This is a genomic window from Aquincola tertiaricarbonis (assembly GCF_000969605.1).
Taxonomy (GTDB): domain Bacteria; phylum Pseudomonadota; class Gammaproteobacteria; order Burkholderiales; family Burkholderiaceae_C; genus Aquincola; species Aquincola tertiaricarbonis.
The window spans coordinates 56,726-112,933 of the sequence record NZ_JZUE01000016.1 but is presented as its reverse complement, the minus strand read 5'-3'; the positions used below and the strand labels follow the sequence as shown (position 1 = coordinate 112,933).

Sequence of the window (56,208 nt, the reverse complement as noted above, 5' to 3'; positions counted from 1 at the left end):
CGGCGGCCAGCGGCTGGTTGAGCTCGTGCGCCAGGCCGGCGGCCATCTCGCCGAGCGTGTTCAGCCGCGCCACTTGGCCCAGCCGCAGCAGGTCTTCCGCGCGCCGGCGGGCCGTGCGCTGGCGCTGCACCGCCGCGGCCGCGCCGACCAGCGCGGCGCTGACCAGCACCCAGGCGAACAGCGCAGCCCACGGCCACTGCGCCGGGCCCGTCGCGCGCTGCAGGTGCACCTCAAACGGCTGGCTCGGCGCGTCGAGCGTCTTGCCGGCGACGAAGCCAGGCGTCAGCCCGAGCGGCCGCACGGCGCGGTCGGCGCCCGGTTGCAGCACGAGCACCGCCCCGGCGTGTCGCAGTTCGACCCGCACCGGGCCGTCCCGCGCCAGAGGCCAGGTGTCGGCGTCGACCAGCCGCGCGGCATCGACGACCAGCGCGTGCGACAGGCTGGCCGCACCGGCGAGCACGAGCACGTAGTGGCCGCGGACCGCGTCGATGGCAGCGAGCACGGCACGGCGGTCGCGGCGCGACATCAGCTCGGCGTCGCGCAGCACAGCGTCCAGGCTGGCCTCGGACCAGGCGGCGCCGCCGGCGCGCCGCAGCACCCGCAGCACCGTCGGGTGCAGCGCGGGCAGGCGCTGGGCCGCGTCGGCGGCGCCGGCCGTCGTGTCGAGCAGCGACAGCGTCGCCAGCGTTGCGTCAATCTCGACGGCGCGCTGGCTGAGCAGGCGGTGCACGATGCGTGCATCGGTGGCGAAGGCGTCGCGCCGCTGCGCGATGTCCCAGCGCACGAGCACGGCGCTGCCGGCCAGCGCCAGCACGGCCCAGCCCAGGATCCACGGGGCAGCGTGTCGCCAGCGGAACTGCATGTGCCAATTCTGTCAGTCGCCGGAGGCCGATCGGCAAACGGGCATCGCGAAGGGCCGGATTCCCCCCAAATGCCCTGTGATCGGCGGGCGGACGGCCGACGGCCACCCTGGCGTCCCTGTGAACAGCCGTTCGTGCCGTCACCCATTGGGCCGGCCCGGCGCGGCTGCGGCCAAGCGCGCTCCCGTCGGGCACGCTCCAATTCACTGGCGCACTGGCCGTTCGTGCTTGCGCAGGCCGCACAGACGCCGGCCTCTGCCCAGAACAGCGCCTGAGGCCCGCTGAACCGGTTGGCGCTGCTGGACACATTGCGAGTTGTCGGACGGGCGGGCCGGTGTTCGCGGCCCAACATCACCGCGGCAAGAGCAGCACGGTTGAGCCGTAGTGGTGAGCGAAGGCGCGCTGTGACGGCCCGCTGTTGAAAAGGAAGGGGCCGGCGGTGCGCTCATTGCGCGCCCGCGAACGTGGCTGCGGGGACATCCGAGGCGCTCGTTCGGGTAGGGAGTGATGGTCGACTTCAGGCCGGCCTTCCTTGTCCACGCCTCCCTTGATCACGCTGGCAGATGTGCTGCTCATTGCTTCGACCGGCCACACAAGGGTGCTCAACGCAGGAGCCCTTCCGACCCCGGTCGTGGCAGTGCAGCCTGGTGCGTCATCCGCTCGACGCATGCCGACATCTCCGGAGTTGTAGACCACTGCAGGCACGTCGTAGCCAGGCCCAGGGAAAGCCGCGGACCGAGTAGGAGGTGCCTTGCAAATCCCGCCGTGGAGATCACATGGCACCCAGACAACGTCAGAGGTCGACGCTCGAGGACCGTTTGGCGTCGCCGGTCACTCACTGGGCATACCGGCTTGCTGGAAGCGTGTTGTGTGCGTTCGGCGTGTTGATTGCAGTCGGCTTGATCAACGTCCTGTGGGACGCATTTACCGACACTGCGGTCAAACCCCTTGATCCCGTGTTGCCGCTGGTCCTCGCGCCCATCGGTGCGTTCTGCCTCGAGATCGGTTCGCGCCTCGTGCTTGGACGTCGAAATCGCCATGGGTCGCTGATGAGCCCGCGGTCCTGGCGCGTGCTCGGGGTGGTGTTTGCGGTTGTCACCGTCTGGCTGGCTTGGTCAGTGACACTGGCCGGTCGATTTGCAGACCTGGATGTGGGCCTGATGGGTGCGCTTCTCACCTCCTTCTGCTTTGGCTTCGCGTCCTACTTGGATCGTCGATCGCGGCCGCCAGCGCCCTAGAGCACTGAAACCGGCTGGCTAGATCAAAACGGTGCGCTGAAGGTCCGCCCCGCGGACACAGCAGTCGCTCGCCGCGAGGAGGGCATGACTCAAGTCTCGTGGAATGGGTGCTTTCGATATAGGCGATTGCCAACTGTTGTGCAGCGAACGCCGACTGTCACGATCGCCCCGGACCGGCAACACCGCGTGCTCTCTGGGCGGGCGTCCGCGAAGCGGACCTTGACAGCGCCTTCCGGCCCAAAGCCGTCATTCCCTTCTTTTGCCACGGGCCCAGGGAACGCGCTTAAATCGAACGCGTGGTCCCGTGAATCCAGGAGACAAGCATGGAAAGAACCGCGTTGGTGGTCGGTGTCAGCGGCATCGGCGGCGGCAACACCGCCCGTGAGCTCATCAGCCAAGGCTGGACCGTCTATGGGCTGGCGCGGCGGCCACATCCCGCTGTCGAGGGCGTCCGTCCGATCGCAGCGGACCTGCTGGATCCGGTCGGCCTGGCCACGGCACTTGCCGACGTGTCGCCTACCCACGTGTTCATCACCACCTGGCTGCGGCAAGCCACGGAAGCCGAGAACATCCGGATCAACGCGGCGATGGTGCGCAACCTTCTTGGCGCGCTGTCGGCGCGCAGGTCCGTGCGCCACGTCGCCCTTGTGACCGGGCTCAAGCACTACCTGGGCCCGTTCGAGGCCTATGCCAGCTCCGGCACGCTGCCCGACACGCCGCTGCGCGAGAGCCAGCCACGCCTGCCGCTCGAGAACTTCTACTACGCGCAGGAGGACGAAGTGTATGCAGCTGCTGAGCGCGACCGATTCACATGGACGGTGCACCGCCCGCACACGGTCATCGGAATGGCGGTCGGCAACGCCATGAACATGGGCACCACGCTCGCGGTGTACGCAAGCATCTGCAAGGAGGCGGGCCGTGCCTTTCGCTTCCCTGGGTCCGAAGCCCAGTGGAATGGCCTCTCGGATGTGACCGACGCTCGCATGCTCGCCAAGCAACTGGTGTGGGCCGCCGACACGGATGCCGCGCGCAACGAGGCGTTCAACATCGTCAACGGTGACGTCTTCCGCTGGAGCTGGCTGTGGGGCCGGATCGCTGACTGGTTCGGCGTCGAGGCAGCGGGCTTCGACGGCACCGTGCAGCCACTCGAACCTGTGCTGGCCCAAGACGCGACGCTCTGGCGCGAGATCGCCCAGCGCCATGGTCTGTCCGAGACCGCACTCGATCGGCTGGCCTCGGCCTGGCATACCGACCTCGATCTCGGGCGCCCGCTCGAAGTGATGACCGACATGGCAAAGAGCCGCAAACTGGGCTTTTGCGCATGGCAAGCCACGGACGAGTCGTTCTTCGACCTGTTCGCACAGCTGCGTGCCGCTCGCCTGATCCCCTGAGCCAGCAGGTGATGCGCTTGACGATCCGCTGGGCGGGACCGTCCGCGCGATGGGGCTGGCCCCTCGCCGTTGGCCGGCGTGGGCGAGGCGCAACTCGATCCTGGGAGCGATGTCTGCGATCGGTCGAAACGGTGCGTTGACCGTCCGCTTCGCAGACGCCTCCATGCTGGGCGCAAGGATCGGTAGAGCGATAGGCATGATGATCCGATCCAAACCGGTCCTGCCTCAGCAGCTCCGCGCGTATCGACGGGCGAGGGCCCGCGCCGTCCAACGGAGCGCCCGCCAAGCCCCGCGTCCAGGACGCCGTTACGGAACCCGGAACGTGGCGAGGAACTCGGTCAGCAGCGCGCCGTTCCTCGGGTCGAAGTGGTCGTCGAGGCGATCACATCGCCGGATGCGCTCGGACCGGAACGCCCTGAAATCGCCTCGCAGCTCGCACCAGCAGCAGACCAGGGTGACGTGGCTGAAGAGGTACAGGCCCAGGGGCCAGACGACGCGCGTCGAACGGCGGTCCTGCAGGTCCTGGTAGTCGATGCGGATCTTGTGGGCGTGGCGGATGGCCTCCCGAAGCCGAGGCACGTGGGGGCCGAACGCCACGGCTTCCTCGAGCCGGTGGGGAACCAGCAGCGAAGATTGCCAAAGCCGGTCCTGTTCCGCCTTGGGGATGACCGTCCTGATCTTCGCCAGCGCGTTCTCGGCGGCCGACGACAAGAGCGTGTCGCTGCGTTCCATCACCATGCGGGCGCCAAGCACCACCGCTTCGAGTTCCTCCGTCGAGAACATCAGGGGCGGCAGGTCGTACCCCGGCCGTAGCACGTAGCCGATCCCGGCTTCCCCATCCACCGGCACGCCGCTGGACTGAAGCGCCGCGATGTCCCGGTAGATGGTTCGCGTGGCAACTTCGAGTTCCTCGGCCAGCCGCCGGGCGGTGGTCGCACGCCCTCGCCGCCGCAGCACCTGGACAATCTGTAGCAGCCTGTCCGCCTTTCGCATCGCTTCCCTTCGCCTGCACAGGCAACTGCTGACACCATGCTGTCAGCGGCGCCCCGGTACCGTGGTCTCCGTTCCAACCTGAAGGAGACCCCTCATGAACCCGTTTGACGAATCCATCATCGACCACCTCAACATCGGCGTCTCCGACGCCGAGCGATCCAGACGCTTCTACGAAGCAGCCCTCGCCCCGCTCGGGTTGAAGCTGCTCCATTCAATCCCGCCATCCCGCGCTGAAGCGGGCGGCGAGCAGCAGAAGACCGGCGGCAGCATCCATGGTTTCGGGCGCGAGCACAAGCCGCTGTTCTGGATCGTGGGCAACGCGAGGGTGGGCGAGGCGACCCACTTCGCTTTTCGGGCGCAGACGCGGGATCAAGTGGATGCGTTCCACAAGGCCGCTATGGCGGCCGGCGCGCAGGACAATGGCCCGCCAGGAGTTCGCCACTACCACCCCGGCTACTACGGTGCCTTCGTGCGCGATCCCGACGGCATCAACATCGAGGCGGTGTGTCACTCCCCGTCGTGACCGGAATGTGCGGGGGGCCGTGAACGCCGGGTGGGGCGAGTGCCGCGTCGCGCATCCTCGCTGAAAATACATGCCGATCGCGGCCCGGTCCCCGTGTTGTCCCGGGTGCCCTCCGACCCGTAACCCGGCCCTCCCGGCATCACCTGGCAGACCGCCACGACGGGACGCATGAATCCCTCTGACCGTTCCTCTTGCCGTGCGCTCACCAGGACGCGTCGTGAGCAAGCCGTGCATCTGGAGTAGTAGGTTGGGTGCGATTTGCACCCACCTCACGTCGATCGGCGCCGGTCATCCAGTCCCTATTGCATGGCCCAGAGGAGCTGCGGTTCTAGACGTGGGCCAAGATGGCTGCGGACTCTGACATCCGCGCCGGCTCGCCGCGGCAATTCCTCACCCGGCACGCGACCCCGTCGCCAGCGGCGCAGACGGGAGTTCCATGGCAGGGCGTCGTTCGACATTGACCACAGCCACGCCGACCGCCGGACTTGCCATGCCGCCGGCAGAAGGCGACGCAAACTACTACCAGCCACTCGCCAGTCACCTGACTTCATCCAACTGGCTCCGATCCGGTTCACCCTTCAAGGTGGCGCCAGCAGCCCGACGCGCCCGCTCACTGCACAGACCTCACCCGCGCGGAGATCGGCGCTGCCCTGGCCGCGGCGGAGAGAGCGCGGTTGCCGAAGCGCCTGGACCTAGGCGTTGCAGAGATGCAAGAACGGGTGGAGTCGTGGTTCCGCTTTGGGTCGAAAGAGAGCCATGCGTGTCGGCTGTGAGGACACAAATTGCAGGGCGTCCATGAGAGTCAACCTGGAGCGCTTCTCAACAGCCGACGCCGAGCCCCGCCGCGAGAGCCCAGCGGCCGCTTGTTGCGCGGTCAGATCTCCGTCTGATCGGAGATCTCCAGCGCGTTGTGCATGTCCACACCGAGACAGCGGACCGTGCTCTCCAGCTTGCTGTGGCCTAGCAGCAGTTGCACCGCGCGCAGGTTCTAGGTCTTCTGGTAGATCAGTGCCGCCTTTCGTGCGCCGCAACGAATGCGTGCCATAGGCCGTCCCATCAAGCTCGACATCGCGGCCCATCCGCGCAGCATGCGCGCGTACTGCCGCGCGCAGAGGTGCGGCGAGCCGTGGATGCGACTGGGAAACAGGGAGCCATCGGACTTGATCTCGGCTTCGATCACCCACGCCTGAACCGCTGCCCGCGTCGGCGGCGTGATCTGACACTGCACCGGGCGACCGGTCTTGTGCTGCGTGATGATCGCCCTCGGCCCGATCTGAGCACCGTGCTGGATGTCGCGCAGCCTCACACGACCAGGTCGCAGCCTCGCAACTTGCTGTGGATGCCCAGATTGAGCAACGCCAGCTCGCGCGTGCGGTGCCAGCGCTCCATGAGGGCGCGCAGTGCCCAAACGTCCTTCGGCTTGAACGGCGCCTTCTGGCCCACGAGCTTGCCCTTGTTCCAAGGCACTCGATTCCCAGGTATGGCTTGGTTCGTTTCCATGAGGGACCTCCATCTATTGGCGGCGCCACGCCGCCGCCCAGGCGCCAGCGCCAGCGTCGATGCTGGATGTCCATCTTTGACATACCTTGATATCATTGCGTTGACCCTGCACAAGGAGAGCAACCCGTGGGCATGAACGTCAACCTCACACCGCAGCTTGAAGAACTGGTCCGTGCGAAAGTGGCCTCCGGCCTTTACACGTCGGCGAGCGAAGTGGTGCGCGAAGCACTGCGCCTCATGGACGAGCAAGACCGACTGCGCGCCGCCAAGCTGGAGCAGCTGCGGGACGACGTTCGCCAGGGCCTGAACAGCGGGCCGAGCACGGCGTGGAATGCGGAAGAGGTCAAACGCGAAGGCAGGGCTCGGCGCGCGCGCAAGGTGGCATAGCTGCCATGGCGCGCATTACGCGTCGGCCGCTGGCAGCAACCGACATCCTCGACATCTGGGACTACATCGCCGAGGACAGCGTCGATCAGGCTGATCGGTGGGTCGATCGGCTCGATGAGAAGCTCGCGCTGATCGCGACCCAGCCGTTGATGGGAAGGGCGAGAGACGAACTGGAGGTTGAAGTACGCAGTCTCCCGTTCGGGCGCTACGTCATTTTTTATGTGCCCACCAAAGATGGCATCGACGTGGTGCGGGTGCTGCACAGTGCCCGCGACATTGACGCGGTCTTCAGCGATGAGTAGGGCGCGCCTGGCTTCTTGAAGGTCCGGTCATCGGAGCTGCCGTCCTAACGGTCTCCCAGCGCGGTGCGGACAACCTGTCCGAAATGCAGGCGTTGAGAGCGGTTCTCGGCCAAGGGCGTGCGTTGCCGTCCCCACGTACTGAGTCAGGCGGTGTGCGCCAGCTGCTCGGCGATGGCCGCTTTGTCGATCAGCGACCAGACGGTGCGAATGCGCCCATCCTCGAACTGGTAGAACACATTCTCGCTGAACGACACGCGCCGGCCAGCCACTTCCAGGTCCAGAAAGCGGCCCACCGGCCTGCAGTCAAAATGGAGCCGGCAGGCCACGGTCGCGGCGTCGGCCACCGGCAGCCGGATCTGGAAGCGCAGGTCCGGCATGTCGTGGTAGTTGCCTTGAAGCATGGCGCGGTAGCTGGGCAGACCGATGCGATTTCCGTTGTATTCGACGTCCGCGTGCACGAACTCGCCGAGGCGGTCGAGATCCCGGGCGTTCAGGCAGTCGATGTAGCGGCGGTAGAAAGAGGGCAGGTCGAGGTGCGGCATGGCCTCATTCAAACGCAAATCCGCGGTGTGCGCCACGCTTCAGGCCGGGAACCGCAGCTCGAATCGAATGGTGCCTTCTTCAGAGCAGCTGACACTGGCCCGGCCGCGGTGCAGGTCCATGATTGCCTTGACGATGGACAGGCCCAGGCCGCTGCCGTCGGCCGGCCGGTCGCCGCTGGCGTCCGCGCGATAGAACCGGTCGAACAGCCGCTCCAGCTGCTCGCCGGGGATCACGTCACCGTCGTTTTCTACCGCGACGAGCGCCCCGGTGGCCTGCCGCTCAGCGATCAGGCGCACGGTGGTGCCTGCACGGCTGTAGCGAAGCGCATTGACCACCAGGTTGTGGATGGCGCGCCGGGCCAGCGGTGCATTGGCCACCACCGTGCCCGCGGCCCGTACCGCGATCTGCAGGTCCGCCTCTTCCGCCGGGCCTTCGAAGTAGTCCGCAATCGCGTGCAGCTCGGCGCCCAAGTCCAGCGGCCCGCGCTCGATGTCGAGCATCGCGTGATCGGCACGCGCGAGGAACAGGATGTCATCGACGATCAGGCTCAGCCGCGTCAGCTCTTCCAGGTTCGATTCCAGCAGCTGCTGGTACTCGAGCGGCGTGCGCACGCGGTTGAGTGCCACCTGGGTCTGCCCGATCAGGGCGCCCACGGGGGTGCGAATCTCGTGCGCCAGGTCGGCCGAAAACTGCGACAGGCGCTCATAACCCTGAGCAATGCGGTCCAGCATGGCGTTGAACACCGCCACCATGTCGCGCAACTCGCGCGGCGCGTCCTGCTCGGGAAGGCGGATCGACAGGTCGATGGGATGGATGCGCGCCGCGTGGGCGGTGATGCGGCGCAAGGGGCGCAGGCCATGGCGCAACGCGAGGTACACCAGCAGCACCGACACGGCGATGGACATCAGCGTGCTGCGCAGCACATGGAAACGGCTGCGGTCGATCATCTCGAGCTCGCTTTCCAGCGGGTGTCCGGTCAGCACCTCCACCACCCCACCATCCAGACCCGATCGGGCCAGGCCGGCCACCCAGTGCATCTGCGGGTGGTCCGTGGTGCGCAGCACGTCGCCGGGGCTCATCCGCCGGTCCAGCGGCACGCGCGTCAAGGCGCCCGGCAGCGGCACGCGACCACGATTGACCTCGATGAAGGCCGGCTCACCGACGCGGCGCAGGATCAGCACGTCGGTGGTCGCGCCCAGCAGCGCCGCGAACATCAACGACTGGTCGCGCAGGTCCTGCACGCTGCGCGCCTCAGCCACCAGGCCACGGAAGTGCTCGGCGCGGCCGATGAGCTGGTCGTCGGCATGGGCGTTGATCGCCGTGCGCGCGAAGAGGAAGAAGTAGGCGCCCAGCATGCCGGTCATCGCCATGGCGATGAGCCCGCAAAGCAGCGTGACGCGCAGTGCCAGCGACCCCGGCCACCAGCGTCCGCTCACGTCACGGCCTCGGGCTCGTCGGGCGCGTCGCCGAACGAATAGCCGACGTTGCGCACCGTGTGGATCAGCGGCGTGGCGAAGGGCCGGTCAACCTTGGCCCGCAGCCGCTTGACGGCCACATCGACCACATTGGTGTCACTGTCAAAGTTCATGTTCCAGACCTCGGAGGCGATGAGCGTTCGCGACAGCGCCTCCCCTTGGTGCTTGACCAGCAGGTGCAGCAGCAGGTACTCCTTGTTGGTCAAGCCGATCTCCACGCCTTCGCGCGTCACCTTGCGCCGCAGCACATCCAGCTTGAGGTCGGCCACCTGGTAGACATCGGCGTCGCGCGACACGCCGCGCCGCAGCAGCGTGCGGATGCGCAGCACGAGTTCCGTGAAGGAGAAGGGCTTGACCAGGTAGTCGTCGGCGCCCAGTTCCAGGCCGCGGATGCGGTCGCTCAACTGATCGCGAGCCGTCAGGAACATGACACGCACGTCCCCCTTCTCGCGCAGCGCCGGCATGATCTGCCAACCGTCGATGCCGGGCAACGTCACGTCGAGGACCACCAGATCGTAGGGGTTCATCAGCGCCATGTGCAGGCCGTCGCGCCCGGTGCGCGAGAGGTCGACCGCATAGCCGCTCTCGCGCAGGCCCTTCTTCAGGTAGTCCCCGGTCTTGGGATCGTCCTCGATGACCAGGATCTTCATGCGAAGGATTCTCCATGGGCCCGGGCGCCGCCACGTGACGTTTTTGTCATCGACCTGTCACCCCCTTCGGCCGCCAAATTCCTACAGTTTCGACGGGCCGCAACGCCTGGTGCGTTCAACGCGGATCCCGCTCCCATCCCTGCAACAACCGAAGGAAATTTCATGCGTCAACGTCTTCACGCCCTGGTGGCCACCAGCCTGCTCTCGCTGGCGGTCGCCGTGCCCGTTGCCGCCAGCGCCGCCGATGCGGCCGTTCGGGTCCGCGGCACCGTGGTCGCCCGCACCGGCAACGTGCTGGAGGTCAAAGCGCGCGAGGGCGACCTCGTCAAGATCAAGCTCAAGGACGGCCTGCACATCAATGCGGTCGCCCGGGCGGCCATCACCGACATCAAGCCGGGCGACTATGTCGGCATCGCATCGCTGCCCAAGGCCGAGGGCGGCGACGGCGCACTGGAGGTGCTGATCTTTCCGGCCGCGCTGAAAGGCATGGGCGAAGGCAGCTTTGGCTGGGACCTGAAGCCGAAGAGCTCCATGACCAATGCCACCGTGTCCAACGCCGTGAAGTCGGTGAACGGCAGCACCGTCACGTTGAGCTACCACGGCCAGGAGAAGAAGATCTCGATCCAGAACGGAACGCCCATCGTGACGCTGATCCCCGCCACCGCGCAAGACCTGCGCGCGGGGGCCGCGGTCTTCGTCTCGGCCGAGAAGGCCGAGGACGGCAGCCTGTCTTCCGGACAGCTCGTCGTCGGCAAGGACGGCGTCGTTCCGCCGATGTGAGGGCGGGCGGCCATGTTGAAGATCCCACCGGCGACCGTGCCACCAGTGCCGGTCGCGCTCGTCAGGCGGCATGGGCGGGTGGTCCGCCTGAGTCACTGGCTCAACGTCGTCTGCTTCACGGGCCTGCTGGCCAGCGGCCTGCAGATCTTCAATGCACACCCGCGCCTGTACCTGGGACGGTTCGGCGCCGACGACGACCCCGCGGTGCTCGAGGTCACGAGCACGGGCACCGGCCGGGCCCTGCAAGGCCACCTGCGGATCGGCGGCTTGAGCCTGCCCACCACGGGCGTGCTGGGCGCGAGCGAGGAAGCAGGCGAGCTGGTGGCGCGGGCCCTGCCGGCCTGGGTCACGCTGCCTTCGTACCACGACCTCGGGGCCGGCCGCCGCTGGCACTTCAGCTTCGCCTGGCTGCTGCTGATCAATGGGCTGGCCTACCTGGCCCATGGCGCGTTCAAGGGCCACTTCCGGCGAGACCTTCTGCCGTCGCGCGACCAGTTGGCGCCGGGCGCGCTCTGGCACGAGGTGCGCGAGCATGCGCGCCTGCGCTTTCCGACAGGGGAGCAGGCCCGGCGCTACAACGCCCTGCAGAAGCTCACGTACCTGCTGGTCATCTTCGTGCTGTTGCCGCTGATGGTGCTGACGGGACTGGCCATGTCGCCGGGTGCCAACGCCGTGTTCCCGCCGCTGGTGGAGCTGTTGGGAGGCCGGGCCACCGCCCGCACGCTGCACTTCGCCACCGCCTTTTCCCTGGTGGTGTTTGTCGCAGTGCACCTGGCCATGGTGGTGGCATCGGGCTGGTGGAACAACCTGCGCTCGATGGTCACCGGCCGCTATGCGATCCGACTCCACCAGGACGACCCGCGATGAGAACGACCCTTTCACGCCGACGCTGGCTGGGAGGCGCCGCCGCAGGACTGGGCGCGCTGGCCCTGACGGGATGCGACCGCCTGGTGGCCTCGCCCGCTGCGGATGCCCTGGTGCGCCGCACCGAACACCTGACGCAGGGTGCGCAGCGGCTTTTCCTGCAGCGCACCAGTCTGGCAGCGGAGTTCACCGAAGCGGACCTGTCGCCGGTGTTCCGGGCCAACGGCACGCGCATGCCCGAGTCCGACGCCTATGCACGGCTGCTGCACGGCGGGTTCAAGGACTGGCGCCTGCAGGTGGACGGCCTGGTGCGCCAGCCGCTGAGCTTGTCGCTGGACGACCTGATGGCCATGCCCTCGCGCACGCAGATCACGCGCCACGACTGCGTGGAAGGATGGAGTGCCATCGGCAAGTGGCAAGGCGTGCAGCTGAAGCGGGTGCTGGACGCCGCCGGCCTGGCCCCGGGGGCACGCTACGTGGTGCTGCATTGCGCAGATGAACTGGAGCAGACCCTGGACGGCAGCGGGCGCTATTACGAAAGCATCGACCTGATCGACGCCTGGCATCCGCAGACGCTCCTGGCCTACGCGATGAACGATCGCAGGCTGCCCGTGGCGCACGGGGCACCGTTGCGCCTGCGGGTCGAGCGGCAGCTGGGCTACAAGCAGGCCAAGTACCTGATGCGCCTCGAGGTGGTGTCGAGCTTCACGCACCTCTGGGGCGGCAGGGGCGGCTACTGGGAAGACCGGGGCTACGAGTGGTATGCCGGCATCTGATGGCCGACCGGCAGGACCGCGCCGCGTCACGCCGGCAGGATGGCGATGCGGTCGCCGCGAGCTTCGATCCGGGGATGGAGGTCGGCGAGCCAGTGGATGCGCCGGAGGTAGACGATGAAGCGTGCCCACGCGGCTTCTTCGGCGGGCCGAATCGGGACGGGCTGCCCCTGCTGATTGATGAGGCAGGGCGTCAACGCCACGGAGGGGACCTGCCCCTGCTTCAACCCGATGTGTGCCACGACCGTCATCCGCGACTCCTCATGAAAGGGCACGGTCGGGTAGCCGTCGCGCGAGAAGATCCCATACTCGCCATGGATCTCGATGGTCTCGCGCACCGCACGCGGCTTGGCGATCTGCTCGATGCCGGGCAGGTCGAAGGCGAAGTTGCCCAGCCCGTGCAGGATGGGCTTGCCCTGGTGGAAGTCGACACCCTTCAGGATGTGCTGGTGGTGGCCGAGGATGACGTCGGCGCCATGATCGATGGCCAGCCGGGCCAGCTGCCCCTCGTATTCGGCCAGCATCGCCGGGAAGCAGTGCACCCCCCAATGGAAGCTGCCCACCACGAAGTCGGCCTGGCGGGCGGCCGCTTGGAAGCTGCGTGCCACGCGGGCGGCCGCGGCCTCGGTCAGCTGCGACCGCACATGCGGTGGGCTGCCCGGCTGTCGGTGCAGGTCGTGGTACTGGGTCGCGACTTCCAGCATCGCGACGCCGTCGCGATCTGCCTGCGCGGCGGCGTTCCACGAGCCGATCATCGATGCCGCAACGAAGGCGATGCGCCGGTCGCCGACGGTCACGCAGGTCGGGGCGAATGCCTCGTCCACGTCCCGCCCGAAGCCCACGGGCCGGATGCCCGCCTGCCGCAGCCCTTCGAGCGTCGACCGCATGCCGGCCCGACCCCAGTCGTTGATGTGGTTGTTGGCCACCGACATCACGTCGAACCCAGCACGGGCCAGGGCGGCGATGTTGCCGGGCGCCGCCAGGATGGCGGCCATCATGTCGTCGTCGGCCTGCGGCGCGGTGGCATAGGTACCTTCCGAATTGCCGAAGGTGAGGTTGTCGGCCTGCAGCAGCGGGGCCACATGCGCGAAGGACTCGTCCGGATCATCGCGGTTGAGGAACACGTCGCCCACGGCGACGAGCGTCAGGTCGTCCATCGGTGGTCCTTCAGCTGCTCGCGCAGCCGGGTCTTGAGCATCTTGCCGGTGGCCCCCAGCGGAATGGCGTCGACAAAGACCACGTCGTCGGGCATCTGCCACCGGGCCAGCTGCTTGTCCCGGTAGAAGTCCAGCAGCTCCCGCGGGGTGAGCTGCGCACCCGGACGCAGCACGACGGCGACGACGGGGCGCTCGTCCCACTTTGGATGCCGGATGCCGATGCACGCGGCCATGCCCACCGCCGGATGCGCCATCGCGATGTGCTCGATCTCGATCGAACTGATCCACTCGCCGCCGGACTTGATCAGGTCCTTGCTGCGGTCGGTGATCTGCAGGTAGCCGTCCTCATCGATGTGGGCCACGTCGCCCGTGGGGAACCAGCCATCGACGAGCGGGCCGTCGGCCGTCGAGCGGAAGTAGTCGCGCGCGATCCACGGGCCCCGCACCAGCAGCTCGCCGGCAGAGCGGCCGTCCCAGGGCAGGTCCTGCCCATCCTCGCCCACGACCTTGATCTCGACGCCGTGCACCGCGCGACCCTGCTTTTCGAGGATGTGCAGGCGCTCGTCCACGGGCAGGGCGTCGTGCTGCTTTTTCAACGAACAGATGGTGCCCAACGGGCTCATCTCGGTCATGCCCCAGCCGTGCAGCACACGCACGTCGTGCTGCTGCTCGAAGGCCCGCAGCATGGCGGGCGGGCAGGCCGCACCGCCGATCACGGTGCGCCGGAGCGTCGCGAATTTGCCGCCGACCGACTGGACATGGTCCAGCAGCATCTGCCACACCGTCGGCACGCCGGCAGCGAAGGTGACCTGCTCCGACTCGATCAGGCCGTGGAGGGACCTGCCGTCGAGCGCGGGGCCGGGGAACACCAGCTTGCAGCCCACCATCGCGCCCGCATACGGCAGGCCCCAGGCATTGACATGGAACATGGGCACCACCGGCAGCACGCTGTCGCGGCTGGACAGCCCCATCATGTCGGGCTGGACGGCACCGTACGCGTGCAGCACCGTAGAACGGTGGCTGTAGAGCACGCCCTTGGGATGGCCGGTGGTGCCGCTGGTGTAGCAAAGGCTGGAGGCGGTGTGCTCGTCGAAGCGGGGCCAGGCGTAGTCGAGACCGGGGGCGGCCATCCAATCCTCGTAGCTCACCAGGCCGGGGATGCCACTGTCCGCGGGCACGTGGCTGCCGTCGCACAAGGCCACCCAGCGCTCGACGGTGGGGCAGCGCACATGGATGGCCTGCACCAACGGCAGGAAGGTGGGGTCGAAACACAGCACCCGGTCGTCGGCGTGGTTGACGATCCAGGTCACCTCATCGGCGTGCAGCCGCGGATTCAGCGTGTGCAGCACCCGTCCGGCCCCGCTCACCCCGTAATACAGCTCGAGGTGGCGGTAGCCGTTCCAGGCCAGCGTGGCCACGCGGTCACCCGGGTCGAGACCGTGTGCATCCAGTGCGCGGGCCACGCGGCGCGCCCGCTGCGCACATTCGGCCCAGGTGTAGCGGTGGAGGTCGCCCTCCACCCGGCGGGAGACGATCTCGGTGCTGCCGTTGTGCCGCTCAGCGAAGTCGATGAGCTGCGAGATGAGCAGGGGTTGGTCTTGCATCAAGCCGTGCATGGGGGGTCCTTCAACGGTGGCATCGGTCAGCCTTCAACGACGATCTTGCGGTCCGAGATCAGCTGCTTCCACTGCTTGAGCTCGGCGGCGATGGTCTGTTGCACGTCCACCTTGCCCGTGGCGACGGTCTGGCCGAGCGATGCCATGCGGGCGGCGACCGGCGGCGACTCCATCGCCTCGCGAAGCGCCCGCTGCAGCTGGGCGACGATGGCGGTCGGCAGCCCCGCCGGCCCCATCAGCGCATACCAGCCCGGCGCGTCGAAGCCGGGGAGCGCGCTCTCCGCGATGGTGGGCACGTCCGGCAGGCTGGCCAGGCGGGCCGTGGACGTCACGCCCAGGGCCTTGATGTGACCCGACCGGATGAAGCCGGCGGTGCCGGTGTAGGTCAGAAAGCCAAAGTGGACCTCGCCCGACATCAGCGCCGTCACCATCGGTGCGCCGCCGCGATAAGGCACATGCACCGCATAGGTCTGGCTGCGCATCTTCAGCAGCTCGGCCGCCAGGTGGGAGACGCTGCCGGAGCCGCCGGAGCCGTAGTTGAGCTTGCCCGGTTGCTTCTTCAGCAGGTCGATCAGTTCGCGCGCGTTGTTCGCCGGCAGTGTCGGTGCCGCAATCAGCACCTGCGGTGCCTGCGACACCATGGCGATGGGCGTGAAGCCGGTCAGCGGGTCATAACCCGGGTTGCGCAGCGAGGGCACGATGGTCAGCGGCGCATTGTCGAGCAGGCCCAGCGAGTAGCCGTTGGGCGCGGCGCGGGCGACGTCGGCGGCGGCCAGCGCGCTGCTTGCGCCGGGCTTGTTGTCCACGACGACCGGCTGGCCCAGCAGGCGCGCCAGCGGCACGCCGATTTCGCGGGCCATGACGTCGGAGCCGCCGCCCGGCGGATAGCCGACCACCAGCCGAAGGGGCGCGGTGGGCCAGGCATCGCCGGCCGCATGGGCCAGGAGCGATGACAATGGTGACAGCGCCAGGCCCGCGCCGGCGCGCAGCAGCGTGCGGCGGAGTTCGTTGCGGGAGTCCGTCACAGCAGCCTCACTGGACGTTCTTGAGCATGAACTCGTTCAGGTGACCCGAAGGCAGCACGTCCAGGCCGGGGTCGGGCGGCAAGTCCACATCGAAGTACCGCTTGAGGATGCCGGCGATCAACTCGTAGCAGACGCCGATGCGAATCACCTGCATGGTCGAGAAGTTGATCAGCGTGCCGGCGCGGCGGTAGGTGTGGTACCGGCACAGGCCGTAGTCGATGGTGATGTCGGCGATCGCACGCAGTTCGGGCTGGATGTCTTCCACCGCGAACTTGGTGCCGGTGCCGGACAGGTTGGCGGACGACCCGAACAGCGGCACCACTTCCTCGCGCGACAGCCGCGTCAGCTCCTTGTGGAACGGCCCCGCATTGAGCAATGTGCCGATGGTGCCAACGGCGGTGGACGCCTTCAGCGCTTCGGGGCCCAGTTTCACCAGCAGCGGGTGGTCCGGGCGGAAGCTGCCGATCACACCAAGCGGCAGGTCAAAGTCGACCGTGATGGCCTCGACCATCTGCTGCTCGCGCCGGCCCAGCGTCATCAAGTCGCGCTGCGTCTCCAGGTCGGCCGCCATCGCGTTGCGCTTGTGACCGCCGCGGCGCTTGGTGTCGTAGATTTTCTGCAAGGGGTCCAGCATCGCGCCGGTCATCGCATAGCCGGTCTGGTTGGGCACGAGGGCGATGCCGCCGCGCTGGATGACGTCGATCGTGCGCCGGGCGTCGCCGGCAATGTCGAGGGTGGGCATGTGTGTCTCCTGGGGTAGTTGAAGGGAAGGCCGGGCCTGCGTGTGCTACGCGCCGACGGGGCGCCAGGCCCAGGCCCGCGCCATGCGGTCGCGCGCCTGCCAGGCTCGGATCGCCGCGTCGTCGCGCAGCGTCAGGCCGATGTCGTCCAGGCCGTTGAGCAGCGCCTCGCGTCGGATCGGGTCCACCTCGAAGCTGCGCGGCTCGCCGTCGCCCGGGCGCAGGGTGCGCGTGAGCAGGTCGACGGTCAGCGGCGTGCCGTCCGCGCAGGCCCGGGCCAGCGCCTCGACCTCGGCCGGCGGCAGCCGGATCGGCAGCACGCCGTTCTGGAAGCAGTTCGAGAAGAAGATGTCGCCGTAGCTGGGTGCGATGACCGCACGGACGCCCAGGCACATCAGGGCCCAGACCGCGCCTTCCCGGGACGAGCCACAGCCGAAGTTCTCGGCCGCCAGCACAAACGGCGCCTTCAGGAACAGCGGCTGATTGAAGACGCATGCCGGGTCGGCGCTGCCGTCCGGAAGGTACCTCAGGGACTCGAAGGCGAACGGCCCGAGCTGGTCCTTGGGCAGGCTGGTCAGGCGCTCGATGCGCACGATCAGGTCGGTGTCCACGTTGGCCCGCAAGAAGGGCACGGCGGGACCGGTGACGGTGGTAAAGGGTGGGGGTGCCATCGCCAGGTGCTCTCTTTCAGGCAAGGTGGCGCACGTCGATCAGCGCGCCTGTCACCGCGGCCGCCACCGCCATCGCGGGGCTGGCCAGGTGCGTCCGGGCCTGCGGTCCCTGGCGGCCGACAAAATTGCGGTTGGAGGTGGACACGCAGCGCGCCAGCGGAGGCACCTGTTCACCGTTGGCGGCCACGCACATGCCGCAGCCCGGCTCGCGCCATTCGAAGCCCGCGGCGGCAAAGACCTCATGCAGGCCTTCAGCTTCGGCGGCGCGCTTGACGTCTTCGGAGCCGGGGACCACCCAGGCGCGCACGCCAGGTGCCACCCGCCGGCCCCGCGCCAGTTCGGCGGCGGCCCGCAGGTCCGACAGGCGCGAGTTGGCGCACGAGCCGATGAAGACCCAGTCGATCGGTGTGCCGGCGATCGGCGCGCCGGCCTGCAGGCCCATGTAGTCCAGAGCCGCATGGAGGGCCGCGGCCTGCGGCGCCTCGCTGCCGTCGGGGTGGGGGATCTGCGCGTCGATGGCGATCGCCTGTTCGGGGCTGGTGCCCCAGGTGACCGTGGGCGCCACGTCGCGGGCGTCGATGACCACTTCGCGGTCGAACACCACGTCCGGGTCGCTGTGCAGCGCGCGCCAGGCGCTCACCGCCATGTCGAAGTCCGCGCCCTGCGGCGCGAAGCGGCGGCCCTTCACATAGGCAAAGGTGCGTTCGTCGGGCGCGACGATGCCCGAGCGAGCGCCCAGCTCTACCGTCAGGTTGCACAGCGTGAGTCGCGCCTCCACCTCCATGGCCTCGATCACCGGGCCCGCGTACTCGATGGCATGGCCAACCCCCGCGGCGGCGCCCAGGCGGCCGATGATGTGCAGCGCCAGGTCCTTGGCGGTGACGCCGAAGCCCAGCTCGCCTTCGCACCGGATGCGCATGCTGCGCGGGCGCTGCAGGCGCAGCGTCTGCGTGGCCAGCGCATGTGTGCTTTCACTCGAGCCGACCCCCAAGGCCAGCGCGCCCAGCGCGCCGTTGGTGCAGGTGTGGCTGTCGCCGCAGATCATGGTGACGCCGGGCAGCACGATGCCTTGCTCGGGCCCCATCACGTGCACGATGCCATGGCCGCGCTGCCCCAGGTCGAACAGGCGGATGGCGGTGCGCTCGGCAGCCGCCTTGAGCGACGACCACAGCCGGTGGCCGCCCGGGTAGGTGCCGCCATCGCGGCCGGGGCGGGTGGACACCGCATGGTCCGGTGTGGCGAACACCAGCGCCGGGTCATGCACCGCCAGGCCACGCTCGGCCATGTCCGACAGCGAGGCCGACCCCGACAGGTCATGCAGCAGGTGCCGGTCGATGTGCAGCAGGGCCCAGCCATCGCCCAGGTCGCGCACGACATGGGCGTCCCAAATCTTGTCGAACAGCGTACGGGGCTGCATCACGCGTGGCCTCGTGGGGCGGCGTGCAGGCCGACGGCGGGTGCCTGCGCGTCGATCGCGTCGGCCCCGGCGTTGAAGCGGCGGCGCAGCCGATCCCAATCGTCGGCGCCGAAGCGGCGGAAGGTCTCGCCCACGCTGGCGCCGACCGGCGGCACGATGCGGGTGGACCGCAGGGCATTCAGGGCGGCATCGGCGGCCTCGATCATGGCGCTCACCAGCAGGCCCGGCACCAGCGCCAGCTTGTAGCCCATCGCCTCGGCCTGCGCGGTGTCCAGCACGGGCGTCCGGCCGCCGGCCACGATGTTGAGCAGGCAGGCGCCGCGCACCCGCTGGGGCACCTGGGCCGCCTCGCGGTGGGTCTGCGGGGCTTCGACGAAGGCGATGTCCGCACCGACGTCCAGGGCGGCGTTGGCACGGTCGATGGCCTCGTCCAGCCCGTGAACAGCGCGGGCATCGGTGCGGGCGATGACAAGGAAGCCGTCGGAACGGCGTGCCTCCACCGCGGCCCGGATGCGGGAGACGAAGTCCGCACGTGCCACGACCTCCTTGCCGTCCAGGTGCCCGCAGCGCTTGGGCGACACCTGGTCCTCCAGGTGGATCGCGGCCACGCCGCGTGCCTCGTACTCGCGGACGGTGCGCGTGATGTTGAGTTCGTTGCCATAACCGGTGTCGGCATCGGCCACCAGCGGAATGCCCACGGCGCCGGCCATCACCGCGGCGTTGTCCACCATCTCGGTCTGGGTGAGCAGGCCGAAGTCGGGATACCCGCGCGCCATCGACGTGCCTGCGCCGGTCATGTAGACCGCGCTGAAGCCGGCTTGCTCGACCAGCCTGGCGCCGATGGCGTCGTAGGCGCCCGGGGCGACCACCAGGCCGGGCGCCGCCAGCAGCTCGCGCAGCGGGCTCGGGCGGGGAGAAAGAGGTGAGGTCGTGTTCATGTGGTTATATTGTCAATACAACTACCCGCGATGTAAAGCCCATGCCGGCGTCAGTGCGACCCGGCGGGGCAGGAGCGCGATCAGCGGTGGATGACCTTGCCGGCGGACATCGTGTTGATGGCATCCGCGGGGATGTCCATCAGGATGCGGCTGTGCTCGGGTGACAGGTAGATGCTGATGTGCAAGATGACGTGCTCGTCAACGGCGTGCATGAGGCGCACCATCTTCAGCAGGGGCATGCCCACCCCCAGCTGCAGCAGGCGTGCCCGCGTGGGGTCCGCGGGCACGGCGGTGAACTCCTGCACGACACGGCCAAAACGCACGCCTTGTGCCTGCAGCACCTCGTAGAGCGCCTGCTTCTTCAGGGCGCTGGCCGTCACACCCTTGGCGTGCGCGGACGGGATCCAAGCCTCCGTCAGCATGGTGGGAATCTGGCCCACCCGCCGCACCCGCGCGGCATGCACCGCCTTCTCCGCAGGTACCAGGCCCAGTGCCCGAGCCACCATGAGCGGTGGCACCCGCGAGCCCACCTCCAGCACCTCCACCTGGGTCTCGGCGGCCACATGGCGCAGCTCCTCGAGCAGGCCCAGGCTGGGCACGGGCGCTGGCGCGCCCACACCCGCCCGCAGGAAGGTACCGAGGCCGTGGCGACGTTCCACCCAGCCCTGTTCAGCCAGGTCCGCCAGGGCCCGCCGCACGGTGATGCGGGAGACGTCGAAGCGCTGGCAGAGCGCCTCTTCCTTGGGCAGCGCCCCGGTCTCCGCATAGGCGCCATTGCGGATCTCGTTCAGCAGCACCATGTAGATCTGCCGGTGGAGGGAGGTGCCTGGCACGCGGCTCAGCTGCGGCGTGTCCTTGGGAGCGGTCGCGGACATTCGGTGATCATAAACACCGGCTCACCGCGGGACACTGCCCCGCGGTCCCGGCTCATCGCTGGGACGCGACGATGGACAGCAGGGCGGCGCCGGCCAGGCTGGCAGCGATGCACAGCATGGCCACGACCAAGGCCTCGGCCATGGCGGCCGGGTTGGGCGCGGGTCCGGCGACGCTGAAGAAGACGCCCCCGATGACCGCCACGCCCAACGATGCGCTCAGTTGCAGCGCCGAGTTGGTGACGCCGGCGATCATGCCGGATCCGCCTGGCGGGGCCCGGTCAATGACGGAGCGCACCAGCGTCGGCAAAGCCCAGCCCTGTCCGAAGCCCAGCAAGCCGACGGCGACCGTGACGGCGGCGAGGTCGGGCCTGCTGCCGGACGTGTGCCACACCAGCGCTGCCAGCAGGATGCAGCCGGCGACCTCGAGCCCCATGCCGATCGCGGGCACCCAGCGGCCGAACCTGCGCGTGGCCCACGGCGTGGTCAGCGGGCCGATGAAAAATCCGAGGCCAAACGGCAGGAACACCAGGCCCGTCGACAGGGCGTCCATGCCCAGCGCCGACTGCAGGTAGACGGAAAAAACCAGGAAGAAGGCGGACACCACATAAAAGCCGAGCACACTTGCCAGGCCGGCCCGCAGCGCCGGTATGCGGATCAGGTCGACGCTGATGAGCGGCACGCCGCCCCGGCGTGCGTAGGCCAGTTCATGGCGCCAAAACCGGATGCCGACCAGGGGGGTGGCGACCAGCATGGCACCGGCCCACCACGGCCATCCGTGCTCGCGCCCCTCGACCAGCGGCACGATGAGCAGGGTGAGTGTCAGCGCGCAGAGCAGCATCCCGATGCGGTCGATCGGCGCCGGCTCGTCGGCGCGTGCGTCGGGCAGCAGGGGCAGCCCGCCGATCAGCACCACCGCAACGAGGGGCAGGTTGACCAGGAAGATCACGCGCCATCCCAGGTTCAGAAGGTTGGCGGCGATCAGCGCGCCGCCCAGGGCCTGGGCCACCACCGCGGCCAGGCCGATCGTCGCGCCATAGATGCCGAGGGCACGCGAGCGCTCGTGCAGCGGAAACAGGGCATGGATGGAGGCCAGGCACTGCGGCGCCATGGCGGCGGCACTCAGGCCTTGCAGCACCCGGCCGATGATCAGGACCTGCGGCGACGTCGCCAGCCCGCACACCAGGGACGTCGCCCCGAAGCCGCTGATGCCGAGCAGGAAGATCCGTCGCCGCCCGAAGAGGTCGCCTAGCCGGCCGCCGGTGATGAGGAACACCGCATAGGCGGCGGCGTAGCCGGAAATCACGAGCTGCAGTTCGGCGGGGCTGGTGCGCAGGCCGCCGCGGATGGACGGCAGGGCCACGTTGACGATGAAGAAGTCCAAAGGGGGCAGGAATGCGCCCACCAGCAACACCGCAAAGGCGAGCCATCGCCGCGGGTCGGCGGGCGCAGCGTCCGATCGCGCTGCAAGTCGGGCGGACATGGGCTGGCTCACCGTCCGTGCTCGAAGTTGGTGGCGAGCGAAAGCTCGCGCCAGGCAGCGATGTCGGCTTCGAAAGCGTCCAGCTTGCGTGCCGCGGCCCGGTGCGCCGCCGGACCCAAGGGCAGGTGCAGGGGCGGGTGCTCGGCGTCGACCGCCCGCAATATGACGGCGACGGCCCGCGCCGGGTCACCGGCCTGCTGGCCATCGTTGCGCTCTCGGTAGCGGTGCCGTGCATGCGCCGTTTCGGCATACGCCTCGATCCTGCGCGCGGCCGAGGCCATTGAACGGCCCAGGAAGTCGGTGCGAAAGGGGCCGGGTTCCACGATGAGCACCCGCACGTCCAGGGGCGCCAGTTCTTCAGCCAGCGCTTCCGAGAGCCCCTCTACCGCAAACTTGGTGGCGTTGTAGAAGCCGGAGCCCGCGGACCCCGCGATGCCGGCACTGGACGACAGGTTGACGATGCGTGCGCCTCTTCGCTTGCGCAAGGCCGGCAAGGCGGCGCGGGTGGTCTCGATCAGCCCGAAGACGTTGGTGTCGAAGAGGGGACGGTACTCGTGGGGTTCGCCTTCTTCGATGGCGCCGATGAAGCCCGTGCCCGCGTTGTTCACGAGCACGTCGAGGCCACCGAAGGCCTGCTCGGCCACAGCCACTGCACGTTGCGCATCGCCGGGACGTGTCACGTCGAGCGATACCGCCCTCACAGTGTCAGGGTGGCGGTCGCACAGCGGCTGCAATGCCGTGGCGCGGCGCGCCGTGGCCAGCAGCCGGTCGCCGCGTGCGGCAACGGCGTCGGCCAGCGCCCGGCCCAGTCCGGCCGAACAGCCGGTGATCAGCCAAGTCTTGCTCATCGGTTCCTTTCCAAGCCATCGGGGTGCAGCCACTGTCCCAGCATCAACTCTGTTCGCCAACTGACAGTGCTGTACGCTTGGCGTTCACTTATGAAAGGGCCGTCGTGTGGAGTGGAGCGATGTCCGCATCTTCCTGGCCGTCGCGCGGTCGGGCACCCTGGGCGGTGCCGCCCGCTTGCTGCAGCTGAGTCACCCGACCATCGGACGCCGCCTGCGTGCGCTGGAGCAGGCGGTCGGCCACACACTGTTCCAGCGCACCGCAGACGGCTTGGTGCCGACCGACGAGGGCGCCGGGATCATCGCGCTCGCCGAGCAGATGGAAGAAGGCGCCCTGGCGATGGCTCGGCGCCTGGATGGCCGGCAGGAAACGCTCCAGGGCCGGCTGCGGATATCGTCCGCCGACTGGTTCGGTGCTTATGTGTTGCCAACCATCATTGCGGATTACACACGGTCGTATCCGCATGTCGACGTCGAGGTACTGACGGGGACCCGCCTGTTCAATCTGGCGCAGCGGGAGGCCGACGTGGCCTTCCGGATCGTGCCTTTTGAAGGTCCCGACGTGGTGCAGCGTCGGCTGGTCCGCCTGCCGTATGGGGTCTACGTCGCTGAGGGATCACCCGACCCGGTGTTGGGCGATGGCGCCGGGTTCAGGCTCATCATGCACGACACCTCGACCGGCGTGTTTCCCGACATTGCATGGTTGAAAGCGAGCTTTCCGAACGCCCGGCCGCTGCTGTCGACCAACAACCGCAACGTGCAGGCGCGCATGTGCCTGCGCGGCATCGGGATCGCCGTGTTGCCACGGGTGGTCGGCAACCAGGTGCACGGGCTGCGGCGGCTGCAGTTGACGGACGAGCCACCCAGCCGGGACATCTGGATGGGCTATCACCGGGACCTGCGGAGGCTAAATCGCTTGCGTGCTTTCATCGCCATCGTGAACGAGCACGTCGAGGCCCTGCAAGCGTAGGTCCGCGGCTCAGGCGCCGGCCGTCGCCATCCAGCGTCCGTTCAAGAGTGTTCGGGCGCAGTGCAGAAGTGGCAGTGCACCCGGCCCTGGTGCGCCGTCATCATCCGAGGCTTGCTGAGCCGTCGCGGAGCAGCTTCTTTGAGGAACTTGCACATGGGCAGATTGAAAGACAAGGTTGCGATCGTCACGGGCGCATCCAAGGGCATCGGTGCGGGCATCGCGCGTCGACTCGCGGCTGAAGGCGCGCAAGTGGTCGTCAACTATGCAAGCAGCCAGCGCGAGGCCGACGCAGTGGTCGCCGACATCGCTGCCGCTGGCGGGCGTGCCATGGCGGTGGCGGCGGACGTGACCAACCGGGCACAAGTTGAATCACTGGTTCAAGCCGCGATCCAGCATTTCGGTCGCTTGGACATCGTGGTCAACAACGCCGGCATCTACCGATTCAGCAAGATCGAGGAGGCCAACGAGGCGTCGTATCGCCAACAATTTGAGATCAATGTCTTGGGTCCGCTGCTGGTGACCAGCGCTGCTGTTCCTCATCTCGGCAAGGGCAGCAGCATCATCAACATCAGCTCGAATGTCACGCGTGTCCATCCTGCGGAGAGTGCCATCTACACCGGCACGAAAGGGGCGATCGACGCCATCACGGGCGTGTTGGCGCGCGAACTCGGGCCGAGGGGCATTCGCGTCAACGCTGTGAGCCCTGGCCTGACCGAAACGGAAGGCACGCACTCCGCCGGGGCCGTGGGCTCTGATTTTCAAACTTGGAACGAGGCCCACACTCCGCTCGGACGCATTGGCCAGGTGCAGGACGTTGCACCCATCGTCTCGTTTCTGGCCTCGGACGATGCGGGATGGGTCACCGGTGAGCTCATCCTGGCGTCCGGCGGCATGCGCTGAGACGGCGCAAGATGTGAGCGCCGTCGAGGGCGACGTTTCCAGTATCCCGCGCGCGTCCGCACCGCCGTGCCAGCGCCTTCGGCAGGGAGGCGATCAGGGCGGTCATGTCGTGGTCGCCGGTGTCATTGAGCTGGACGGTTGGGAATCGGCGAGCAGCGCCTGCCGGCCAAGTCGACGGTCCGGTTCACGGTGCGTGGACGGGCCTGGCCAGCGTCCGCTGTGGGGGTCGACGGCGCGCTGACCGTCTGCTTTGCGGACAACCGGATTCGTCGTCGAGGCCGGGCAGGACAGCGGTGATGTACCGAGGGTGCGGGGGCCGGGCGAGGTCCATGGGGTTCGCAGTCCGTGGATCTCCCGCATGTGACGACCGACGCATCGCGCTGGTGTTCCCCGCGTGACGTGGCGAACGGACCGCTCAACAGCGGTCGACCCGGTCGGCGCCGCGCGGCGCGGCGCGGCTGTCGACCATCACGAAGCCGTTCTCGGCCGTCTGTCCGACGTCGAGAAGACCGCTCACGGCACCGTCGGGGCGTTCGCGCGATCGCGACGCCCGAAGTGCCCGGGGGGCAGGCCGACATGGCGGGTGAATGCGACGCTGAACGCGCTGGCCGAGCCGTACCCGACGCGCGCTGCGACGTCGGCGACCGTCGCGCCGTCGCGCAGGAGCAGGCGCTTGGCCAGCGCGATGCGCCAGCCGAGCAGGTAGTCCATGGGCGTCACACCCACCAGTCGGCTGAACCGGGCGAAGAACGCAGAGCGGGACATCGCGGCCTCCCTGGCGAGCTCCGCAACGGTCCACGGTGCGTGCGGCTGCTCGTGCATCCGCCGGATCGCCACGGCCAGCCGGTGGTCGGCCAGTCCGCGCACAAGGCCGGGCGAGGCCGCGTGTCCCGGCGCCGAGCGAAGTGCTTCGATCAAGAGCACGTCCATCAGGCGGGCGAGCACCACCTCGCGTGCCGGGCGCCGGGCGCGGAACTCCGCGTGGACCAGCGATACGAGGGTGCTGAGCGTTGGCTCGCCGCGCACGTGGACGAGCTGCGGCAGCAGCGACACGAGCAACCCGGCATCCGGCGACGCGAACAGGCAGTAGCCGACGAGCATGCGCACGTCGGGCGAGGCGTCCGGGTCGCCGTGGCGGATTTCGCCGTCGGCGCGGAAGACGTATGCCGTCTCTTCGCCCGCCGCCGGTGGCTCGAGGCTCGACACCGTGAAGTCGAATGCGGCTGGAACGAGCACGAAGTCACCTTGCTCGAGCAGCAGCGGCTCCTGCCCCTGGAGCGTCAGCCAGGCGGTGCCGTCGACGATCGCGCAGAAAAACGGGCGTCCCGCCTCCGCGCGACGCGCCATCCACTGTCCAGCGGCCGTGGCGACCTTGGCGAAGGGAGCGCTCGGGCGCAGCAGCGTGACGACCTCCGCAAGCGGATCGACCATACCTGGACTGTGGAACACATAACATGGACTTTGCATTGTAGTCAGTCCGGCTGGCGGACCGTATGGTTTGGAACTGCACCGTCGCTCGGCGGTGCCGCCTCCCATCGAAGTCGCCAAGGAACCGTCTCATGTTCACCTCCATCTCGTCCGTCGGCCCCATCCCGTCCGGTGCACCGGTGCCCGTCCTGTCGGTCAGTCCCATCGTGCTGCCCGCGCCAGGGCGCACCGTCGCGCTGCAGCTGCGCGTGTCCGTACCGGTGGTCGGCCGCGATCTCCCGATCGTGCTGCTGTCTCACGGGCACGGCGCGTCCAACCACTTGTCGTCGCTCAGCGGGTACGCGCCGCTCGCCAACTACTGGGCCGCGCGCGGCTTCGTCGTCCTCCAGCCGACGCACCTGTCGTCGGCCACCCTGCGCGGTGTGGTCGACCCGCACGGGCCCGAAGGCGCGCTGTTCTGGCGCTCTCGCGCCGAAGACATGACGCGTGTCCTCGACACGCTCGACACGATCGAGGCGGCGGTGCCAGGGCTGCGCGGACGTGTGGACCGGGGCCGGGTGGCCGTGGCGGGGCACTCGCTCGGCGGCCTGACGGCGGGCATGCTGCTCGGCCAGCGCGTCACCGACGCCGATGGCACGGTGGTCGATTTGCGCGACGCGCGGATCGCCGCCGGCGTCATCATTGCCGGGCCGGGCAACCCGTCGTACCTGACAGGGGCCGCGCGGGATCGTTATCCGATCCTGCGCACGCTCGACTTTTCCGCGATGACCGCGCCCGCGCTGGTGGTCGTCGGCGATCGGGACGTCAATCCGATGTTCTCCGACCAGGCGGAATATCGGGCCGGCGCGTACACGTTGAGCCCCGGCCCCAAGGACCTGCTCACCGTGTTCGGGGGCGAGCACATCCTCGGCGGGATCTCGGGCTACGACGCCGCGGAGACCACCGACGAAAACCCATCGCGCGTCGAGGCGGTGGCGCAGCTGGCGTGGGCCTACCTGCGCACCGCGCTCAACGCGGCAGACCCGGCCTGGTCCGATGCGTGCGCCGCGCTGCGCGATTCGCCGAGCCCGTTCGCCCGCGTCGACGCCAAGTGATGGGCGCCGCCTGCTCTAGGTTCACTCACCCGTACGGCGGCGTGACCCGTCGCCGAAAGGCCAACGGCTCGCACGATCTCCAGGTTGCGCGACCCGTGCTCATTGCGGGAAGCCCGGCCGCGACGCGGAACGAAGACGTTGGCCGCCGCGTCCCCCACCTCAACTTGGCTTGGCCACGTCGTTCCCGTCAACTCGCTTCTTCGTCCCGCACTGGAGGACGGGCAGTATGTGACCGCCCTTGCGTTGATGTCCGCCAAGCGGAACCTGACGGAGGGCTACGGGCCACGAGCGGTCCTCCCACCTCGGCTCCGTCTGGTTGGCCTCTGCGTCATGCGCGAGCCCGACTTGCAGTGTCCGATCTGGAGGTCGTTCCCGGAGCACGACCGCCGGTTGGCGCAGGACCAGAATGCAATGCAGGCGCGTCGACACCTTGCACCCGTTCTGCTGACGGTGTAGTTTTGGCTGCCTGCCTGTCGGACGACTCCTCTTGGTTCTACACCGCGAGCAGGCCGGTTTTGCGATGCGCCTCGATCAGCGAATCGCAGCGCGCGCTGTCCGACCGTCCCAGCGCCATGCGCTGTGCCCCAGCGACTGCCGCGTGGACCGCCCGTGCACGTTCGGCGCTCGCAACGTGGGTGAGTCCGGTGGCCACCAGCACTCTTGTCAACCAGGTGGTGTTGACGCCCGCGAACGCCTTCACCGTGGCCTTCACGTTGTCAGGCACGTTGTCTTACTCCGCCACATGGATCTCCCCAGGCAGAGGCGGTCGCCATCTTGCAACAACATCCAAACGTGGTTGGGGCGTCGCGGAGGGCTTCCGCGCGGTCTACTGCCTCGCCCCGCCTTGCAGCGAGTGCCTTGGCAGTTTCCTCCCCGTACCGCTTCGCCACCGCCGCGCCACGGTGGGCTTGGTGGGCAAAGTGGTGGTAGCGGCTCGCGGGCTTGATGCCCACGGCATCCGCCACTTCGCGAACGTTCAGGCCGGCGCCGCCGCGCGACTGAGCCGCCTTTTCTCGCGGCTTCCCGGATGTGCTCGCGCGCATTGGCTTTTGCGTGGCCCGTCCGTCTCGCCACACCATGTCCCGTTGCAGGCCAGGTGGTCTGGAACATCGCGGGGCCCTGCGGGCGTCAGCCAAATCGTCCCGCGGCATGCCGGCTTCATGAAGGCCACCTGGCAGGGACGTGGTCCGGTCGCCGGCGACATCGGCCGCATCGACGTCGACTTCATCGACGAGCTGGACCCCCCCTCGACCCGCAGAGCGTCGGAGGCCTCGGCAAGGTGGTGAGGGTCGGCGTTGCGGCGCGGTGGCCAACGCCGTGTTCGATGCGACAAGTCATCGGCTGCACCACCTGCCGATCACGGGGGTGGATCTGACTTGAGACCGGCTCCCGCTCCAACTCGCATCATCCGTGGCCTGCAATGCAGCGGTGACAAATGAAACAGCCGCGCGCCCACTCTGCAGAAGCCGGGTGACCTGCCTTTTGAACACTGGCTGTTCGACGCCGCCGTTCGGCGACCGTCCCTCCATGTTCGAAAGAAGGAAATCCGATGACGCTGTATTCCCGCTGGCGGCGCCAGTGCACGTCGTTCCCGCGACGCACCGCCTCCTGGATCGTTGGACTTGCATCCGCCTTGACCCTGTCCGCATGTGGCGGGGGCTCGGATCCCGTCGAGATCTCGACGGAGGGGATCGAGTGTGAAGTGCAGGTCTACGCTTGCACTTGGGGCGACGTATCACCCAGCGTGATCGCCAGAAGTCTAGAACTGGGCCACAAGTATGACGCCCAAGTACGCACCGGGGTGCGCATGGCGGAGGTCGCCAGGGCGCTGCAAAACGAGGCGCCCGGTGTCGTCATACAGCATGACAACAACACCCTGCGCTTTCGACTGCCCGAGGGGCGGCCTGTCTGGATCGTGTCGGCCAGTTCCTTGATGACAGCAGCGGTTGACGGCACCCCACCCGCCCGAACCAAGGCGGCAGAAAGTGCTCGGGGAAAAACCAGGGCGCTAGAAACAAGGCAGGCGACGCTCGGGGTGGTGAATCCCGACAGTCCGGTCAAAAGCGCTGTGGTGCTCGCACCCTACCGCTGGCAGGGTATCGGGACCGGCGCGGACGCGGTGCTTGATCTGTTGAGGGAGACCGAGGGCTACGAGGTGACGGCGCGCATCAACGACACGCGCGGCGGCCGGCATGCAACGGCACTTGATTTCGCCGAGTTCGACCACTACGACGTGATCTATGCAGTCACCCACGGCACTGAAATCTGCCACGACGCGGTGACCGGTGCTCCGCTCATGCCCTGCAAGGCAGGGCTTTCTGCGGAGACACTGGACTTGGCCAAGGAGCAACTGCCCAAGTTCTTGCTCAAGGGGGTCGAAGTCCTCATTCACGACGACAAAGCCGTGATCTGGTTGGTCGACGACTTTTTCCGGGCAGCGTACCGCTCGGGACTGTCAAAGAAGCTGGTGTACTTTGATGCGTGTTTGCTGGGTGCCTCACACAACAGCGGCATACGGCGGGCACTACAAGGAGCGGACAGCGTCTTCGTGGGCTGGAGCGGCGTCGTGTCCAACGCTCATGCGCACTACATTGCCGACCTGATGTTCGGTTGGCTGCAGCAGGGACTGTCCCTGCAGGACGCGTACCGTGAACTGGGTGCCGCGGCCCGCTACAAAGAAGGGGTTGAACTGACGACCAACGGGCGCGACATCCGCATCCGGGACCTGGTGCGTGCCCACGACGGCGTCACCGGCCAGGAAGTCAAGGACGGCAGCACCGTGCAGCCGAGCACCCTGGTGGGCGACGGCGAAGCCGACGTGTTGCTGCTGGACCTGACGGTGGATGGCATCGTCCCGGAGAAGATCGCGCACTACGCGGTGTCGGTGTTCAACGACGGAAAAAAGCTGGTGACGCTGCCGTGGAGTGGCGTGGAACAGCTGGCCGACTTCAGCTTCCGCTTCACCGGCGAGGTCCCGCTCGGCTTTGCCGCGCAGGGCGGGGAGCCGCTGGACCTGACCTTCTCGGTCGACCTGCCCGAGGGCGGCAACAGCCGCCGCCAAGCGAAACCGTCGATCGTGCAGGCGCAAGCACTGCCGGCCTCCTTCGTCATGAACAGCACAAACGTCGACAAGGGCACCGGTGGCGCTGTCCGGACCACCACGGCCACCTGGGTGCTCAAGCCGGGACAGGATGCGCAGGCACCGTATCGCGACTACGTGGTGCAGGAGGGAACCATGTCGGTCCAGCGCTCGTACCGGGCCGGCAATTGCCAGTTCGACTACAGCGAGGTGGTTCCCATCCCGCCGAACGAATCCAACACCTACTTGCGCATCCATCTCGACAGCCAACCCATGGTCGTTGTCGGCATGGCCTTTACCAAGGGCAAGGAGGTTGAAGTGGAAGGGCGCTGCGACTTCGGCGGTCCGCTGAAGAAGACCGTGAACATCGGTGGCGACTACTTCTTGTCTGAAGGGGTGCAGATCGCTTCCACGAGGTCCTTCTCCGGGGTTCACGACAACGGCGCCCCGGCCGGTAGCGTGATCCACTGGACGTTCGAGGCGGCGGCGCCCGCTCGCGTCGCCGTCCGGCCCGCCGCTCGTTGAGTCGAACCCCAACGATCACGCTAGGGGCGGCTGCTGTCCACCAGTTGCCGCACGACCTCGAGTAGCCGCGCGTTGTCGAATGGTTTTTCGAGGTAGAGGCACCCGCTGTCCTGCAACAGTGCACTGGTTGCCGGGGACAACGTGTCCCCGGTGACAAACAGCGTGCGTCTGGCCAGTGCAGCATCGACGCTGGCCAGGGCCTGCAGCAGTGCCGTGCCCTCCATGTCCGGCATCCGCACATCGGACACCACCGCATCGAAGGCCCCTGCCTGGATCTCGCCCAATGCATCGCTGACCGAGCCGGCCACCGTGACGTTGAAGCCCACCGCCTGCAGCAGGTCGCGCAGCAGGTCTGCGACGTCCTCCTCATCGTCCACCACCAGCACGCGGCCGCCGCGGTGTGCGCCAGGCTCGGCTCCCGCAGGCTGTGCAGGGGTGCAGGCCGGCACGGGCGCCGTCGGCACGCTCAGCCGGAAGGAGGCGCCGGGCTGAGCCGGCTTCATTGCCTCCAGCACCAGGTCGCCGCCATGGCTCTGCAGGGCTTGGCGCGACATGGACAGTCCCATGCCGGTACCGCTGCCGGGCGGCTTGGTGGTGAACCAAGGCTCGAAGATGCGCGCTGCCAGGTCCGCCGGCACGCCTGGCCCGTTGTCCATGACCCGGGCCACGACGCGCGGCTCGCGGGTGGCGCGCCGGGCTTCCAAGCCGGTCTCCACGTGCACTTGACGGCTGCCCGGCGGCATGTCGGCCAGTGCGTCGCGTGCGTTGACCAGCAGGTTCAGGATGACCTGGCCCAGCTCGTCGGCATCCGCCAACACCGGCGGCAGCCCCGGCGCCAGCGACAGCGTGACCTGGATGCCATGGGTGCGCATCGAGTACGCCAGCAGCTCGGCAGCCGCCTGCACCAGCGTGTTGAGGTCCACCGGGGCCCGGGCTGCGGGCCGGCGCCGGGCCATGTTGAGGAAGGTGCGCACGATGCGGCCGCAGCGCTCGGCCGCTTCGCGCAGCCGCACGATGTGCTGCAGCAGCGCCGGGTCGCGGCACTTGTCTTCCAGCAGCCCGGCGCGGCTCATCACGATGGCCAGCGGGTTGTTCAGCTCATGCGAGACCCCGGCGAGCAGGCTGCCCATGGCGCCGAGCTTGTCGGCCTGGCGGAGGGCCTCGCGCTGGCGGTCCAGCGCCGCGCTCTCCGGCAGCGGCGGCGCGGCCGCACCCTGCGGTGCCGGGCGCGCCGTCCACCAGTGCAGCACCGCGCCGTCCGTCAGCAGCCAGCGGCCGCGCTGTTGCTGCAGCCAGCGGGGCGCAGCGCCGCGGCCGATGCGCAGCCAGCCGGTCTCAGCGCTGCCTTCGGCCGCATCGGGCAGGACGACGCCAAAGGCACCGGCGGGCTGGCCCTGCAGCTGCCCGGGCGACTGGCCCAGCAACTCGGCCAGCGCCGCGCTGGCATGCACGATGCGGCCCTTGTCGTCGGCCACCAGCACCAGGTCGGCCATGCGGTCCAGCAATGCGGCCAGGCGGGCGGGTTCAGCCTGCGCCGTCATGCGGCGTCGGCGGTGCGGGCCACGAACATGTAGCCCACGTTGCGCACGGTCTTGATGACCTCTGGCTTGTCCGGGTTGCGCTCGATCTTGCGGCGCAGCCGCATCACGCGCATGTCGATGGATCGGTCGTACACGTCCCATTGGCGACCATGCATCATGTCCATCAGCTGGTCACGGTTGAGCGCACGGTTGGGCGCACGGGCGAAGGTGGCGAGCAGGTCGTATTCGCCGCTGGAGATGGGCACCTCCAGGCCCTCGGCGTCCAGCAGGCGGCGCTCGTCCATCAGCAGCAGGCAGCGGCCAAACCGCACCTGCGGCTGCGCGGCGGCGGCCGCGGCATCGGTGGCGGGCGGCACCAGGCTCGCGCGGCGCAGCACCGCACGCACGCGGGCCAGCAGCTCGCGCAGGTCAAAGGGCTTGGCGACGTAGTCGTCGGCGCCGATTTCCAGGCCCACCACGCGGTCCACCGGTTCGCCAGCCGCCGTCAGCAGCACGATGCCCAGCCGGGGCCGGCTTTCGCGCAGCCAGCGGGCCAGTGACAGGCCGTTCTCGCCCGGCATGTTGATGTCCAGCACCACCAGCTCGACGTCGGCCTCGGCGATGCGCTGTCGCGCCTGCTGCGCATCAGCCGCGGTGGCGACCGCCAGGCCGTGGCGGCCGAAGTACTCGGCCAGCACCTCACGCAGTTCTGGCTCGTCGTCCACCACGAGCAGCGAGGGTCGGGAATCGTTCATGTCGTGTCCTGCTTCGACCGGGAACGCAGCCGCTCAGTGCGGCGTCGGCGCGGATTCTTCCATGCCCACGCCCGGCGACGCGAGGGCGCCCACCTCCCGCACGGCCCGCAGCACGTCGTCCTTGCGGAAGGGCTTGTCCAGCACCCGCAGGCCGCTGGTGCGCAGGAAGGCCTGCGACTCGCTGCTCAAGGTGTCGCCGGTGACGACGATGACGCGGCGGGCCAGCCTGGGCTGCCGGCGCAGGATCTCCGCATGCAGTCCAGCGCCGTCCAGGCCGGGCATCTTGAAGTCGGTCAGCACCACGTCCACCGGATGGTGCGCCAGCAGCGCCAGCGCCTCCTGGCCATCGTGGGCGACCTGCACCTGGCAACCACCCGCCCCCAGGATCTCCGCCAGCAGCTGCGCGATCTCCGGTTCGTCGTCCACCACCAGCACTTGCGGCGTGGCCTGCGGCTGGGGCGCCTCGGCCGTTGCCGGCAGTGCCGGGGCTTGGGCCGCCAGCGTGGCGCCCGCGGGCAGCCGCATCACGAAGCGCGCACCTTGCGGCGATGCCTCCAGCCGCAGGTGGCCGCCGTGGGCCTGCACAATGGCGAGGCTGACCGACAGGCCCACGCCGGTGCCTTCGCCCACGCCTTTGGTGGTGAAAAACGGCTCGAACACGCGCGGCGCCAGCGCCGCCGGCACGCCGGGACCGTTGTCCGCCACTTCCACCCACACCGAGCCGTCGGCCCAGCGGGTGATGATGCGCACCAGCGGATCGCCTCGGCCTTGCAAGGCCTGCTGCGCATTGGTCAGCAGGTTCACCAGCACCTGGCCGAGCTGGCTTGCGTCCGCCATCACTGGTGGCAGCCCGGGGGCCAACCGGGTCTGCACCGCCACGCCGCTGCTGCGCAGGTTGTACGCCAGCAAGTCCAGTGCGTCGGTGACCACCCGGTTGACGTCCACCGGGGCACGGCGAGGGGCTTCGCGCCGGGCCATGGCCAGGAAGGTCTTGACGATGCGGGAGCAGCGTTCAGCCGCCTGGCAGATCTTGCCGGCGGCCTCTTGCGTCTGCGTGTCCGGCGTGGTGTCCTGCAGCTGGCGTGCACGTCCGATGACCACGGTCAGCGGGTTGTTCAGCTCGTGCGCCACACCGGCCAGCAGGCTGCCCAGGGCCGACAGCTTCTCACGCTGGTGCAGCGTCTCGCGCTGGTGGGCAATCTCGCGCTCGGCGTCCACGGCCTGCGTCACATCGCGGATGTTGAGCACCAGGCCCTGCACCGCCGGGTGCGCCCGCATGTCGCTGCTGACGGCTTCAAGCACCCGCAGGCCGCCATCCGCATGGCGGGCGCGGAACTCCACCGGGCCGCCGGTGGGCGCGGCCAGCCGGGCCTGCAGCCGCTGGGCTTCGTCGGGCGGCACCAGGTCGAGCGCCGGCCGGCCGAGCAAGGCCTGCGGCGACACGCCCAGCATGCGCTGCACCGACGGGCTGGCATAGCGGAAGCGGCCTTGCTCGTCCACCACCGCGATGAAGTCGGAGGCGTTGTCGGTCATCGCGCGCCAGCGCTCTTCGGTCAGGCGCACGGCGGTGAGTGCCTCTTCGATCTGCTGCTTGTCCGCGCGCAGCGAGGCGTCGCGCAGCGCCACCTGGCTGACCATCTGGTTGAACGCAGCCGACAGGCGGCCCAGCTCGTCGGCGCGGCCGTCGGGCAGGCGCACCGCCGTATCGCCGGCGGCCAGCCGCTCTGCTGCCCGGGTGAGCGCGCCCAGCGGCACTGCCACATGGTTGCGCAACACCACCCACACCGTGCTCAACAGCGCCAGCAGGGCCGCCGCGCCCAGCCACAGCGCCCACATGGCGGTGCGCATGGCACCGGAGCGCACCACCGAGCCGGGCACCGTGGCGGCCACGTACCAGTCGGGTCCTTCGATGGCCGATACCGCCACGTAGAGATCGTCGGCATGGCTGAAGCGCCAGGGCACGGCGCCGCCGGGCCGCTGCACCAGCGCCAACAGGGTGGCCTCCAGGCCGTCGCCCGCAGGCTGCAGCTGCACCCGTTCCAGGCTGGGCAGCGCACTGTCGTAGCGGGCGGTGTCCGCGATCAGCCGGCCGTTGCGATGGAAGATGAGCTGCCGCGCACGGGGAGAAGGGGGCAACACCCGCGACAGCACGTCCGACAGCCGCAGCGTGGTGCACACCGCCGCCACGTGGCGTTCGCCCAGGTGGATGGGCGTGACCACGGCGAAGGTGGCGCCGTGGCGCGGATCGACGTCGTCCACTTCCGGCGTGGAAAAACGCGGGCCGTCCCCGGGCCGGGCGGGCGCGTAGGCGGTGCGGCCCCAGTCGAACTGGAGCTGGTCGTAGTGGTCGCCGATGTCGAAGATCCAGTCCGGGAACAGCTCCGGGTCGTAGCCCATGTTGGACTGCTGGGGCAGACCGACAAAGTACAGGTTGTCATGCCGCAGCGCGGCACCGGGCCCGTAGCGCTGCGACAGGTCGTGGAACAGCACCATGCGCTGGCGCAGTTCGTCGTCCACCTCGTGCTCGCGGGCGATCCAGCCGGTGGGAAAGCGCCGCCCGTCGGCGATCTCGCGACGGCTGCGCATGGAACCGTCGGGGTAACGCGCCATCAGCGCCTCGAAACGCTGCAGCACCTGCGGCGTGCGGTAGGCCGGCCACTGCTGGATGAAGGCCTGGCGCAGCGCCACGTGGGTCTCCACGGTGTAGCGGAACACCTGGGTCGCGACCCGCGCACGCTCGCTCGCCTCGGCCGCCAACGCGCCGGTGGCCTGACGCTCGGCCTGCCGATACAGGAAGTAGGCCCCCAGCGCCGTGGCCAACAACAGCAGCACGGTGCCGCTGAGGGCCAGGCGGAGCAGGGTCTTGCCGGTGAGGGATCGGAGCAGGGGCAAGGCAGCGATGCGCCGGCGCGGATGCCGGTTCGGATCAGGCCGCCATGCTGGCGACCGGCGGTTGCGCCCGCATCACGGCGCGGGCCCGCGAATGTCACGTTTGTAACGCCAGCAGGCCGGCCGACAGCAGCATGGCTGCGGCCGACAGGCGGCGCAGCCGGGGGCCGCCCGGCGCCGCACGGCCCCCGGCGCAGCGCCAGCCCAGCACGGCGTAGGCGGTCATCACCACGCCGTCGATGGCGGCCCAGGTCGCGAACATGGTGGCGAACTGCCAGCCCAGCGGCCGTGTGGCGTCGATGAAGGGGGGCAGCAGCGCACCAAAGAACAGCAGATCCTTTGGATTGGTCAGGCCCAGCAGGAAGCCCGCGCGGAGGCCCTGCCAGCCGGTGGCGGGGTGCGCCATCACATCGGTCGCCCGATGCGCAACGCACCGCCACTGCCGCAGCGACAACAAGACCAGGTAGCCGACGCCCGACCAGCGCAGCAGCTCGCCCAGCCAGGGCACCTGCTGCATTGCCGCACCCAGGCCGACGGCCGAGGCGCTCAGCAGCACCAGCGCCGACAGCGTGCCACCCGCCACGGTGTGCAGGCTGCGCAGCACGCCCAGCGCCGCGCCCTGGCTGGCACACAGGCAGGCGGCCGGGCCGGGGAGAACGATCACGGCGGTGACCACGCTCACGAAGAGAAACCAGGTGTCGGACTGCATGTCGGGGTGCCGGGGGCCGTTGGCTACAGGAAGCCGTGCAGTTTTGGCGGTGTTTGTCATCGCCCTGCCACCTGCTTTGTCACGCAGGTTGCACCTGTCACGTGGGCTGTAGCGCGGACCGCGCTCGTCGCGCCGGTGCCCGCGGGCAGCGGCCTGCAGGGTGCCGCGGCATGACATGGCGTGACACACGCAACCCAGGCCCCCGTGGCGTGCAGTCGCCGCGTGACAGGGGCAGCCGACAGTGGCTGGCTTCCCCACATCCCGGAGCCCCCAATGTCACGCACCCCACCTTGCACCTGCGGCGCCGTCCGCCTGCGACGACGCGACCTGCTGCTGGCCGGCACTGCCAGCCTGCTGCTGGCCGCCTGCGGCGGCGGCAGCGACAGCGACAGCGGCGCCCTGCCTGCCGGTCCACGGGTGCCCGCGGAAACCGAGCCACACCAGGCGATGCTGCTGGCGTCGCCCACGCTGGAATACAAACAAGGCTGGTCCAACCTGCTGACGCAGGTCGAGATGGTGCAGGCGCTGATCACCGAATTGCCGGTGGTCTACCTCTGCAATGCCGGGCCCGACGGTCAGCCGGCCGCCGCGGACGTTGCTGCGCTGCGCGAGGCGCTGCTGCAGCGTGGTGTGCCGGCGGCGCTGCTGGCGCAGCGGCTGCGGTTCGTCACTGCCGCCCATGCCGACTACTGGTTGCGTGACTACGGCGGCATCTTCCTGCACGACGGCCAGGGCGGCCTGTCGGTGGTGGACTTCGAGTTCGACGGTTATGGCTACCTGCCGTTTGCCGGACCGGTGACCCGCGCCGTCTATGAGCATGACAACGACCTGTCGCTGCGTGTGGCCTCGGCCCTCGGCCATGGCGTGCGGCGCAGCAGCCTGGTGGCCGAAGGCGGCAACCTGCACTTCAACGGTCGCGGCACGGTGGTGGCCACCGAACTGGGCCTGCTGGGGCGCAACCCGGGGCTGAGCCGCCCGCAGGTGGAGCAGGAACTGCGTCGCAGCCTGGGCGTGCGGCATGTGATCTGGCTGCCGCGCGGGCTGGCCACCGATGCGCACACGGTGCTGCAGACGCCGTATGACTTCGGGAAGGACCCGGTCTACAACATCGGTGTCAACCACATCGATGAACTGGTGGCCTGGGTCGACGACCGGACGCTGCTGCTGCCGGAGGTGACCGATGCCGACCTGGCCGCAGCCGCGGCGGTGGGCGATCCGCTGGCGGCCCTCAACCGGTCCATCCTCGACGAGGCCGCGCGCCTCCTGTCGCAGGCGACCGACCAGGACGGCCGGCCGCTGACCGTGGTGCGCGTGCCCGAACCCGGCAGCATCCTGGTGGAACTGGTGCCCGGGGACGGCGCCTACGAGTTCATCGCCGACCTGGATGCCCATCCGGTGCACCGGCTGGGGGGTGCAGAGCGCTTCCGGCGCCGCGAGCCGGTGCGCATGGCGCTGCCGGCCAGCTACATGAACTTCATCGTCACCAACGGCCTGGTGCTGGTGCCGCGCTTCCACAAGCCCGGGCGCGACGCCGCGCTGGCCGGCAAGGACCAGCTGTTCCAGCAGATCGTTGCCGCCCGTTATCCGGGCCGTCGTGTGGTGGCCATCGACGTCGACGCCCTGGTGGTGGGCGGTGGCGGCATGCACTGCATCTCCCAGCACCTCCCCGCCGTGCCGGCGGCCTGACCTCCTCCTCCCACCCTGTTCCCAAGGACACACCATGAACATCCCCTTTGTTGCCGCCTGCTGCCTGACGGTGGCTGCCCTGTCGACGTCGGCCGCACCCGCGCCGTTGGTCAGCGACTTCGACGTTTACATCGATCCCCCCACCGCCTTTGTCTTCGTCAAGCTGCCGCAGGGCTGGAAATTCGTCGGCCAGGCCGACGCCGTGCGGCTCGAGCGCTTGCCGCGTCATGTGCACACCCGCTTGCTGGCCTCGGAGCCCGGTCATGACGCACACGATTGACAGCACTTCGCATGTGCAGCGCCTCGGGTGCATCGCCCGGTCGCTGCCACGGCCGCTGCACCGGACCATCGACCGCCTGCAGCGTGCCCTGGAAGCCCACAGGCGCCGCCGTCAAGGTCGGCGCGAGCTGGCGCGCCTGAGCCCCTGCGAGCTAAGGGACATCGGCCTGTGTGAACACGACTGGCAGCGGGAGCTCGGCAAGTCGCCGTGGCTTTGGTGACACGGCTTCGATCAATACCTTCAAGGACACCGTGATGCGCTTAATGCTTCTTTGCAGCCTGACGGCCCTGTGCTCCGCCGTCCAGGCCGCGCCTGTTCTCTACGACGGTGGCCTGCCTGACCTGAGGCAAGGCTATGTGTCGGACTACCATGATCCCGGTGGTACCCGCGCCGAAGTCGCAGATCGCTTCGGGGCGGCTGCCCCCGGCCACGTGGCCGTTCCCCGCACCTTGCGCTGGTGGGGAGGTTATCTCTTTGGCGACGGCGCACCGGCAGGTGACCTCTTCAGCGTGCGCCTGTGGAGCGACAGCCTTCCCGCGCCAACAGGGGAGCCGCTGCACGCCAAGAGCTTTTATCCGGCGAATCCGGTGAGCCGCACGGCCACGGGCCAGTTCCTGGTGACCGCCACGGGCGAACAGGGTGCGCAGATCTATGAGTACGCCGTGCAGGTGGGGGAACAGTGGACGCTGGCCCCGGGTTCCGCCTACTGGCTGGCCATTCAGAACGACACCACCGGGGACGATGACAGCTGGTTCTGGGCCACCTCCCATGCGACTGCAGGCGCTGCCACCTGGCGCGAGCACTACGGTAGCTGGGGGTCCTTGCAGGCATCCATGGCGTTCCAGATCGAGTTCGACGACCCGGACGCGCCGCCTGCGTCAGTGCCTGAACCCCACAGCCTCACCTTGCTGGGCGGCGGCTTGGCAGCCCTGTGGTTCACGGCACGGCGGCGCATGCAGGAACGACACGCTGAAGGCCGCGCGAGACACCCATGACGTACAGGTCTGCGGCCGGCGCGAGCATCTGACGCGGTCGACCGCGCGAGCAACACGAACAAGGGCGCGGGTCTTGGTCGCTAGAAGCGCATGCCGGGCGTCAGCAGCGGGATGGCGTTGGCCTCGCCCAGCGCCCACCCAGGCAGCACTGGCCGCAGAGCGTTGCAGCGCCTGGCGCTCGAGCAGCCAGTCCGTCCGGGCCGCCATGCCGGCGCCACCGGCGCCGCGGCCACCGGCCTTTCGGCGTCATCGGGCACCAGCACCGGGCCACCGGCCCGCTTGTGCGGCACCCCGCCTAGCGCAGGATCCAGGCACCTGCCGCTCGGCGCTGTGAACCGCAGGCCGCGGCACTCCGGCGCGCCGCGTCACCCCGTTCCATCACGGTGCAGGCCGCAGGATCTGCTGCACCGCCAACCCGCCGATCTGCCGCCCCATCGCCTCTGCTGCGTTGGTCGCCGAGCGGAAGTGAATGCCGCCGTGCACACGCGCGTCCGACACCTCGCGCACAAAGTCATCGGTGCGCTGCCAGCGGCGTGTTGTGCCTTTGGCGGTGGGGCTGCTGGTGGCCAGCACCGGCATCGTGCCGCCCTGCACCTCGGCGTCGAGCACCGTGGCCACCGACGTCGCGAGGATGCTGTGGCCGCTCGGGTACTCGGGGTGCATCGGCGCTTCGATCAGCGGTGTCCAGGCGGCGTCGCGTACCGTCGCGTCGTTGCCGTCGAGGTCGCCGTTGCGGATGGCCGTGGCCGGGCGCCAGAACTGGTAGTGGTACTTGGCATCGAACACGGCGATCAGTGCATCGTCCATCGCCTGCGCCACCGCGGCATAGAGGCGTGCGTTTTGCGCCAGGTCGCGCTGCGGCTGCTGCGCCACCGACTGCACCACGCCGTGGTAGATCGCCGGCAGCGAGTACTCCCAGAAGCGTGCGGCTTCGGTCTGCTCGGCACTGCGCCGCGTGCTGGCGGCCTTGCCCCCCAGCGCCTTGACCTCGTTGAAGTCGCGCACCCACTGCTCGCTGTTCAGCGCGGGCGGCGGTGCCGGACGGAATTGCGCGGCACTGGCCATCAGCCAGGGCTTTCGCTGCGACCACTGCGGCACCGCCATCGGGGCCGTGGGCACATACATGCCCGCCGTGGTGTAGGGGCGGTGGCTTTCGGGCGTGCTCGCGCCGTCCTCGGCACGCGTGACCAGTACGGCCTGGGCCGCGGCCTCTCCGGCGGAGATGCCCTTGTTCCGCGCGGCACCGTCGGCCACGCTGTTCAGCGCCGCCTGGTAGGCCGCGTCGATCGCCGGCTGTTGGGCGGGCAGCAGGCGGGTCAACGTCACGCGGTGCGCGGCGGCCAGTGCGGCTTCGGCCGAAGCCTGGCGCTGCTGAGCGTCTTCGATCGCCTGCAACGCCGCGGTCTGCACGATGGCCATCACGCGAGCCGCAGGCGGCGTGCCGAGCTTGGCTTCGGTGATCAGGTCACCCGACTTGCGATTCCAGTCGGTGACGGCGTCGGCGTTGGCACATGGCGCAGCAAAGGCGGCGGCGATCGACATCAACGTGGTGGCAAAGGGAACGTGGTTCATGTTCATGATTGGCTCTTGTAGAAGTGGTAATCGGCGCTGTAGGGCACGCGCAGCGTCTGGCCTGCGGTGGGGCAAGTACCGGCCGGCGCGCTGCCGCCGGCGGTGTTGACGCGCTGGATCTGGGTGATGCCCATCAGCAAGCCTGCGGCGGTTGGGGTCTCGCCGCCCGGCCGGGCCGCCAGCAACAGCCATGGGATCGCGTCGGCCACGGGCGCATCGGCACGCGCGGTGACACTGCCGACAACACGGCTGCCGTCACTGGCCTGCCAGTGGGGGCCCGCGCCGTGCGTGCCGATCGTGCGGCCGGTGGCGTCGAACAGGCCCGCCTGTGGGGCGACAAGGCTCCACTGGCTGCCGCGGCACTCGTAGATCTGCACGCCGCGCGCGCTGGCGCTCAGCGCCAGCGTGGCGCCTGGGCCCGGCCGCAGGGCTTCGGGCACAGGCATTGGCATCGGCGTGACTGCCGAGCAGGCAGCCAGTCCTGGGACCACGCCGGCGGCGAGCAAAAAGGTCTTTGAGTTCATGGTGTGGGCTCCTTCGAACCCGCTCAGCGTTTGCGGATCACGGCTTCGAGGTAGTGGCTCGGCACCACCAGCGAGGACGTGCCGGCGGTGTTCAGCGCATCCATCAGCGCGTGCAGGTCGCGCTCGAGTGCACGCTGGCCGGTTGCATCGAGCGCAGCGAAGGCCTTGTGCGTCGGGCCGTAGTAGTCGCGGAACACCTGCACGAAGTGCGCAGGCGACGCGTAGCGGAAATTGAAGACACGCCGCTGGCAATGGATCTGCGACGCCTGCACGCCGAAGAGTGTTTGCAGGTGCTCTTCGGTGCCCCACAGCGAAGGCGGCTTGACGCCCGCGGGCGGGGCCACGTGCGCGCCGATCACCTTGAACAGCCGGCCGATGAAGCTGTCGGGCGTCCAGTTGGCCAGGCCGATGCGGCCGCCCGGCCGCGTGACGCGCAGCATCTCGCGGGCGGTGCGCTCGTGGTCGGGCGCAAACATCGCGCCGAAGGTCGAGAGCGTGACATCGAAGCCCGCGTCCGCAAACGGCAGCGCCTCGGCGTCGGCCACCTGGAACTGCACCGCCAGGCCCTCGGCTTCGGCACGTGCACGGCCCTTGTCGAGCAGGGCAGGTGCGTAGTCGGTGGAGGTGACCAGCGCAAAGCGCCGCGCAGCAGCCAGTGTGGCATTGCCGTTGCCGGCGGCCACGTCGAGCACCTGCTCACCGGCGCGCACGTCGGCCGCTTCGGCCAGGTTCTCGCCGACGATCTGCAGCGTGGTGCCGACGACGGCGTAGTCGCCGCTGGACCAGGCCGCCTGCTGGCGCTGCTTGATGGCGGTGAAGTCGGGGCTGAGGCGCTTGGTGGGTTGGATCATCGTGTTCATGGGGTTCTCGTTCGAGGGGGGTCTGAGGAGAGGATGTGCAGCCGCCGGAGCACGGGGTTGGCCTGCCGCGCAGGGGAAAGCGAATGGCGGGTTCACCGCGGCTCAGCGCGGCAGCGGGGTGCGAAACAGGCTTGGCCATCGCTCGCGCTCGGCCAGGCCATGCCGTTGGACGCCGGCGGCGCGCAGCTCGCTGCGGCTCAGCCCGAGGTCGCGCAGCACGCGGTTGTCGAGCTCCTTCAAGGCGCGAGCCGTGGTATGGGCCTGCAGCACGCGTAGGCAGTGGCCGCGCAGGCTGGTCAGGCCGGTCGATACCGGCCGCGACAGCCGGCGTGCCTTGCTGGCCACGCTGGGGCCGGGGGCAATGGTGATGGTGTGCATCGTTCGTCCTTGCATGTGAGGAAACGAACTGTGCAAACGGGTGCGTTCCGCGAGCGTTCCGCCCGCGGCAAACCGCCGAACGCCGGCTTCAGTGCGGTGTGTCGAGCAGCGCGATCAACGCCGCGTGCTGCTGCGGCGCTTCGGTGGCGATGCGCTGAAGCAGCTCCGGCAGCGCCATGCCGGGCCATGCGGCCGCGCCGCACGGCAGCCCGCCCCACTGATCCAACCGCGCCAGCATTTCGTCGCGGTCAGATCGCGTCAGCTCTGGACGCTCGCTGAAAAACGCCAGGCAGCGGCGCGCGAGCATCGGGTGGCCCTGCGCGTCGAGCAGCTCGGCGAATGCCAGCAGCCCTGGCGCCAGCAGCGAAGGTGCGCCCAGCGTGACGGCCGCGGACAAACCTTCGGCGAGCGCGACGCGGGCCTGTGCCAAATCACCTTCGCGCACCGACACGCGCGCGCTATGCGAATGCACCCAGGCCCAGACGCTGCGGTTGCCGCTGGCCAGGGCACTTGCGCTGCCGCGCTGCGCATGCTGGCGTGCGGCGGCCAGCTCGCCGAGCTGCATCGCCGATTGCGACAAATTCGCATGCACCAGCGCCGACGTGCTGACGAGCCCGTCTCGCTCGCACAGCGCCAGCGCCTCTCGCAGTGGCCCCAGCGCTGCGGCGGGTTCTTGGCGCGCCATGTAGAGCGAGCCGAGGTTGTTCAGACCCAGCGCGATGCGGGCGCCGTGGCCGATGCGGCGGTGCTGCTCGAGCGATTCGAGCGACAGGCGCAGCGCTTCGTCGTACCGGCCCAGTCGCTTGTGCACCAGCGCCAGGTTGTCGAGTGTGCCCGCGATCTGCTGCGGGCGGCTTTCGGTGCGCACACGCGCCAGCAACTGCTCGTAGCGCTGCTGCGCCTCGCCGAGGCGGCCGACACGCAGCGCGCACGCAGCCAGTACCGTCAAGGCTTGCACACGCGCCACGCTCTCGCGTTCCGCGGGTGGGATGCGGGCCAGCGCCTGCGCGGCCAGCTGTTCGGCTTCGGCATAGCGGTCGAGCCGGTAGCACAGGTGCGACGCGCGGCTTTCGAACAGTGCGAGCAGCGCGGTGTCAGCGCGCACACGCAGCGATTCGATCGCCTCGCGCATCCAGCGCAGGCCGTCGTCGATGAGCCCGCGGTGATCGAAGTACCACAGCAGCGTGGCGGCGCAGCCGGGCAACGTATCGGTAGGCCCCGCATCGATCGCCCACTGCCACGCCAACCGGTAGTTCTCCAAATCGGTGTCAATCGCCCGCAAGGTGCTGCGCTCGCCGGCTTCGGCCGCGGCCATGCACTGCACCAGCCGGTGCTGGAAATACGCGCCGTGGGCAAGGCGCGTTGCCGAGCGCTCCGCGTCGCCCAGCTTGTGCGCGGCGAGCTGCTGCACCAGCGGGTGCAGTGCGAGGCGCTGGCCCTCCTTGCGCAGCAGCGACTTGTCGGCCAGCGCACCGAGCACAGGCAACGCCGCAGCGGCCACCGCACGAGCAGCCTCGACGGCAAAGCCGCCACGGAACACCGAAAGGCGCGCGAGCGTGTCCCGTTCGGCGGGCACCAGGCGCTGCCACGATTGTTCGAACACCACGTCCATGCTGGCGTGGCGCGGCGGGTGGGTGGCGCCGTCGGCGCGCAGCAGTTCGGTGCCGGCTCGCAGCTCGGCAGCGATCTCGGCACACGGCAGCACACGGGTCCACGCGGCAGCAAGTTCGAGCGCCAGTGGCAGGCCATCGAGGTGGCGACAGATGCGGGCGATGGCGTCACGCTCGGCCGCCGGCACGAACGCTGGGTCGACGCGTTGGGCCGCGGCGATGAAGAGGCGCGCGGCATCGAACGCTTCGAGCCGGTCACCGTCTTCCGGCTCCGGGCACGGCAAGCCTTCGAGCGGGAAGAGCTGCTCGCCGGCAAGGCCGAGGCGGGTGCGCGAAGTGACCAGCAGCTTGACGCGCGGGCAGGCGGCCAGCAGCGCATCGAGCTGCGGCGCCTCTTGCACGAGTTGTTCGAAGTTGTCCAGCGCGAGCAGCGTGCTGCGCTCGCCGAGCGCCGCAGCCAGCTGCTCGAGCAATGGAGCACGCCCCTGGAGCAGCAGACCGAGTTCACGCGCGATGCGTGCGGCCACGTCCTGCATCGACAGCAGGTCTTCGAGCGGCACGAAGGCGACGTCGTTGCCGTGCGCTGCTGCCACATCGAGCAGCACGCAGCGCGCCAGGCGTGTCTTGCCCATGCCACCGGGGCCTGTCAGGCAGACCAGGCGCACGTCGTCGCGCGCGAGCAGTTCGGCGATGCGCCGTCGCTCGCCGGTGCGGCCGATGAAGCCGGCCGCAGCCGCGGCCGGCGGAGGCGCAGCCTGGGCGATGAGGGTCTTGCCGAGCGCATCGTGCAAGGCTTGAAGTCGGGCGCCGGGCCCGAGCCCGAGCTCCGCGGCCAGCCGTTCGGTGAACTCGCGGTAGGCCTGGCGCGCGCGCGCCGTCTGGCCGCTGTGTTGAAGCCGCTCCATCAGCACGCAGACGGCCGCCTCGTCAAGCGGATCGGCTTCCAGCAGGCGCGAAGCCAGTGCAATGCCTTCAGCCGTGCCGGTGCCTGCATCGCCCAGGTGCGCCAGCGCGGCCCCACGCCATGCGGCGCGCAGGCGGTCGCGTTCGAAGCGCAGCCAGGCGGTCCAGGGCTCGTTCGCATCGTCGTCAAAGCCGTGCAGCCATTCGCCTCGGCGCAGCACGAGTGCTTCGGCGTGGTGCCCGGCCTGGAGCGCCGCTTCGAAGGCCGCCAGGTCGGTGTCGGCGTGCAGCCGCACGCTGCCCGGCAGCACCTCGAGCGCTCCGCCCCACGACCGCTCCTGTAGTCGGAACAGCGCCTTGCGCAGGTTTGTCAGTGCAAGCCTGGTTTTGTGTTCGGGCCAAAGCAACGCGGCCAGCTCGTGGCGTGCCACCCAAGCGTTTCGCTGCGCGAGCACCACGAGCAACTGGCTGCCCCGTTCGCGCGGCAGCGCGGTTGTGGTGCCGCCCTGCACGACAGACGGATCGCCAAACAACAACAACCGAATGCCCATGCGCCATTGTCGGATCGGCGCAGGGGTGCGTCTACGGTGGCGGTGCAACCGCGCGTTGGAGCGCCCCGCCCATGAGCTCGGCGGATCCCCATCAAGCTAGCGGCATCGATACCCTGAGCCGATGGCGAGCCCGGGCCGAAACGCCGCCGGGGTGGCGCGCCGTGCCCGTTGCCTCAGACTTCCGCGTTTCGTCAGCGATGACTAGCCAGCTCATCGCCCAAGGTCGAGCGAACGACGCGGTTGGGCGAGCCCCGCCGGACCGTCGGCTCGAACTTTGCAATGGGCCACGTCGTTGTTGAGAGGCGATGTGGGTAGACACAAAGCGCGCTTCTGAAATGCGGGCGCACCGGCATGACGCGGACCATGCGCCTTGCGCTCGGCCAGGTGTCCACGAAGCGGACGTTCACGCCGCGCTTTCGGCCGTCACCGGACCTCGAGGGCGAGTCCCGCCGACGGTCGGTCAGTTGGTGGCAGCAGTCATCTCGGTGATTGACAACGCTCAAGACGTCAGATCACGGGCCAGTCGCGGCCTTGCATCGATCCGCCGATCATCCGGCACGCCACGGCTGCGTCTTTCGCACGTCCTACCTGTGACGCCCACTCACTCGTACGCGACGGGTATCCCAAAGCGATGGCGCCAACCGGTCTGCGCGGCCATGACATCCTGCGCCGAGCGACCCACCAGGCCCGCATAGACGCTCGGCGCGGTAGCCCCTTCGGTGTTGATCAGCAGCACGCGCGAACCGAGGTCGAGACCCGCGGCCTTGCGCCCCTCGGGATCACGTTTCAGTTCCTCCAGCGCTGCCAGACCGGCAGCGCCGGACTCGCCGGCCACGACCGGCACATCACCGTACGGGCCTTCGGCCAACACGCGCATCGCGACTTCAGCCTGCGCGTCCGAGGCGGTCATGAAGAGGTCGACCGCCGGTTGCAGGAAGCGCCATGCCAGGGGCGATGTTTCACCGCAGGCCAGGCCCGCCATGACCGAATCGACACGGCCACGCGCCCGCGCCGGCCGGCCCTCGATGGCGCTCTGCATCAGGCAGTCCGCCTGCTCCGGCTCCACGACGATGAAGCGGGGGCGACGTTTGCCGTACCGATCCCAGAAGCAGCTCACAATGCCAGCGGCCATGCCACCAACGCCGCCCTGCAGCACGACATGGGTCCAGGGGCAATCGCCGGTTTCCGACGCAGCGGCGAGCAGTTCGTCGGCGATCACACCGTAGCCCTGCATGACGTCCCGCGGGACCTCCTCGTAGCCTTCGTAGGAGGTGTCGGAGACGACCTCCCAGCCATGGGTGGCCGCCAGCCGCGCTGCTTCCTCGACCGATTCGTCGTAGTTGCCGGCGATGCGCAAGATCTCGGCCCCAAAGGCCGCGATCGCCTGCTCGCGCTCGACGCTGACATGGGCATGAAGGACAATCACACAGCGGCAGCCCAGGCTCTGTGCCGCAGCTGCCAGTGCGCGCCCGTGGTTGCCATCGGTCGCGCTGATGACCACGAAGGACTTCAGCGCCTCGGCATGCAGGCCGGCCAGCAACTCCGGGCCCGTCCAACCCTTCTCCGGCCAGCGTCGCAGCACCAGCTTCACCAAGGCATTCGGCGCGCCCAGTGCCTTGAAGCTCCCCAGGCTTGATCGCTTCGACTCATCCTTGACCGTCAGGCTCTCGATGCGCATCTGTCGCGCGAGGCCCGGCAGCGACCACAGTGGGGTGTGCTGGTGCGACAGCCGTGCCCAGTTGGACAGGCGCTCCCGCGCGGCTTGGCCCTCGGCAAGGCTCAGCCATGGGCGCAGGTCAGCGTCATAAGGGCGTCGGTCAGCGTGGGTGTTGAGGTGAAACATCGGCGTCTTGGAATGAAGGAATGGACGTTCAGGCAGCCTGAGCCAGCGGCAGGCGCTGCCGCACCAGTTCGGCGAACCAGCGCGCGCCGATCGGCACGATCCGGTCATTGAAGTCGTACCGCGCGTTGTGCAGTGGCACGCCGCCCGGTTTGTCAGCCACGCCGTTGCCGATGAAGACGAAGGCGCCGGGGATGCTCTGCAGGAAGCGCCCGAAGTCCTCCGAGATCATCATGGGCGGGGTGTCGGCATCAACATTTGCTTCGCCGGCAATCGCCTGGGCGGCCCGCACGGCCACGGACACGCATTGCGGCCAATTGACCGTGGGCGCGAACTCGTGGGTGTACTCAACCGTGCAGCTCGCGCCGTGAGCGCGGCAGATGCCGTCGCAGAGCTCGCGCATGCGCGCCTCCAGCAGAGCTTGCACCTCGGGCGCATAGCTGCGCGTATCGCCCTTGATGACCACGTCGCTCGGGATCGCGTTGCGGATGCCATCGGTGAGGAACTCGGTACACGACACGACCGCCGAATGACGCGGGTCGACCGAGCGCGCGACGATGGTCTGCAGCGCCAGCACGATCTCCGCACCAATCACCAGCGGATCGATCGCCATGTGCGGGCGGGCCGCATGGCCGCCGCGCCCGGTGATGCGGATGACGAAGTTGTCCTCGCTGGCCATCAGCCCGCCCACGCGGGTGGCGAAGTGGCCGGCGGGCATGCCCGGGATGTTGTGCGCACCATAGATCTCGTCCATCGGGAAGCGCTTAAGCAGACCGTCGGCCAGCATCGCCGCCGCGCCGCGTCCGTGCTCCTCGGCCGGCTGGAAGATGAACCGCACCGTGCCGTCGAAGTCGCGGCGCGCGGTCAGGAGTTGCGCCGCGCCCAGCAGCATGGCCATGTGGCCGTCGTGCCCGCAGGCATGCATGCAGCCTGCATTCTCCGAAGCGTGGGCGCGGTCAGGTGCCGTCTCTGACATCGCGAGCGCGTCCATGTCGGCCCGCAGTCCGATCACACCGGGGCCTGAGCCCACGTTGAGCGACGCAACAAGGCCGGTTCCGCCGATGCCGCGGTGAACTTCGAGTCCGAGCAGCTGCAAAACCTGGGCGACACGGTCCGATGTGCGGCGCTCGTTGAACCCGGTTTCCGGAAAGCGGTGGAAGTCATGGCGCCAGCGCACCCAACCGGACTCCAGCGTCTGCTCGTCCCTTTCGACCATCGTTCTGCTCCTCGTCCCCGATGCGACGATTGTTAGGTCATGACGACGAGAAAAATCATCATCCATACTGCGTCTGACGATGCATTTGTCTCAGCGCAATGAGGACTGGAGAAGCAATGCCTCGAAATCCGCCCAAGAAGGCTCAGCCGGTCCCGCTGGACCCGTTGGACGTCGCCCTGCTGGACCTGCTGCAGCAGGACGCATCCCTGCCGATGCGCACTTTGGCTGACAAGGTTGGTACATCGCCTGCCACCTGTCAGCGCCGCATCGCGCAGTTGCGCGAGAACGGCGTGCTACAGCGACAGGTCGCAATCGTCGACCGTCGACTTGTCGGACGCCCGCTCACGGTGTTTGTCTCCGTGGAACTTGGACAGCAGAACGCGGCCTTGCTGACCCAGTTCGAGCAGCGCATGGCGGCCGAGGACGCGGTGATGGCCTGCTACGAGGTTTCCGGGGAGTTCGACTTCTTGCTGATCGTCAGTGCCGAGTCGATGGAGGAGTACCACGCCTTCACCCGAGAAGCCTTCTCCTCCAACCACAACGTGCGCAATTTCAAGAGCATGTTCGCGATGAACTGTTCGAAGTTCGAGACCAGGGTGCCGCTGCGGGCAGCGGCTGCAGACTGAGGGCCTCCACGAAGCGATTCCAAGGTCTGCTTGACCAAAGGACGAATGGTGCCTGGAGGTCAATGTGAGCGTTTGCGACAGTCCGTCTGACATGCGGCGTCCCTGGGTGCCAGTTCGCTGGCAGCAAGCCGTCGACAATTTACTGGGCGCCGAGCGCGCGGTTAGCGTGCGTCCTGGCGACATGTGTTTACCCTCGAACGCACCGTTCCGGTGCTTGCGGGCGCCTCGCTTGCCCCAGCCCGCCGCGGCCAGCAGCCCAGCCTGCCGCGCCCGCGGCGTCCACCGGGTCCGCCGCGCGGCCCCCCCTGGCGCCGATGGAGGAACCCATGCAACAACCTTGGAAGATCACGCGACGCCTGCTCGTCGCCTCGATGCTGCTGTCCAGCCTGATCGGCTGCGGCGGCGACGACAACGACCCCGCGCCATTGACCGCCGGTGCGGTGTCGTCGCCGGATCGGTTCGGCGCCGAGACGGCTCAGCAAATCCTGCAGAGCGGCGGTAACGCCGTCGACGCCGGCGTGGCGGTCGGCTTTGCGCTGGCGGTGACCCTGCCGGCGGCTGGCAACATCGGTGGCGGCGGCTTCATGACCATCTACATGGACGGCAAGCCGTACTTCGTGGATTACCGCGAGAAGGCACCGGGTGCGGCCACGCCCACCATGTACTTGGACGCCAGTGGCAACGTCATTCCCCGGTTGAGCCTGGACGGCTCGTTGGCGGCCGGCGTGCCCGGCACTGTGGCCGGCCTGCATGCGGCGCATCAGCGCTTTGGCCGCCTGTCCTGGCGCCAGGTGCTGGCACCGGCAATCAGCTACGCGCGCAACGGTTTTGTGGCCTACAGCACCGCCACGCCTACCAGCGCCAGCAGTCGGGCCAACTTCAACAACTACTTTGGCGGCAAGATGGTGAGCGGCCAGCTCTTCAAGCAGCCCGAGTTGGCCGATACCTTGCAGCGCATCAGCGACACGGGGCCCGACGACTTCTACAAGGGCCAGACCGCCGACCTGCTGGTCGCACAAATGGCACGTACCAACGGACTGATCTCCAAAGCCGACCTGGCCAACTACCAGGCGGTGTGGCGTGAGCCGGTGTCCATCGACTGGAACGGGTACATGGTGTACACCGCGCCGCCGCCCAGCTCCGGTGGCTTCGGGATCGGGCAGTTGCTGAAGATGAAACGCTTCCTCGCGCCCCAGTTCGCCGCGGCGCCGCTGAACTCGGCGCAGTACCTGCATTTGACGGCGGAGATGGAGAAGCGGCTGTTTGCCGACCGTGCGCAGTACCTGGGCGATGCGGACTTCTACCAAGTGCCGATGGACCAACTGCTGTCGGACGACTACCTGCAGCGCCGCGCGGCCGAGGTCAGCTTGTCCGCACCAACGCCGCTGGCAAACGTGCGCCCGGGCCTGGGCACTGACCTGCCGGTGCCGGCCACGGCCGACGAGAAGCCGCAGACGACTCACTTTTCGATCGTCGACCGCTGGGGCAATGCCGTGTCCAACACCTACACCCTGAACGGCGGCTACGGCAGCGGCATCGTGGTGGAGGGTGCAGGATTCCTGCTCAACAATGAGATGGACGACTTTGCCGCCAAGCCGGGCGTACCCAACCAGTTCGGCGTGGTTGGCGCGGACGCCAATTCGATCCAACCGAACAAACGCCCCCTGTCGTCCATGAGCCCGACCATCGCCACCAAAGAGGGCAAGGTCGCACTTGTCTTGGGTACGCCCGGTGGATCGCGCATCTTCACCAGCGTCTACCAGGTGCTCGTGAACACGCTGGACTACAACTTGCCGATTGCCCAGGCGCAGGCGCTACCCCGCTTCCACCATCAACTGCTGCCCGACAACGTCATCGAGTACGAAGCCAGCAAGTTCCCAGCAGCGGTGGCGGCCGACCTCACGCTGCGTGGTTGGATCATGCGAGATGGTGTCAACGGTGGGTTGAACATCGAAGCCGTCCAAGTGGTGGGTGACACGCCGGTTCCGGTGACCGACCCCCGCAGCCCGAACGGTGTGGCCCTGGTCGTGCCCCCGATTCCCTGAAAACGTGCTGCTGGCACCTCGCGCCGACTTGGCCGTCTTTTTGCGCGTCCACACTGGCTGGCGGAACGCCGCGGTGGCCGCACGGCTTCGCGGCGCTTCGTGCGGGGCGGCCCACCGGGGTCGCGTGGTCCCGGCACCGTTGCACTGTGTAGGTGATCAAGGGCAGCCTCCGCGGAGGGCTCCGCAGCCGCAGTGGATTCCGACCGGTAGGCTTCACATGTGAGTGACGGGTCGAAACGGCGCTTGACCGTCTGGTTGTGCATCTGGCCTCGCGTCGCCGAGGGCGGGTGCGACAAGATAGTACTGAGAGGTACGTGCATCCAAGAGGACGCGCCGGCCAACGGCCTCGCAGCTCTACAGCATGGCCGTCATGCGCGAGGGGCGCAGGCGCGAACGTCCCACCTCACCGCTGCCCCTGCATCTGCTTGAGCCATGTCCCCGGCGACACGCCCCACTGGCCTTTGAACCGCTTGCTCATGTGGCTCTGGTCGGCGAAGCCGGCCGCCAGGGCCGCATCGGCCAGCGTGCTGCCGCCCAGGAGCAGTTGCTGCACCCGCCGCAGCCGGGCGCCGTTGAGGTACAGGTGCGGTGGCACGCCATGGGCTGCTGTGAACGCCCGGGTGACATGGGCGCGGGACAGGCCTGTCAGTTGGGCCAGTTGTTGGACGGTCAGGTCGTCGGCGGCGTGGGCTTCGATGAAATCGCGGACGTCGGCCATGCGCCGACCGCCGGGCGAAGCGAAGGACGTCGTGGCTGGAGGGTCGCCATGCTGGCGCAGCAGCCGGTGCAACAACCGCGCGAGCAGCGTCTCGGCACGGAGCGACTCGCCGGCCAGACCCATGGCGGCGATGACGCGTGCCACGCGGGCCCCCAAATGCACATCCTCGACGACGGTGCGACGGAAGAACCTGCGCGCCGCGACGCCGGCCCCCGCCGTGCCGGCCAGGTCGAGCACATGTGGTTCAAGGTGGACGATGGTGTAGGTGAAGCCCTCGGCCGTTCCGGACTGGCCGTCATGGGGCTCATCTGGGTTGAAGAGCATGACGTGTCCTCGCAAGCTCGCATGCCGCTCCCCACGGCACTGGAACATCTGCACGCCGCTGCAGGTGACGCCCAGTGAAAAAGTGGCGTGGCTGTGTCGCTCGAAGACATGGTCCTTGAACCCGGCCTGCACCCGAGTCACCCCGGACAGAACGCCAGGCGTGAAACGGGCCCAGTTTGCGGGCAAGGGGTCAGAGGGCACGTGCATGCAACAAGCGTACAAGACCCGGCGATCGTCCGTGGCGAAACTGCGGCGCTCCTCCACCTGTGAGAGACCGCCATGCCCTCCGTCGCCGCCATTGACCTCCAGCACAAGCTCACCGGGTTCACCGACCACTGGTCGCCACCTACCGTTGCCACCTTCAACGGCCACGACATCATGGTCGTCAAAGCGCAGGGGGCGTTCAGCTGGCATGCGCATCCTGACTCGGACGATTTTTTCCTGGTGCTGCAGGGGCGCCTTTGCATCGACCTTCCAAAGGGGACCGTCGAACTCGGCCCGGGCCAGCTCTTTGTCGTGCCGGCCGGCATGCAGCATCGACCTCATGCAGAGGAGGAGGTGCACCTGCTGCTCATCGAGCCCACCGGCACACCCAACAGCGGCGATCCCGTGACGGCAGCGCCTAGGAAGGTGATTTAGCTGTGAAGTGTTAACAGGTTGTCTGCTGTTGAGACCATCCTGGACATGGGCGGCAGGCAGGCGATGCGGTGATGGCGTCGGTGCCAGTTGTAGAAGTGCGTCCAGGCTCGCAGGGTGTGGGTGCGCGGCCCGGAAGTCTGGTCGATGCACCCGTAGGCCCACTTGCGCCACGCGGGCTGGATGAAGCGCTCGCCTTGGCGGTGGCGCCAGGCGCCAGCGGAGCGAGCACCGAGGCAGCGAAGCAGGGCAGCGCAAGCTGCAGGCGGCTTTGCAGCCGTGCAACGACGTTCATCGGCCCGCCAAAGCGGTTCCGGTTTCGTGCCGCACCCCCCCACCGATGACCACCCTGTGCGTCACGCTGCTACGTCGTGCGATGAAGCGCAGCGTTGGCCAACGCGCAGTGTGGCGCTCTGCTCATCAGACCTCCCAGCGGCAGCTCAGAGACAGCGAGCTCGAAGCAGCGGAGGCCGATCAAAGGTCTGGACGGTGCGTTGACCGTCCGCGTTGCGGACGCCGCCATGCTTCGCTGAGGCATTGGCATTGGCATTGGCATTGGCATTGGCATTGGCATTGGCATTGGCATTGGCATTGGCATTGGCATTGGCATCGGCATCGGCATCGGCATCGGCAGGGGCAGGGGCAGGGGCAGGGGCAGGGGCAGGGCGGTCGACACCTCCAAAGCCCGACGTTCTTGAGCGAGGTCGCCAGGATCTGTGTCGGCAGTCCGCTGTCCCGTGGCCGGCACCGGGCCGCCGCGTTGCGCGGTCGGACATGTCCGCGGAGCGGACGTTGACCGTGCGCTTTCGGGCCGGAAGCAGTCAGTGCCGCCAAGCCGGTGCGCTGCGTGCGCCACCACACCGGTTTTGCATCCAAGCTATGGATGACCCGCTAGGGTCACCGGCCGCGGGCTCGGGCTGAGGCGTGCGCCGGCGTTATCACTCCATGGTGATTTTCGCGCTTTGCACAATGTCCCGGTACAGCGCCGCCTGCTGCCTGACGAAGGTCCGGAGTTCCTCGCCGCGCAGCGGGGCCGCGGTGACACCTGCTTCCCCCAGCTTCGCCTTCACCTCGGGTTGTGCCAAGGCCTCCATCATGGCCTTCTCGTAGGTCGCGACCGTGGCCACGGGCGTCCCCGACTTCACGAACAGGCCTTGCCACAGTGGCAGTGCGACGCCAGCGAAGCCCTGCTCCTCGCCAATCCGCTTCACCTCCGGAAGCTGGGGCACCCGAGCCGAATCCGAGACGGACAGGGCTTTGATGCGGCCCTCCTTGAGAAAGGGCATTGCTGTGGAGAGCACAAGGACCGCGCTGTCAACCTGCTGACCGACGAGGTCGTTGGCGATCTGCGCGCCGCCGCGGTACGGGATGTGCAGCATCGACACGTTCGCCTTCTGGTTGATCAGGCTGCCGTAGAAGTGCTGCATGGTCCCGATGCCAGGCGTCGCATAGTTGAACGCCTCCTTGCCGCCCTTGCGCAGCGCGGCGACCAGGTCGCCGAGCGTCGTGTAGGGCGAGCTCTTCGGCACCGCGAAAATCATTGGCAGCGTGGTCATACGGCCGACCGGCGCGAGGTCCGTGTCCCAGGCGACCTTCGCCTTTGGGTTGACCATAGGCACCGCGACGGTGTCGCTCCCGCCCATGTAGAGCAGGTTGCCGTCCGCCGGTGCATTCAGCACCTTCTGTACGGCCAGCATCCCGCTGGCGCCGGCCACGTTCTCGATGATGACCTGCCGCCCCAGCCGCTTGCCAATCGCCTCGGCGACGATACGCGCGACAAAATCCGCGCTGCCGCCGGCGGAATAGCCGACCACCAGCGAGATCGGCTTGTCGGATTGGGCGCTGGCCGTGGTGGCGGCGAGAAGTGCGCCGGCGATGGATACCACGCACGTTCGGATGGACACGTTCATGTCGGCAACTCCTTTAGAAGGTGTGCTTGACGCCGGCGTCGACCGCTGTCGTCCGCGTCAGGCCGTCGCGCTTGGCGGAACCGAGGTTGCTGTACAGCAGCGTTCGCTTGCTCAAGTCGTATTGCACACCTGCACCGAGCATCGATGAATTCAGACCGCTCGCCGGGCTCAGACGGCCGTACGACGCGAGCACCCGTCCGAAACCAAGCGGCACGGTCGCCGCCATGCTGAATGCTTTGCCGTCTCCATTCAGGCCGCCCTTCGCCTTTGAGTAGCTGATCAGCGGGCTCACGAATCCGAAGTCGTAGCCGGCCGCGGCCAGCACCAGGTTTGTTGTGCTGTCCAGTCGGTCGAAGCCGGCCGCGAGCCACAAGGGCCCCCGCTTGTACTGCGCATTGCCGGCCGTCGCCCGCTTGTGCGCGCCTTCGCCAAGCGCCGTCGCCACTTCGGCGCTGAAACCCCCCAGGATCGGCGATTTATAGCCGATGCTGTTCGCCCAGCGTATGTTCGAGGCCTCGACCGTGGCGGCCACCGGCGTGTAGTTCGCATAGGTGTAGGCCGATCCGAGCTGACTCACGTAGCTCCACAGCGTCGGGTCCGCATTGAGCGCTACCCAATACGC

Annotated in this window: 50 protein-coding genes and 1 pseudogene (2 of these 51 only partly in view); 19 read left to right on the top strand and 32 right to left on the bottom strand. The window is 68.5% G+C overall.

What is annotated here, in order from left to right; translation table 11 throughout:
• Positions 1-862, bottom strand: the 5' portion of a protein-coding gene (locus tag VO99_RS18230; RefSeq protein ID WP_046114332.1) for a sensor histidine kinase. Its footprint begins 671 nt before the window's first position; 862 of the gene's 1,533 nt are visible here — the first part of the coding sequence; its start codon is at positions 860-862; its stop codon lies beyond the left edge, outside the window.
• A gap of 774 nt (positions 863-1,636) precedes the next feature.
• Between VO99_RS18230 and VO99_RS18225 the strand changes: the two genes are divergently transcribed.
• Both VO99_RS18225 and VO99_RS18220 read left to right on the top strand, forming a co-directional pair.
• Positions 1,637-2,098, top strand: a complete 462-nt coding sequence (locus VO99_RS18225) for a hypothetical protein (RefSeq protein ID WP_157039630.1) — start codon at positions 1,637-1,639, stop codon at positions 2,096-2,098.
• 323 nt (positions 2,099-2,421) lie between these two features.
• Complete coding sequence (locus VO99_RS18220) at positions 2,422-3,489, top strand: SDR family oxidoreductase (protein WP_046114330.1); 1,068 nt, start codon at positions 2,422-2,424, stop codon at positions 3,487-3,489.
• A 306-nt stretch (positions 3,490-3,795) separates the two neighbouring features.
• Here VO99_RS18220 and VO99_RS18215 read toward each other — a convergent pair whose 3' ends face one another.
• Positions 3,796-4,482: a helix-turn-helix transcriptional regulator gene (locus tag VO99_RS18215; protein ID WP_046114329.1), complete on the bottom strand. Its 687-nt coding sequence runs from the start codon at positions 4,480-4,482 to the stop codon at positions 3,796-3,798.
• 115 nt (positions 4,483-4,597) lie between these two features.
• Between VO99_RS18215 and VO99_RS18210 the strand changes: the two genes are divergently transcribed.
• Positions 4,598-5,005 (top strand): VOC family protein, encoded by a 408-nt coding sequence (locus tag VO99_RS18210; RefSeq protein ID WP_157039634.1) that lies wholly within the window; start codon positions 4,598-4,600, stop codon positions 5,003-5,005.
• Between the two features lie 874 nt (positions 5,006-5,879).
• Here the strand turns inward: VO99_RS18210 and VO99_RS29655 are convergent.
• Positions 5,880-6,505 (bottom strand): annotated as a pseudogene (locus tag VO99_RS29655) (tyrosine-type recombinase/integrase).
• Positions 6,506-6,637: 132 nt separating this feature from the next.
• Between VO99_RS29655 and VO99_RS18195 the strand changes: the two are divergent.
• Together VO99_RS18195 and VO99_RS18190 are read left to right on the top strand one after the other, a co-directional pair.
• Complete coding sequence (locus VO99_RS18195) at positions 6,638-6,892, top strand: type II toxin-antitoxin system ParD family antitoxin (protein ID WP_046114327.1); 255 nt, start codon at positions 6,638-6,640, stop codon at positions 6,890-6,892.
• Positions 6,893-6,897: 5 nt separating this feature from the next.
• The gene (locus VO99_RS18190) at positions 6,898-7,194 is read left to right on the top strand and encodes a type II toxin-antitoxin system RelE/ParE family toxin (RefSeq protein WP_046114326.1); all 297 of its coding nucleotides are present in this window, start codon (positions 6,898-6,900) and stop codon (positions 7,192-7,194) included.
• A gap of 143 nt (positions 7,195-7,337) precedes the next feature.
• On the opposite strand, the gene VO99_RS18185 is transcribed toward VO99_RS18190, so the two are convergent.
• From VO99_RS18185 to VO99_RS18175, 3 genes are read right to left on the bottom strand one after another with little or no spacing between them, the layout of a single operon-like run.
• Positions 7,338-7,736: an ester cyclase gene (locus tag VO99_RS18185; protein ID WP_046114325.1), complete on the bottom strand. Its 399-nt coding sequence runs from the start codon at positions 7,734-7,736 to the stop codon at positions 7,338-7,340.
• A gap of 39 nt (positions 7,737-7,775) precedes the next feature.
• Entirely contained in the window at positions 7,776-9,173 is a 1,398-nt protein-coding gene (locus VO99_RS18180; protein WP_046114324.1) for a heavy metal sensor histidine kinase, read from the bottom strand.
• Positions 9,170-9,862, bottom strand: a complete 693-nt coding sequence (locus VO99_RS18175) for a heavy metal response regulator transcription factor (RefSeq protein WP_046114323.1) — start codon at positions 9,860-9,862, stop codon at positions 9,170-9,172. Before VO99_RS18175 ends, VO99_RS18180 begins: the two co-directional genes overlap by 4 nt.
• A gap of 186 nt (positions 9,863-10,048) precedes the next feature.
• Between VO99_RS18175 and VO99_RS18170 the strand changes: the two genes are divergently transcribed.
• The 3 genes from VO99_RS18170 (at position 10,049) to VO99_RS18160 (ending at position 12,282) form a co-directional block, all read left to right on the top strand.
• On the top strand, positions 10,049-10,642 hold the full coding sequence (locus VO99_RS18170; protein ID WP_232315414.1) for a hypothetical protein: 594 nt from the start codon (positions 10,049-10,051) through the stop codon (positions 10,640-10,642).
• A gap of 78 nt (positions 10,643-10,720) precedes the next feature.
• The gene (locus VO99_RS18165; RefSeq protein ID WP_232315413.1) at positions 10,721-11,509 is read left to right on the top strand and encodes a cytochrome b/b6 domain-containing protein; all 789 of its coding nucleotides are present in this window, start codon (positions 10,721-10,723) and stop codon (positions 11,507-11,509) included.
• Complete coding sequence (locus VO99_RS18160; protein ID WP_046114320.1) at positions 11,506-12,282, top strand: molybdopterin-binding protein; 777 nt, start codon at positions 11,506-11,508, stop codon at positions 12,280-12,282. Before VO99_RS18165 ends, VO99_RS18160 begins: the two co-directional genes overlap by 4 nt.
• 26 nt (positions 12,283-12,308) lie before the next feature.
• Here the strand turns inward: VO99_RS18160 and VO99_RS18155 are convergent, their stop codons facing one another.
• From VO99_RS18155 to VO99_RS18110, 10 genes are all read right to left on the bottom strand, one after another.
• Positions 12,309-13,436, bottom strand: coding sequence for a CapA family protein (locus VO99_RS18155; protein ID WP_046114319.1), 1,128 nt, complete (start codon positions 13,434-13,436; stop codon positions 12,309-12,311).
• Positions 13,424-15,052, bottom strand: a complete 1,629-nt coding sequence (locus VO99_RS18150; RefSeq protein ID WP_046114318.1) for a 3-(methylthio)propionyl-CoA ligase — start codon at positions 15,050-15,052, stop codon at positions 13,424-13,426. The genes VO99_RS18155 and VO99_RS18150 overlap by 13 nt, the downstream gene beginning before the upstream one ends.
• A gap of 26 nt (positions 15,053-15,078) precedes the next feature.
• Positions 15,079-16,077 carry a Bug family tripartite tricarboxylate transporter substrate binding protein gene (locus tag VO99_RS18145; protein WP_052736437.1) on the bottom strand — a complete coding sequence of 333 codons (999 nt, stop codon included), beginning with the start codon at positions 16,075-16,077 and terminating at the stop codon, positions 15,079-15,081.
• A gap of 7 nt (positions 16,078-16,084) precedes the next feature.
• Positions 16,085-16,819, bottom strand: coding sequence for a Sua5/YciO/YrdC/YwlC family protein (locus VO99_RS18140; RefSeq protein WP_046114317.1), 735 nt, complete (start codon positions 16,817-16,819; stop codon positions 16,085-16,087).
• A gap of 45 nt (positions 16,820-16,864) precedes the next feature.
• Positions 16,865-17,488, bottom strand: coding sequence for a 3-isopropylmalate dehydratase small subunit (gene leuD, locus VO99_RS18135; protein ID WP_046114316.1), 624 nt, complete (start codon positions 17,486-17,488; stop codon positions 16,865-16,867).
• Positions 17,489-17,504: 16 nt separating this feature from the next.
• The gene (gene leuC / locus VO99_RS18130) at positions 17,505-18,905 is read right to left on the bottom strand and encodes a 3-isopropylmalate dehydratase large subunit (protein ID WP_046114315.1); all 1,401 of its coding nucleotides are present in this window, start codon (positions 18,903-18,905) and stop codon (positions 17,505-17,507) included.
• Positions 18,905-19,843 (bottom strand): isocitrate lyase/PEP mutase family protein, encoded by a 939-nt coding sequence (locus VO99_RS18125; protein ID WP_046114314.1) that lies wholly within the window; start codon positions 19,841-19,843, stop codon positions 18,905-18,907. The genes leuC and VO99_RS18125 overlap by 1 nt, the downstream gene beginning before the upstream one ends.
• 80 nt (positions 19,844-19,923) lie before the next feature.
• Positions 19,924-20,718 carry a GntR family transcriptional regulator gene (locus VO99_RS18120; protein ID WP_046114313.1) on the bottom strand — a complete coding sequence of 265 codons (795 nt, stop codon included), beginning with the start codon at positions 20,716-20,718 and terminating at the stop codon, positions 19,924-19,926.
• Between the two features lie 52 nt (positions 20,719-20,770).
• Positions 20,771-22,198 carry an MFS transporter gene (locus VO99_RS18115; protein ID WP_046114312.1) on the bottom strand — a complete coding sequence of 476 codons (1,428 nt, stop codon included), beginning with the start codon at positions 22,196-22,198 and terminating at the stop codon, positions 20,771-20,773.
• Positions 22,199-22,206: 8 nt separating this feature from the next.
• Positions 22,207-23,046, bottom strand: a complete 840-nt coding sequence (locus VO99_RS18110) for an oxidoreductase (protein WP_046114311.1) — start codon at positions 23,044-23,046, stop codon at positions 22,207-22,209.
• A 106-nt stretch (positions 23,047-23,152) separates the two neighbouring features.
• Here VO99_RS18110 and VO99_RS18105 point away from each other — a divergent pair, with 106 nt between their 5' ends.
• Together VO99_RS18105 and VO99_RS18100 are read left to right on the top strand one after the other, a co-directional pair.
• A complete protein-coding gene (locus tag VO99_RS18105; RefSeq protein WP_046114310.1) occupies positions 23,153-24,013 on the top strand; it encodes a LysR family transcriptional regulator in 861 nt (286 codons plus the stop codon).
• A 153-nt stretch (positions 24,014-24,166) separates the two neighbouring features.
• Positions 24,167-24,913 (top strand): SDR family NAD(P)-dependent oxidoreductase, encoded by a 747-nt coding sequence (locus VO99_RS18100; protein ID WP_046114309.1) that lies wholly within the window; start codon positions 24,167-24,169, stop codon positions 24,911-24,913.
• 513 nt (positions 24,914-25,426) lie between these two features.
• Here the strand turns inward: VO99_RS18100 and VO99_RS18095 are convergent.
• Positions 25,427-26,344: an AraC family transcriptional regulator gene (locus tag VO99_RS18095; RefSeq protein ID WP_046114308.1), complete on the bottom strand. Its 918-nt coding sequence runs from the start codon at positions 26,342-26,344 to the stop codon at positions 25,427-25,429.
• A gap of 128 nt (positions 26,345-26,472) precedes the next feature.
• Between VO99_RS18095 and VO99_RS18090 the strand changes: the two genes are divergently transcribed.
• Complete coding sequence (locus VO99_RS18090; RefSeq protein ID WP_046114307.1) at positions 26,473-27,435, top strand: alpha/beta hydrolase family protein; 963 nt, start codon at positions 26,473-26,475, stop codon at positions 27,433-27,435.
• 493 nt (positions 27,436-27,928) lie between these two features.
• Here VO99_RS18090 and VO99_RS31370 read toward each other — a convergent pair whose 3' ends face one another.
• Positions 27,929-28,159: a hypothetical protein gene (locus VO99_RS31370; protein ID WP_232315412.1), complete on the bottom strand. Its 231-nt coding sequence runs from the start codon at positions 28,157-28,159 to the stop codon at positions 27,929-27,931.
• Positions 28,160-28,984: 825 nt separating this feature from the next.
• Between VO99_RS31370 and VO99_RS18075 the strand changes: the two genes are divergently transcribed.
• Positions 28,985-31,039, top strand: a complete 2,055-nt coding sequence (locus tag VO99_RS18075) for a hypothetical protein (protein ID WP_157039628.1) — start codon at positions 28,985-28,987, stop codon at positions 31,037-31,039.
• A 20-nt stretch (positions 31,040-31,059) separates the two neighbouring features.
• Here VO99_RS18075 and VO99_RS18070 read toward each other — a convergent pair whose 3' ends face one another.
• The 4 genes from VO99_RS18070 to VO99_RS18055 all read right to left on the bottom strand — a co-directional run bounded on the left by VO99_RS18070 (position 31,060) and on the right by VO99_RS18055 (position 36,912).
• A complete protein-coding gene (locus VO99_RS18070) occupies positions 31,060-32,580 on the bottom strand; it encodes a hybrid sensor histidine kinase/response regulator (RefSeq protein WP_083440713.1) in 1,521 nt (506 codons plus the stop codon).
• Complete coding sequence (locus VO99_RS18065; RefSeq protein WP_046114303.1) at positions 32,577-33,314, bottom strand: response regulator; 738 nt, start codon at positions 33,312-33,314, stop codon at positions 32,577-32,579. Before VO99_RS18065 ends, VO99_RS18070 begins: the two co-directional genes overlap by 4 nt.
• 33 nt (positions 33,315-33,347) lie before the next feature.
• Positions 33,348-36,206 carry an ATP-binding protein gene (locus VO99_RS28990; RefSeq protein WP_052736435.1) on the bottom strand — a complete coding sequence of 953 codons (2,859 nt, stop codon included), beginning with the start codon at positions 36,204-36,206 and terminating at the stop codon, positions 33,348-33,350.
• A gap of 94 nt (positions 36,207-36,300) precedes the next feature.
• Entirely contained in the window at positions 36,301-36,912 is a 612-nt protein-coding gene (locus tag VO99_RS18055) for a LysE family translocator (RefSeq protein ID WP_052736434.1), read from the bottom strand.
• A gap of 273 nt (positions 36,913-37,185) precedes the next feature.
• Between VO99_RS18055 and VO99_RS18050 the strand changes: the two genes are divergently transcribed.
• The 4 genes from VO99_RS18050 to VO99_RS18040 are packed head-to-tail and all read left to right on the top strand — an operon-like array spanning position 37,186 to position 39,873.
• On the top strand, positions 37,186-38,598 hold the full coding sequence (locus VO99_RS18050; RefSeq protein WP_046114302.1) for an agmatine deiminase family protein: 1,413 nt from the start codon (positions 37,186-37,188) through the stop codon (positions 38,596-38,598).
• 34 nt (positions 38,599-38,632) lie between these two features.
• Positions 38,633-38,878: a hypothetical protein gene (locus VO99_RS30365; protein ID WP_046114301.1), complete on the top strand. Its 246-nt coding sequence runs from the start codon at positions 38,633-38,635 to the stop codon at positions 38,876-38,878.
• Positions 38,862-39,098: a YjiS-like domain-containing protein gene (locus VO99_RS29645; protein ID WP_198156988.1), complete on the top strand. Its 237-nt coding sequence runs from the start codon at positions 38,862-38,864 to the stop codon at positions 39,096-39,098. The genes VO99_RS30365 and VO99_RS29645 overlap by 17 nt, the downstream gene beginning before the upstream one ends.
• Positions 39,099-39,132: 34 nt before the next feature.
• Complete coding sequence (locus tag VO99_RS18040; protein ID WP_046114300.1) at positions 39,133-39,873, top strand: PEP-CTERM sorting domain-containing protein; 741 nt, start codon at positions 39,133-39,135, stop codon at positions 39,871-39,873.
• A 378-nt stretch (positions 39,874-40,251) separates the two neighbouring features.
• On the opposite strand, the gene VO99_RS18030 is transcribed toward VO99_RS18040, so the two are convergent.
• The 7 genes from VO99_RS18030 to VO99_RS18000 form a co-directional block, all read right to left on the bottom strand.
• The gene (locus tag VO99_RS18030) at positions 40,252-41,451 is read right to left on the bottom strand and encodes a vanadium-dependent haloperoxidase (protein ID WP_232315411.1); all 1,200 of its coding nucleotides are present in this window, start codon (positions 41,449-41,451) and stop codon (positions 40,252-40,254) included.
• On the bottom strand, positions 41,448-41,969 hold the full coding sequence (locus tag VO99_RS18025; RefSeq protein WP_046114297.1) for a DUF3455 domain-containing protein: 522 nt from the start codon (positions 41,967-41,969) through the stop codon (positions 41,448-41,450). The genes VO99_RS18030 and VO99_RS18025 overlap by 4 nt, the downstream gene beginning before the upstream one ends.
• A 23-nt stretch (positions 41,970-41,992) precedes the next feature.
• Entirely contained in the window at positions 41,993-42,829 is an 837-nt protein-coding gene (locus VO99_RS18020) for a class I SAM-dependent methyltransferase (protein WP_046114296.1), read from the bottom strand.
• A gap of 102 nt (positions 42,830-42,931) precedes the next feature.
• Entirely contained in the window at positions 42,932-43,207 is a 276-nt protein-coding gene (locus VO99_RS18015; protein ID WP_046114295.1) for a YjiS-like domain-containing protein, read from the bottom strand.
• 88 nt (positions 43,208-43,295) lie between these two features.
• Positions 43,296-46,271 carry an ATP-binding protein gene (locus VO99_RS18010; RefSeq protein ID WP_083440709.1) on the bottom strand — a complete coding sequence of 992 codons (2,976 nt, stop codon included), beginning with the start codon at positions 46,269-46,271 and terminating at the stop codon, positions 43,296-43,298.
• A gap of 601 nt (positions 46,272-46,872) precedes the next feature.
• Positions 46,873-48,114 carry a diaminopropionate ammonia-lyase gene (locus VO99_RS18005; RefSeq protein WP_046114293.1) on the bottom strand — a complete coding sequence of 414 codons (1,242 nt, stop codon included), beginning with the start codon at positions 48,112-48,114 and terminating at the stop codon, positions 46,873-46,875.
• 28 nt (positions 48,115-48,142) lie between these two features.
• On the bottom strand, positions 48,143-49,327 hold the full coding sequence (locus VO99_RS18000; protein ID WP_046114292.1) for a M20 aminoacylase family protein: 1,185 nt from the start codon (positions 49,325-49,327) through the stop codon (positions 48,143-48,145).
• A gap of 116 nt (positions 49,328-49,443) precedes the next feature.
• Between VO99_RS18000 and VO99_RS17995 the strand changes: the two genes are divergently transcribed.
• Positions 49,444-49,953, top strand: coding sequence for an Lrp/AsnC family transcriptional regulator (locus VO99_RS17995; RefSeq protein WP_046114291.1), 510 nt, complete (start codon positions 49,444-49,446; stop codon positions 49,951-49,953).
• 326 nt (positions 49,954-50,279) lie between these two features.
• Positions 50,280-51,998, top strand: coding sequence for a gamma-glutamyltransferase (gene ggt / locus VO99_RS17990; protein WP_052736432.1), 1,719 nt, complete (start codon positions 50,280-50,282; stop codon positions 51,996-51,998).
• A 403-nt stretch (positions 51,999-52,401) separates the two neighbouring features.
• Here ggt and VO99_RS17985 read toward each other — a convergent pair whose 3' ends face one another.
• Positions 52,402-53,247, bottom strand: a complete 846-nt coding sequence (locus VO99_RS17985) for an AraC family transcriptional regulator (protein WP_046114374.1) — start codon at positions 53,245-53,247, stop codon at positions 52,402-52,404.
• Between the two features lie 72 nt (positions 53,248-53,319).
• Between VO99_RS17985 and VO99_RS17980 the strand changes: the two genes are divergently transcribed.
• On the top strand, positions 53,320-53,679 hold the full coding sequence (locus VO99_RS17980; RefSeq protein ID WP_046114289.1) for a cupin domain-containing protein: 360 nt from the start codon (positions 53,320-53,322) through the stop codon (positions 53,677-53,679).
• Between the two features lie 935 nt (positions 53,680-54,614).
• On the opposite strand, the gene VO99_RS17975 is transcribed toward VO99_RS17980, so the two are convergent.
• Together VO99_RS17975 and VO99_RS17970 are read right to left on the bottom strand one after the other, a co-directional pair.
• A complete protein-coding gene (locus tag VO99_RS17975; RefSeq protein WP_046114288.1) occupies positions 54,615-55,586 on the bottom strand; it encodes a Bug family tripartite tricarboxylate transporter substrate binding protein in 972 nt (323 codons plus the stop codon).
• Positions 55,587-55,599: 13 nt separating this feature from the next.
• A protein-coding gene (locus tag VO99_RS17970; protein WP_083440707.1) for a porin crosses the window boundary here: on the bottom strand, positions 55,600-56,208 show its 3' portion. 465 nt of this gene lie beyond the right edge of the window; the window shows 609 of its 1,074 coding nt (coding positions 466-1,074); its start codon lies off the right edge, out of view; its stop codon occupies positions 55,600-55,602.

Excerpts from the sequence above, each read along its gene's own strand:
- VO99_RS18125 (WP_046114314.1), bottom strand. The coding sequence starts at position 19,843 with ATGAACACGACCTCACCTCTTTCTCCCCGCCCGAGCCCGCTGCGCGAG.
- VO99_RS18175 (WP_046114323.1), bottom strand. The coding sequence starts at position 9,862 with ATGAAGATCCTGGTCATCGAGGACGATCCCAAGACCGGGGACTACCTG.
- VO99_RS18020 (WP_046114296.1), bottom strand. The coding sequence starts at position 42,829 with ATGAACACGATGATCCAACCCACCAAGCGCCTCAGCCCCGACTTCACC.
- VO99_RS18195 (WP_046114327.1), top strand. The coding sequence starts at position 6,638 with ATGAACGTCAACCTCACACCGCAGCTTGAAGAACTGGTCCGTGCGAAA.
- VO99_RS18215 (WP_046114329.1), bottom strand. The coding sequence starts at position 4,482 with ATGCGAAAGGCGGACAGGCTGCTACAGATTGTCCAGGTGCTGCGGCGG.
- VO99_RS18050 (WP_046114302.1), top strand. The coding sequence starts at position 37,186 with ATGTCACGCACCCCACCTTGCACCTGCGGCGCCGTCCGCCTGCGACGA.
- VO99_RS18160 (WP_046114320.1), top strand. The coding sequence starts at position 11,506 with ATGAGAACGACCCTTTCACGCCGACGCTGGCTGGGAGGCGCCGCCGCA.
- ggt (WP_052736432.1), top strand. The coding sequence starts at position 50,280 with ATGCAACAACCTTGGAAGATCACGCGACGCCTGCTCGTCGCCTCGATG.
- VO99_RS18070 (WP_083440713.1), bottom strand. The coding sequence starts at position 32,580 with ATGACGGCGCAGGCTGAACCCGCCCGCCTGGCCGCATTGCTGGACCGC.
- leuD (WP_046114316.1), bottom strand. The coding sequence starts at position 17,488 with ATGGCACCCCCACCCTTTACCACCGTCACCGGTCCCGCCGTGCCCTTC.
- VO99_RS18220 (WP_046114330.1), top strand. The coding sequence starts at position 2,422 with ATGGAAAGAACCGCGTTGGTGGTCGGTGTCAGCGGCATCGGCGGCGGC.
- VO99_RS18005 (WP_046114293.1), bottom strand. The coding sequence starts at position 48,114 with ATGTTTCACCTCAACACCCACGCTGACCGACGCCCTTATGACGCTGAC.
- VO99_RS18065 (WP_046114303.1), bottom strand. The coding sequence starts at position 33,314 with ATGAACGATTCCCGACCCTCGCTGCTCGTGGTGGACGACGAGCCAGAA.
- VO99_RS18015 (WP_046114295.1), bottom strand. The coding sequence starts at position 43,207 with ATGCACACCATCACCATTGCCCCCGGCCCCAGCGTGGCCAGCAAGGCA.
- VO99_RS18110 (WP_046114311.1), bottom strand. The coding sequence starts at position 23,046 with ATGAGCAAGACTTGGCTGATCACCGGCTGTTCGGCCGGACTGGGCCGG.
- VO99_RS18030 (WP_232315411.1), bottom strand. The coding sequence starts at position 41,451 with ATGAACATGAACCACGTTCCCTTTGCCACCACGTTGATGTCGATCGCC.
- VO99_RS18090 (WP_046114307.1), top strand. The coding sequence starts at position 26,473 with ATGTTCACCTCCATCTCGTCCGTCGGCCCCATCCCGTCCGGTGCACCG.
- VO99_RS18115 (WP_046114312.1), bottom strand. The coding sequence starts at position 22,198 with ATGTCCGCCCGACTTGCAGCGCGATCGGACGCTGCGCCCGCCGACCCG.
- VO99_RS30365 (WP_046114301.1), top strand. The coding sequence starts at position 38,633 with ATGAACATCCCCTTTGTTGCCGCCTGCTGCCTGACGGTGGCTGCCCTG.
- VO99_RS17980 (WP_046114289.1), top strand. The coding sequence starts at position 53,320 with ATGCCCTCCGTCGCCGCCATTGACCTCCAGCACAAGCTCACCGGGTTC.
- VO99_RS18075 (WP_157039628.1), top strand. The coding sequence starts at position 28,985 with ATGACGCTGTATTCCCGCTGGCGGCGCCAGTGCACGTCGTTCCCGCGA.
- VO99_RS18190 (WP_046114326.1), top strand. The coding sequence starts at position 6,898 with ATGGCGCGCATTACGCGTCGGCCGCTGGCAGCAACCGACATCCTCGAC.
- VO99_RS18120 (WP_046114313.1), bottom strand. The coding sequence starts at position 20,718 with ATGTCCGCGACCGCTCCCAAGGACACGCCGCAGCTGAGCCGCGTGCCA.
- VO99_RS17975 (WP_046114288.1), bottom strand. The coding sequence starts at position 55,586 with ATGAACGTGTCCATCCGAACGTGCGTGGTATCCATCGCCGGCGCACTT.
- VO99_RS29645 (WP_198156988.1), top strand. The coding sequence starts at position 38,862 with ATGACGCACACGATTGACAGCACTTCGCATGTGCAGCGCCTCGGGTGC.
- VO99_RS18055 (WP_052736434.1), bottom strand. The coding sequence starts at position 36,912 with ATGCAGTCCGACACCTGGTTTCTCTTCGTGAGCGTGGTCACCGCCGTG.
- VO99_RS18185 (WP_046114325.1), bottom strand. The coding sequence starts at position 7,736 with ATGCCGCACCTCGACCTGCCCTCTTTCTACCGCCGCTACATCGACTGC.
- leuC (WP_046114315.1), bottom strand. The coding sequence starts at position 18,905 with ATGCAGCCCCGTACGCTGTTCGACAAGATTTGGGACGCCCATGTCGTG.
- VO99_RS18155 (WP_046114319.1), bottom strand. The coding sequence starts at position 13,436 with ATGGACGACCTGACGCTCGTCGCCGTGGGCGACGTGTTCCTCAACCGC.
- VO99_RS18040 (WP_046114300.1), top strand. The coding sequence starts at position 39,133 with ATGCGCTTAATGCTTCTTTGCAGCCTGACGGCCCTGTGCTCCGCCGTC.
- VO99_RS18140 (WP_046114317.1), bottom strand. The coding sequence starts at position 16,819 with ATGCCCACCCTCGACATTGCCGGCGACGCCCGGCGCACGATCGACGTC.
- VO99_RS17995 (WP_046114291.1), top strand. The coding sequence starts at position 49,444 with ATGCCTCGAAATCCGCCCAAGAAGGCTCAGCCGGTCCCGCTGGACCCG.
- VO99_RS18225 (WP_157039630.1), top strand. The coding sequence starts at position 1,637 with ATGGCACCCAGACAACGTCAGAGGTCGACGCTCGAGGACCGTTTGGCG.
- VO99_RS18100 (WP_046114309.1), top strand. The coding sequence starts at position 24,167 with ATGGGCAGATTGAAAGACAAGGTTGCGATCGTCACGGGCGCATCCAAG.
- VO99_RS18000 (WP_046114292.1), bottom strand. The coding sequence starts at position 49,327 with ATGGTCGAAAGGGACGAGCAGACGCTGGAGTCCGGTTGGGTGCGCTGG.
- VO99_RS18095 (WP_046114308.1), bottom strand. The coding sequence starts at position 26,344 with ATGGTCGATCCGCTTGCGGAGGTCGTCACGCTGCTGCGCCCGAGCGCT.
- VO99_RS18150 (WP_046114318.1), bottom strand. The coding sequence starts at position 15,052 with ATGCACGGCTTGATGCAAGACCAACCCCTGCTCATCTCGCAGCTCATC.
- VO99_RS18025 (WP_046114297.1), bottom strand. The coding sequence starts at position 41,969 with ATGAACTCAAAGACCTTTTTGCTCGCCGCCGGCGTGGTCCCAGGACTG.
- VO99_RS17985 (WP_046114374.1), bottom strand. The coding sequence starts at position 53,247 with ATGCACGTGCCCTCTGACCCCTTGCCCGCAAACTGGGCCCGTTTCACG.
- VO99_RS18010 (WP_083440709.1), bottom strand. The coding sequence starts at position 46,271 with ATGGGCATTCGGTTGTTGTTGTTTGGCGATCCGTCTGTCGTGCAGGGC.